Genomic DNA, 52,226 nt, shown 5'->3' on the forward strand with positions numbered 1-52,226 from the left:
CTTTCCTCTTGGGTTTTACGCATGTTCGTCACCGGGGCCGCTAACGCGACGCAGTGATCGATTTCGGTCCACGTCCGACGGCAACGACTCCCGACTGAACTATTTCTCGAATTCCATAGGGGTCCAACATCTTCAGCAACGCGTCGAGCTTGGAGCGGGTGCCCGTCGCCTCGACCGTCACCGCCTCGGGAGAGACGTCGATGACCTTGGCGCGGAACAGATTCACCGTTTCGATGACCTCGCTCCGAACGCTGGCATCGGCGCGGACCTTGATCAGGACCAACTCGCGCGCCACCGAGGAATCGTCGTCCTGCTCGACGATCTTGATGACGTTGATGAGCTTGTTGAGCTGCTTGGTCACCTGCTCGAGCGGGAACTCGTCGACCGTCACCACGATCGTCATGCGCGAGATATCGGGAATCTCGGTGCCGCCGACCGCGAGTGAGGAGATGTTGAAGCCGCGGCGCGAGAACAACGCGGCCACGCGCGCCAACACACCTGGCTTGTCCTCGACGAGAACGCTGAGGGTATGGCTGGTGCTCACAGGTCCGTGCCTTTCGCGTCGTTGTTCATCGGGTGCGGTGCCTGCTCGCGTTCCATCGCGTCGTCGAGTCCTGGCTCACTGCCCACGGTCTCGTCCTCGTCGAACAGCGGACGGATGCCGCGGGCGGCCATGATCTCGTCGTTACCCGTTCCGGCGGCCACCATCGGCCACACCTGGGCGTCGGCACCGACGATGAAGTCGATGACGACCGGACGATCGTTGATGGCGCGTGCCTGGGCGATCACCGCATCCACGTCCTCTTCCCGCTCGCATCGCAAACCGACGCAGCCCAACGCCTCGGCCAGCTTGACGAAATCGGGGATGCGCACGGCACCGTGAGTTCCGAGATTGGTGTTGGAGTAGCGCTCCTCGTAGAACAGGGTCTGCCACTGCCGAACCATGCCGAGGTTGCCGTTGTTGATGAGCGCGACCTTGATCGGGATTCCCTCGACCGCGCAGGTAGCAAGCTCCTGGTTGGTCATCTGGAAGCAGCCGTCGCCGTCGATGGCCCACACCTCGGCGTCGGGCAGGCCCATCTTGGCTCCCATGGCGGCCGGAACCGCGTACCCCATCGTGCCGAGACCACCGGAGTTGAGCCACGTGCGCGGCTTCTCGTAGTTGATGAACTGCGCGGCCCACATCTGGTGCTGGCCGACGCCTGCGCAGTAGATCGCGTCGGGACCGGCGAACTTGCCGACCGAGGAGATGACGAACTCGGGAGACATGGAACCGTCGGACGGACGGTCGTAGCTCAACGGGTACGTCTTGCGGATGCCGTCGAGGTAGACCCACCACTGCTCGAGGTCGAGAGTCGTTCCGGTGGCGCGATCGGCCCGCAGGGCCTCGATCAGCTCGGTGATGACCTCGCCGCAATCGCCCACGATCGGCACGTCCGCGTATCGGTTCTTGCCGATCTCGGCCGGGTCGATGTCGGCGTGGATGACCTTGGCATCGGGAGCGAAGGACGAGAGCTGACCGGTGACGCGGTCGTCGAACCGGGCACCGAGCGTGATCAGCAGGTCGCTGCGCTGCAGGGCGGCGACCGCCGCGACGGTGCCGTGCATACCGGGCATGCCCAGGTTCAGCTGGTGGGTGTCGGGAAATGCCCCGCGCGCCATCAGCGTCGTGACGACCGGGATGCCGGTCAGTTCGGCGAGCTCGAGCAGTTCTGCCGAGGCGTTGGCCTTGATGACGCCGCCACCGACGTACAGCACCGGCTGCTTGGCATCGGCGATGTAGCGTGCCGCTTCGCGAACCTGCTTGCCGTGCGGCTTGGTGACCGGGCGGTAGCCGGGCAGACGCATTTCCGGCGGCCACGAGAACGTGGTCTGCGCCTGCAGCACATCCTTCGGGATGTCGACGAGGACGGCACCGGGACGACCCGACGCGGCGATGTAGAACGCCTCGGCCATGATGCGCGGGATGTCCGCACCGTCGGTGATCAGGAAGTTGTGCTTGGTGATGGGCATCGTGATACCCGAGATGTCGGCTTCCTGGAACCCATCGGTACCGATGAGGCTGCGGGCGACCTGACCGGTGATCGCGACGATCGGAACCGAGTCCATCTGCGCGTCGGCCAACGGGGTGACGAGGTTGGTCGCACCCGGGCCGGACGTCGCCATGCAGACGCCGACCTTGCCGGTCGCCTGGGCATAGCCGGTGGCGGCATGACCCGCACCCTGCTCGTGGCGAACGAGCACGTGGCGAACCTTGACGGAGTCGAAGAGCGGATCGTAGACCGGGAGAACCGCGCCACCGGGAATGCCGAATACGGTGTCGACGTCGAGTTCTTCGAGAGCTCGTACGACCGACTGTGCGCCGCTGACCTTCTCGGGTGCGACGTGGCGTCGCGATCCGTTGGTCGCCGCGTCTGCGGACGGGTTGCTGGTCGACGGGCTCGTGGCTGTCCCCGACTTACGTGTCGTGGGCCCTGGGCGTGCGGTTGGTGCGCTCACTGATTGCTTCCTCAGGAATGTGAAATTGCTGGGCGATCTCTGGGCAAGAAAAAACCCCCGTCAGCGTGAGCTGTACGAGGGTGGCGCGTCGATGCGAGTTTGAACAACCGGCTCAGGCGTTGACGCGCCGGCCGATTACGAGTATCCAATTCCGCTTCACGCACTGAACGGTAGGCGCGCGCACAGGGAAGAGTCAAACTCGTCACGACGCAATCCCATTATGTGAGATCGCGTAGATGCAATGCGAAGATGAATGGGTGTCGTCTTCGCAGCAGTCCGAACCACCTCGGTCATCATCCCACACCGGTTCCGAGCAACCGAACAGTGCCGACGGGCCACCGCCGTCGAGCAGGCAGGTCATCCGCCTCCCGCGTCTGGCCCTGATCGGCGTCGGGTTGCTCCTGTTCAGTACCTCTCTGCCGGCGGCGAGCTGGCCCGCCGCACTGGGCTGGCTGCTGATTCTGCCGATCGTCGCGTGCATCTGGGTGCTGCGTGTGCGCACCGTCATCACTCCCGAGGCGATCACGGCCCGCCGTTTCATCGGCTCCGACGTCATCGAGTGGGAGTCCGTGGTCGGACTGCACTTCCCCGATCGCCGCTGGGCACGCGTGGTGCTCACCGACAAGACGGAGAAGTCACTTCCGCTCGTGCGGTTCGATCGGCTCCCCCAACTCGCGGCCGCCAGCGGCGGTCGCATCACCGACCCCTATGCCGCGGCAGCTGCGGCGGAGGATCAGGCACGCGCAGAGGCCGAGAATGCCGAGCACGACGACGAACAGGCACCGAAGGATCGCTGACGAGCGGCCGAGTAATCTCCTCGTTGCGATCACCGCTGCAACGAACGAGGAACTGCACTATGCCGCCGCTACGCTCACGGGTCACCACTGTCGGACGCAATGCTGCGGGCGCGCGCTCGCTGTGGCGCGCCACCGGAATGACCGATTCGGATTTCGGTAAACCGATCGTCGCCATCGCGAACTCGTACACCCAGTTCGTACCCGGCCACGTTCACCTGAAGAACGTCGGCGAGATCGTCGCCGACGCCGTCCGCGCGGCCGGCGGAGTCCCTCGCGAGTTCCACACCATCGCCGTCGACGACGGAATCGCGATGGGGCACGGGGGCATGCTGTACTCGCTGCCCAGCCGCGAGATCATCGCCGACTCGGTCGAGTACATGGCCAACGCCCACACTGCGGACGCACTCGTGTGCATCTCCAACTGCGACAAGATCACCCCCGGCATGCTCAACGCGGCCATGCGATTGAACATCCCGGCGGTGTTCGTCTCCGGTGGGCCGATGGAGGCCGGTAAAGCGGTGGTCGTCGGAGGGGTCGCGCAGGCACCCACCGACCTGATCACCGCGATCTCTGCCAGCGCGAACGATGCCGTATCCGAAGAGGGCCTGGACGAGGTCGAGCGCAGCGCGTGCCCTACATGCGGGTCCTGCTCGGGCATGTTCACCGCCAACTCGATGAACTGCCTCACCGAAGCGCTCGGGCTGGCGTTGCCCGGCAACGGCTCCACTCTGGCCACCCACGAGGCCCGCCGCGCCCTGTTCACCCGGGCCGGCACGACCATCGTCGAGGCGGCGATCAAGTACTACCGGGACGAGGACGAGTCGGTGCTGCCCCGCAACATCGCCACCCCGGCGGCATTCCGCAACGCGATGGCACTGGACGTGGCGATGGGTGGCTCGACCAACACCGTGCTGCACACACTCGCGGCGGCGCAGGAGGGCGAGGTCGATTTCGATCTCGACACCATCGACGCCATCAGCCGCAAGGTGCCGTGCCTGGCCAAGGTGTCCCCCAATTCGGATTACCACATGGAAGACGTGCACCGGGCGGGTGGAATTCCCGCCCTGCTGGGTGAACTGCGGCGTGCGAATCTGCTCGAGACCGACGTCTCGACCGTCCACACGAAGAGCTTCGACGAGTGGCTCGACACGTGGGACATCCGCTCCGGTGCCGCATCCGACGAGGCGATCGAGCTGTTCCATGCCGCTCCCGGCGGTGTCCGAACCGTCGAACCGTTCTCCACGAGCAATCGCTGGTCCTCCCTCGACACCGACGCCGCGGGTGGTTGCATCCGCGATCTAGAACACGCCTACACGGTTGAGGGTGGTCTGGTGGTGCTGCGCGGCAACATCGCCGTCGACGGCGCGATTCTGAAGACTGCGGGCATCGACGAGGACCTCTTCTCGTTCCAGGGACCTGCGCTGGTCGTCGAGTCTCAGGAAGAAGCCGTCTCGGCCATCCTGCAGAAGAAGATCCAACCCGGTGACGTGCTCGTCGTGCGGTACGAGGGACCCAAGGGTGGACCGGGAATGCAGGAGATGCTGCACCCGACGGCGTTCCTCAAGGGTGCCGGTCTGGGCAAGGTCTGTGCCCTGATCACCGACGGACGGTTCTCCGGTGGTACGTCGGGCCTGTCCATCGGACACATCTCCCCCGAGGCTGCGGCCGGCGGCGTGATCGGCCTCGTCGAGAACGGCGACCAGGTCCGCATCGACGTCGCCACGCGCACGCTCAAGATCCTCGTCGACGAGGAAACTCTGGAGACTCGACGCGCGAAGATGCTCGCGTCCGAGCGGCCGTGGCAGCCGGTCGATCGACAGCGCACGGTCACGACGGCGCTGCGCGCGTACGCCGCACTGGCGACATCCGCGGACAAGGGTGCTGTGCGCTACGTGCCCTGAGCAGAACAAAACCATGTGAGTGGTTCCTCGTAGCAGGGTACGAGGAACCACTCACATGGTTGGTTGTCGACCGGATCAGCGGACGACCGGGTTCGCTCCGTTGAGGAAGATCCAGATGCACACGCCCGCAGCGATTCCCACCGCGAGTGCGAGGAACGATCCGATGCGGGGGCGGGTTGCCCAGCCGCGGCGGCCGTCGAACGCGATCTTTCCGGGTCCGGTGAGAATGATGGCCGCGGCCGCGAAGCCGAGAACGGTTTCGTACTCCACGCCGGTGGCACCGGAGAACTGCAGCCCCGGCTCTGCCACCTGCTTGAAGCACCAGGCGTTGATGATGGTCGCCAACACAGCTGCACCGGCCAGCGGCGTCGCCAGTCCCAGGATCAGCAGTGCGCCGCCGAGGGTTTCGCCGGTCGCGGCCGCGATGGCGAGGATCTCCGGGTATCGGAACCCGGACTCCTCCAGGAGATTCTGAAATCCGTCCAGCCCGGGACCGTTCCACAATCCGACGAGTTTCTGTAAGCCGTGCCCGAGGAACACTGCTCCGATGGCGACGCGTAGGACGAACAGGCCCAGATCGGTGGTGCCGCGTCGGGCCGGAACTTCCACGGTCTCGGTGCGCACCGGGGCTGCCGGGGCGGCGACTGCCGAATCGGAGGACTCACCGAGATACTCCGTCGGACGATCCGAGTACGCGTTCGAGGTGGCACCGGCCGTCGTAGCCGTCGTCGGCGTCTGGGTCGGCGAGTCGGCGAAGGCCGACGGGCGGTACGTCGGGATCTTCTCTGTCGGTGCCGCATCGCTGCTCCGCTTTTCGGACGCGGAGGAATTCGGGAAGTCCAACTCGTCGTCGGTTCGGGGCAGACGATCCGAACGCTGCGCACCGAACGCTGTGGTCGATGCACCGGACGCGTCGGAACCCGAACGCGTGGGCGAAATCTTCTCGGTGGGGTTGTCGTACGGGCTCTCGGCCGGTTCGTACGAGGGATCCTGCTGGTTGGGGTCACGCGGTGTATCGGTCACCTCCCCACACTAAGGCCGACAACCCCGCGCCACCGACGTTGACGCTCACGGCCGCGTGGCGCGTCGGACTCGACGTTCCGTAACGTTCGAACCATGAAGCCGCTCGGAGCATCGTCACGAACTGCCCGCGCGGCTGTGGTCGCCCTGTCGACGACGGTTGTTCTGCTCGCCGGGTGCGCCCGATTCGACGATTCCAACTCGTCCCCGTTCACCCCCGCGCCGGATGTCGGAGCTGCCGAACTCAAGCCCACCACACCCAGCGAGACCTCGCCCCCGGCGGGTCCGAACGCCCCGCAGCCCGTCTCGGGACCGTGCGTGGATCCCGACCCGGCAGTGATCGCCACCTGCCTCGACACCACGGGCGGACTCGTAGCTCTTCCCGACGGCCAGAGCAGCCTCGTGGCAGAACGCAGGACCGGCCGCATCATGGAGGTCACCGCAGGCCGGACGCCACAGCAGGTGGCCACGATCCCCGTCGACGGCACCGGCGACGGGGGCCTGCTGGACATCGCGCTCTCGCCCACGTACGCCGAGGATAAACTGCTCTACGCGCTGATCACGACGGCGTCGGATACGCGGGTCGTTCGGCTCGCGCAGGGGGACGTACCCAAGGACATCTTGACCGGGATCCCCCGCGGGGCCGCGGGAGTCCGAGGTTCCCTCGAGTTCTACACGCCGAACGAACTTCTGGTGTTGACCGGCGACAACGGCGATGCCGTGGCCGCCGCGGATCCGAACTCGTTGTCCGGCAAGCTGTTACGCGTGACGTCACTGTCGCCGACTCCTACTCCCCCGCGGCCGGGGATCGCGCTCAGCGGTATCGGCACAGCGGGCGACGTGTGCACCGACGGCAGCGGAAACATCTACGTCACCGACCGCACCGCCACCGAGGATCGCCTGCAGCGCATCGACAAGCTGGGAGCAGTGTTCTCCCCCGTGTGGACCTGGCCCGACCGTCCGGGTGTGGCCGGGTGTGCCGCCGGTCAGAGCGGCGTCGCGGTTGCCCTGACCACAGCGAAAGCTGTTGCAGCACTGGCCACGGACCCGAACACCGGAGCGGTCTCGGCCGAGCCGACCCTGTTGATCCAGGACAAGTACGGGCAGTTGAACGGGGCTACCAGCACGAGCGACGGTCAGATTCTGGTGGGGACGGTGAACAAGAACGGCACTGCCGTCGGCCCCACCGACGACCGGGTCGTCAAGGTGCCGTTCCCTGCCGGCGGTGGTGGCGGCTTCGACTGATCCGACAGCTCCTTCGAACGACCAGGGCGGCCGGGCAGCAATCGCTGCCCGGCCGCCCTGCTCATGCGTCGATCAGGACTGACCGCACGCCGCCAGCACGAGTTCCTTGACTCGGGCGGCATCGGCTTGTCCCCGCGTTGCCTTCATCACCGCGCCGACGATGGCACCGGCGGCCTGGACCTTGCCACTGCGAATCTTGTCCACCACACCGGGGTTCGCGGCAAGTGCTTCGTCGACGGCGGCTTGGAGCTTGGTGTCGTCCTTCTCCAACACCAGGTTCCGCGCCGACATCACCTCTGCGGGCTCGCCCTCACCGGCCAAGACGCCGTCCACGATCTGACGAGCACCGTTGTTGTTGACCTTGCCGTCGGCCACCAAGGCTGCCACCTCGGCCACCTGAGCCGGAGTGATCGCCAGATCCCCCAATTCGACGCCGGCGATGTTGGCCTGCTGCGCCAGGTACGACACCCACCACGACCGCGCAGCCTGCGCCGACGCGCCGGCGTCGACGGTCGCCGCCACGAGTTCGAGAGCACCCGAGTTGACCAAGTCGCGCATTTCCTCGTCGGAGACGCCCCAGTCCTTCTGAATTCGCCCGCGGCGCAACCACGGCAGCTCGGGCAGAGTGGCTCGCAGCTCCTCGATCCACGCTGCATCCGGGGCCACGGGAGCGAGGTCGGGCTCCGGGAAGTAGCGGTAGTCCTCCGCGGTCTCTTTCTTCCGGCCCGCCGTGGTGGTGCCGTCGGACTCCTGGAAATGTCGGGTTTCCTGCGTCACCTCGCCGCCGGATTCGAGCACCGCAGCCTGACGGCGCATCTCGTAGCGCACGGCGACCTCGACGCTCTTGAGCGAGTTGACGTTCTTCGTCTCGGTGCGAGTACCGAACTCGGTGGCCGACTTCCGCATCAATGAGACGTTGGCATCGCAACGCAACGAACCCTGATCCATCCGCACATCGGAGACGTTCAGCGACTTCAACAGGTCACGCAATGCGGTCACGTACGCCCGCGCCACCTCCGGTGCCCGCGCCCCGGTACCGGTGATGGTCTTGGTCACGATCTCGACCAGGGGCACACCGGCGCGGTTGTAGTCGAGCAACGAATGCGATGCGCCCTCGATTCGTCCGGTTGCGCCACCGACGTGCGTCGACTTGCCGGTGTCTTCCTCCATGTGGGCGCGCTCGATCTCGACGCGGAACGTGCTGCCGTCGTCGAGCACGACGTCGAGGTAACCCTCCGTGGCGATCGGCTCGTCGTACTGCGAGATCTGGTAGTTCTTCGGCTGATCCGGGTAGAAGTAGTTCTTCCGCGCGAACCGTCCCCACGGGGTGATCGAGCAATTGAGCGCCAGCCCGATACGAATCGCCGACTCCACCGCAGCAGCGTTGACCACCGGCAGTGCGCCGGGAAGGCTCAGGCACACCGGGCACACCTGCGTATTGGGCTCCGCACCGAACGCGGTGGGGCAACCACAGAACATCTTGGTGGCCGTACCCAACTCGACGTGGACCTCCATGCCGAGCACGGGGTCGAACGTGGCGAGCACATCGTCGTAATCGATCAGATCGACGGTTGCAGCAGTCATGCTCCGTAGTTTATGCATTGCATTCGCCACCCGAGTAACCACGTGTCCTCGCGCACCGATCGCCTCGGGGTCAGCCGAAGAACGCTGCTGCGTCGTCGTACCGGGTCTGAGGGACCCGCTTGAGTTGCTTGGTGGCCTCGGCCAACGACACCAGGCCGATCTCGGCACCGCGCAGCGACACCATCTTTCCGAAGTCTCCGGAATGCGCGGCATCGGTGGCGTTGACACCGAATCGCGTTGCGAGCACACGGTCGTACGGAGTGGGAGTGCCGCCACGCTGCACGTGCCCGAGCACCGTGGTGCGTACCTCTTTGTTGATGCGACGTTCGATCTCGACGCCGAGCTGATGTGCGACTCCGGTGAATCGGACGTGCCCGAATTCGTCGATACCGCCGTCGAGCAATTGCATCGACCCTTCGACGGGCTTGGCCCCTTCGGCCACGACGCAGATGAAGTGGGAGTCGCCCCGCTGAAAACGCTTGCGCACCAACGTGCATACCTCTTCGACGTCGAAGGGCTGCTCCGGGATGAGAGTCATGTGCGAGCCCGAGGCCAATCCCGCGTGCAACGCGATCCAGCCTGCGTGTCGCCCCATCACCTCCACCAGCATCACTCGCTGGTGCGATTCGGCGGTGCTGTGCAGTCGGTCGATCGCATCGGTGGCGATGGTGAGCGCCGTGTCGAAGCCGAATGTGACGTCGGTGCAATCGATGTCGTTGTCGATCGTCTTGGGGACACCGACCACCGGTACGCCCTCCTCCGACAGCCACGCAGCTGCCGTCAGAGTTCCTTCACCGCCGATCGGAATCAACACGTCGATGCCGTTGTCCTCGAGGGTCTGCTTGACTCGGTCTAGACCGGCCCGCAGCACGTCGGGGTTGGTTCGAGCCGTCCCGAGCATGGTGCCGCCCTTGGTGAGCAGCCGGTCGTTGCGGTCGTCGTTGCGCAGCTGGACTCGACGGTCTTCGAGAAGCCCGCGCCACCCGTCCTGGAATCCGACGACCGTGGAGCCGTATCGCGCGTCGGCGGTGCGAACGACAGCGCGGATCACCGCATTGAGCCCTGGGCAATCGCCGCCTCCGGTCAGAACTCCGATGCGCATCGATTTTGGCCTCTCTGCTCGCAGGCCCGCGGAGCGGACCGAAGTGACGAACATCAGCCTAATCGGGCGTGGGTCCCCGCGCGCGCCGGTACCGGTCGGCCTCACTTGGGCGTGACGACACCGGTTTCGTAGGCCAGCACGACCGCCTGCGCGCGGTCGCGTAGCCCGAGCTTGCTCAGGACCTTGCCCACATGGGTCTTGACCGTCTGTTCGGCCAAGAACAGCGCACCTGCAATTTCCGCATTGGACATGCCGGTCGCGATGAGTTCGAGAACCTCGCGCTCGCGCGGCGTCAGATCGGCCAGGCGGGAAGGAGTGTTCCTCCGCGCTCCGCGACGGGTCGTGACGTCGGAGATAAGGCGTCGGGTCACCGACGGTGCCAGCAGCGCATCGCCTGCCGCGACGACTCGTACGCCTCTGATCAGTTCCTCGGCCGCCGCGTCCTTGAGGAGGAATCCGCTGGCCCCGAGAGCCAGGGCCTCGTAGACGTAATCGTCGATGTCGAAGGTCGTCAGCATCAGGACACGGACCGGCGACGCGTGCGACGCGGACAGGATCGCGCGGGCCGCGTCGAGCCCGTTCATCTCGGGCATGCGCACGTCCATCAGCACTACGTCCGGCAACAGCCGCGCTACCTCGCTGACCGCGGTGCGACCGTTGTCGGCGTCGCCGACGACCGAGATGTCGTCCTGAGCGCCGAGCAGTGCACCGAACCCCTGCCGCACCATCGCTTGATCGTCGGCGATGAACACCGTTGTAACCACGCGTGACAGCCTAAACCGCGTCGCCGGCGTCAGCCGTTGCCGGCGGAGTCGACATTCCGGTCGGCACACGAACCGCAACCTCGAACCCACCGCCGGGCAGAGGGGCGGCATGCAGCCGGCCGTGTGCGGCCTGCGCTCGCTCGCGCATTCCCGCGATTCCGTGCCCGCCGCAATCGCTTCCGGGAGTGCGGGAGATGCTCGGGTTCGGAGCCGGTGCGTTGACCACCGTCATGTCCACGACGGCAGGGCCGATCGCGATATCCACCTCCACCTCGGCTTCGGGCGCATGGCGCGCGGCATTGGACAGCGATTCCTGCAGAATACGGAACAGGGCCAGTCCTGTTGTCTCCGAGACCGATTCGACGGTACCGGCGATGGCCCACCGCACATTCATGCCCGCTCTGCGACTTGCCTGCAATGTGCGTTCGAGATCCAGTGCACTCGGCGCGGGCGCGTCCTGCATCTGCGCTCCATCGCTACGCAGTACCCCGAGCATCCCCCGGATCTCGTTGAGCGCCTCGCGTGCACTCGCGCCGATCGACTCGAATTCTCGAGCCGCGGCCGGTGACACGTCGTCCAGTCGGTACGGCGCACTCTGGGCCTGAACGACGACCATCGACATGTGGTGTGCCACGACGTCGTGCAGATCGCGGGCGATCTTCGCCCTCTCCTCGAGAATCGTGCGGCGAGTGCGTTCGAGTTCGCTGACCTCCTCCTGCTGCGCGAGCTGCCTGCGCGAAAGAACGAGCCACCGGATCAGCAGCCCGAACACGACCACGGCAGTCAGGCCCACCGACCACCCGATTCCGTCGGAGCCCGGCATGTACGCGAAGAACACCAGCATGCTGGCCAACCACGCCACCAACAGCACCTGCGCCGGAGAACGCAGCGCGACCGCGAACAGCAACGCCAACAGGACGAGGATGTGCACCACTTGCCACGGGTAGTCGTAATCCGGAACGCGGTCGAACGCCGCCGGAATCACCAACGCGGACAGCGCCGATACCGCCCACCCCATCGCGGGATTGAGTCTGATCAGAGCGAACGGAAACGCTGCCAACGCTGCGACGAACGGTAGCAACGGAACCGAAACCTGATGCGTGACCGTCAGTGTCGGCCACGCGATCGAGTACAGAATTGCCGTCACCGCGATGATCAGCACGTCGACCGAACGGACGCCGCCGATCTGCTCGGGCACCCGGCGCCGAGCACGTACCCCGAGTTCGAGACTCGTCGACCTTTTCTTTCGCACGTCTCGAGCCTAGGCAGCATCGACCGCCGGCGTCCTCGTACCGGGGTATCGGTTCGGCATGGCTCGGAGGTATCAGGACCGCGTCGAACCGGTCCCGGGGGCACTCACCACAGCCGAACCTCGGAGCGATGCTTGCCTCGGCCGGCCGAACTTAGCGTCGATCCTCATGAGCCGGAACATATCTCGCACCCTGATGTGCGTGGCAGCTGCCATCGTCGTCGTGACCGCCACGACGGGAGCAGCAACGTCGTCACCCACCGAGGACCGTCGCTCCCCCGTGGCACAGACCGTTCGTGCACTGGTCACCGAACCCGCCGAGGACGCTGCGTCGACCATCCCGAGCGACTTCGCAGACGTCATGGGCTACCGGCCCGCGGTGCAGGACGGGATGGCGAGCAATCCCGGCGGGGATTGCTCGTCCCCGATCCCACTGCCACCCGAGTTCGAGGCTGCGTGCCGAGCCCACGACCTGGGCTACGACCTCCTCCGTTACGCGAACGCGACGGGCACGACCGTCGACCCACAGTGGCGCAGGGCGATCGACGCCCAACTCGACAGTCGCATGCACGACGCCTGTCACCATCGCACCGACGACGGGTCCCGGCAGATCTGCGACGCAGCTGCGGTCGTGGCGGCAACGGCAGTCGACCTCAATTCCTGGCGACAATCGTTCGGTGCACCGGTCGCCGAACCCGCCATGCCCCTGACACTGTTCGGAGCCGTGCTGGCGCTGACGCTGCTGATCGCGTCCGTTGTCGCGCGGTACCGACGTGTGTCGATGACCCCGACCCGCACGGACCGACGCTGATGTCCACCACGGCCATCCCGGACCGCGAGGTCGAGACCCCAGTCGCATCGGATGTCGAGTCGCCCAACCGTCTTCGCTTGCCGAGACTCGGCACGTCGGTGTCCGTTGCAGCGGCTGTGGCGATCTCCTCGGCTCCGTCACTTCTGCCCCGCTCCGCCGTCACTGCGGCCCTGTTCACCGGATTCATGGTGGCACTCGCTCTGACGGTCGCATGTGCGGGCCGACGGGTGTTCGGGCCACGACGGCCCGCGTCGCTACGGCTACGAGCGTGGACCGTCGTCACTGCTGCATTGATCTCGGGCGTCGCGTTGGCCTCGAACATGCACTGGCAGAATCGATTACGAGCCGCGATGGACGTCGAGCCGGTGAGCTGGAGCTACGCCGTCGACGTTACCGGGGGTGCCCTGTGCGTTGCGCTCGTACTGTGCGGAGCCGGTAGCGCGCTCCGGCGAATCTTCTCCGCTCTGGGCCGGAACCGTTGCGTGGCACTGCTCGTCACGGTCGCTGCATTGTCGTACACCCTGGCCGTTCCGTTCGTGCGGTCCACTCTGTCGGCCTCGTACTCGGCCTCGAACTCGGCGATGGACGACGCAGTGGCCGCCCCGACATCGGAGACGAGATCCGGCGGTCCCGGATCCTCGGCACCGTGGCGCACGCTGGGACGCGAGGGCCGCGCGTTCGCGTCGGGAGGGCAGGATCTCGACACCGTACGCACGTACGTGGGACTCGAGTCGGCCGCGACACCGGACGAGCGTGTGGCACTGGCCGTCTCCGAGATGGAACGGGCTGGAGCCTTCGAACGCAGCGTCGTCGTGGTCGCGATTCCCACCGGGTCCGGCTGGGTGGACGAGAATGCGATCACCGGGGCCGAAAGAACGTTCGGCGGTGACGTCGCGACGGTGGCGGTGCAGTACTCCGACAAGCCGAGTTGGGCGACCTTCCTGTTCGCCGAGGACGACGCCCGCCGGTCCGCGAACGCCGTGGTTCGAGCGGTCGCCACACGAGCGGCGGCGGAGCCGACCACACCGAAAGTCGTCGTGTACGGCCAGAGCCTGGGTTCGGTTGCAGGAAGTGATGCGTACCTTGCCGTGCAACAGAACATTTCGTCACTCTGCGGGGCTGTCTGGGCCGGCCCGCCCGCGGGATCGGTCGACACCGACGGTGCCGCCGTCCTGGCCAACTCCTCGGACCCCGTCGCGCGATGGTCTCTCGATCTGTTGTGGTCGCCGCCGGATACGACGACGTTCACGATCGACGCCCCACGGCCGCCGTGGTTGCCTGTCGTCGGCTTCCTGCAGACGTCCGTCGACCTGCTCGCCGCATTGGATGTCACGTCGGGCCACGGCCATCGATACGGGACCGACCAAGGCGAGGCCATGGCTCGCTGCCGCTAACGAGAGGGGCCGCCGGAAAAGGGAGTGCTGGTCCGTCAGCCGAGCAGACCGAGCCGATTGCCGAGCCAGTCCATCTCCTGATCGAGCGCCGGCGCCCAGACCTGCATCGAGTGTCCTCCCGGCAGCTCGCTGTAGTGCACATCCATGCCCGCGGCGGCGGCTGCCCGGTAGGCCCGCTCGGTCTGCGGCCTGAACTCCTCGTCGTCGGCTCCGACGACGAAGGCACCGGCAGAGTCGGGAAAGCTGTTGCGGGAGAGCACGTTCAGCGGCGTAGAACGATCGAACCGATCCTCGTCGGCCGGTGTGTCCGCCCCGTACGCAGCAAGGACCGACTCCGCTCTGGTGCCACGACGTTGTTCGTCCTCACCGGAGATGTCGAGAAATGTGGGGTACGCCGACGGGTCCGTCGTCGCGAGCTGAAGGGCGCAGGTTCCGCCGTAGGAGTACCCGCCGACCGCCCAGGATCGCGGGTCCGAGGACACGTGGAGGTTCGACCGAACCCACTGCGGGACATCGACTGTCAGATACGTCGCAGCATTACCGAGGTCCGAATCCATGCACATCGGGTTGGCTTCGGTGTCCCCCAGCCCGTCGGCAACGACGACAACCGGGGCGACGCCGCCGTGACGTGCCGCGAATGCGTCCATCGTCTGCGGTAGTCGGCCACCTTCGATCCAGTCGACCACATGGCCGGGCTGTCCCGTGAGCAACACCAGTACCGGGAGGTCGTCCGCCCCGTCGTCGTACGCGGCCGGGAGATAGACCGTCGCCGGACGAGCACGGAACTGCGACACCGTGCCGGGCACCTCCACGTCGAACAACCGGCCGTGTCCTTCGACATGCACGACCGGTGTACGCCCGAGTGCCGACGCGGCCGTGGGGTACCGCGTCACCGTCAGGTTGGTCAGTACGGCGGTCGCCACCAGAAGCGCCGCTGCCAGGCCCAGTGCGCTCAGCCCACCGACGGGCGAGCCGAGCGGACGGCCACGGCGGATGCGAACCACGATCGCACCGGCGGCCACGATCGCCAGCACCGTGGCCGCCGCCAATCCGATGACCGGGACCGCTCCACCGAGCAAGGGCAGATGCGCCAACCGGGCGGCCCACCGATGCAGCACCTCGAACTACCGCAGATCGCCGCGGGCAACCTCGTACGCAGCGCCGACGCGGTAGAGCCGCTCGTCTGCGAACGCGGGAGCCATGATCTGCAGACCCACCGGCAGACCGTCCTCGGACGCCAGGCCGGACGGCACCGACATCGCGCAGTGGCCGGCGAGGTTGGTGGGCAGGGTGCACAGATCGTTGAGGTACATCGCCATCGGGTCGTCGACTTTGTCGCCCAACGGGAATGCCGTCGTCGGGGTCGTCGGCGATACGAGCACATCCACCTTCTCGTATGCCGCGTCGAAATCCTGCGCGATCAAGGTGCGGACCTTCAGGGCCGACCCGTAGTACGCGTCGTAGTAACCGGCCGACAGCGCGTAGGTGCCGATCATGATGCGGCGCTTGACCTCCGGCCCGAACCCCTGAGCGCGGGTGGTGGCCATGACCGACTCGGCGCTGTGGTGGCCGTCGTCGCCCGCACGCAGGCCGTACCGCATTCCGTCGAACCGTGCCAGGTTGGACGACACCTCGGACGGGAGAATCAGGTAGTACGCAGCCAATGCGTGGACGAAGTTGGGGCACGACACCTCGACCACCTCGGCGCCGAGCGAGGTCAATGCGGCCACGGCGGCGTCGAAGGACGAGATGACACCGGACTGATAGTTGTCCGAGTGCAACTCCTTGACCACACCCACCTTCACTCCGGTCAGGTCGCCGCGAGCGCCCTCTCGGGCCGCCTCGACGACGGGACGAACCGGGGTGTCGACCGACGTGGAATCCCGCGGGTCGTAACCCGCGATGACCTCGTGCAGCAACGCGGTGTCGAGCACCGTACGACCACAGGGGCCACCCTGATCCAGCGAGGAGGCGCAGGCGATGAGTCCGTACCGCGAGACGCTGCCGTACGTCGGCTTGGTTCCCACGGTGCCGGTCAGTGCCGCGGGCTGCCGGATGGATCCACCGGTGTCGGTGCCGATGGCCAACGGTGCCTGGAACGAGGCGAGCGCAGCCGCGCTTCCGCCTCCCGAGCCGCCCGGGATCCGGGTGGTGTCCCAGGGGTTCTTGGTCGGTCCGTACGCGGAGTTCTCGGTGGAGGAGCCCATCGCGAACTCGTCCATGTTGGTCTTACCGAGAACCGGAATGCCCGCGGCTCGCAGCTTCGAGGTCAGCGTCGCGTCGTACGGCGACACCCACCCGTCGAGAATCTTCGAGCCGGCGGTGGTCGGCATGTCGGTGGTGGTGAACACGTCCTTGAGCGCCAACGGCACCCCGGCGAGCGGTGAGGCCGGTGCCGAGCCCGCGGCCAGCCCGGCGTCGACGTCGTTCGCCGCGGCCAGCGCCTGCGCGCTCGCCACATGCAGAAAAGCGTGAAGGTCGCCGTCGACCTCGGCAATCCGATCCAGGTGTGCCCGGGTCACCTCCACCGCACTGACGTCACGCGAGTGGATACGGTCGGCGAGCTCGGACGCGTCGAGCTTGGTCAGGTCGGTCATTCGCTCTCTCCCAGAATCTGCGGCACCGCGAAACGGCCCTCCTCGGCATTCGGTGCTCCGGACAGCGACTGCTCCGGCGTCAGACCGGGAACGATCACGTCGGGACGCGTCACATTGACGATGTCGCTGGGGTTGGCTGTCGGCGCAACGTCGTCCGTCGCCACCTCGGCGACGGTCTTGACGTGATGGAGGATCGAATCCAACTGGCCGGCGAACTCGTCGAGTTCGGCGTCGCTGAGAGCCAAGCGCGACAGCCGGGCGAGGTGAGCGACCTCGTCGCGGGAGATATCGGGCACCGCGTAGACCCCTTTCACACAGTAGGAGTGGGGCCTGCAGGAACCGGCCCCGTATTTGCGCAGAGCGAACCGCACAGGTCCGCGAACGCGGTCCAGCCTAGTGCGCACCGTTTCGCCGACCTCACTCCCGGTCAGCGGTCTCGATCGGCCGCCGATCTCGCCCGCACGAGTGTCAGAATTGTCACGTCCCGCGTTGCGTGTCGAGCCGGCCAGGTCGAAGATGCAAAGATTGCTCGCGCCGGGGGTGCACAGTGTTCCCTGAACTACGCCAGACGTCGAAAGGGAGCGTGCCATGTCCTACCTGCTCCGCGTGCAGCTGCCCGACCGGCCGGGCAGCCTCGGATCGCTGGCCGTGGCCCTCGGCTCGGTCGGAGCGGACATCCTCTCGCTCGACGTCATCGAACGCGGCGACGGCTACGCGGTCGACGACCTGGTGGTCGACGTTGCGCCCGGTTCGCTTCCCGACACACTGATCACTGCAGCCGAGAACCTCACCGACGTCCGCGTCGACTCGATCCGCCCGTACACCGGCGTTCTCGACACCCATCGCGAACTGGAACTGATCGACCGGGTCGCAGCGGCATCCGACGACCGTCTGCAAGTTCTGGTCGACGGCGCTCCCCGCGTTCTGCGCGTGGGCTGGAGCACCGTGGTGGCCACCAACGCGCACGGTCCGTTCCGCCTGGTCGGTAGCCCGGGCGCACCCGAAACACACGCCGCCGAACTGCCCTGGTTCCCGTTGACCTCTCCCGCTGCACTCGACTCCGACGCAGACTGGGTACCTCAGGTGTGGCGGGACATGGACACCAAGATCGCTGCCGCTCCCCTCGGCACCACCGGCACCGTGCTGATGCTCGGCCGGCCGGGAGGGCCCGAGTTCAGGCCGTCGGAGGTAGCCCGGCTCGGTTACCTCGCCGGGATCGTCGCAACCGTCCTTACCTGATCACCGGAACTCGCCCGGTCTCCCCTACTGCTACGCGTCGGTGTCCGTCGTCGGCTCCGACACTGCGTCCGGGCCCTCGGTCAACAGACGCGTGAACCCTGCCTCGTCCAGGACCGGTACGCCGAGCTCGACGGCCTTGTCGTGCTTCGAACCGGGCGATTCACCGACGACGACGAACGCCGTCTTCTTCGAAACCGAACCTGCGGCCTTTCCACCCCGCAGCAAGATCGCTTCTTTGGCCTCGTCGCGCGAGTAGGAGTCGAGCGAACCGGTGACGACGATCGACAGGCCTTCCAGATTTCGCTCGATGGAGGCGTCTCGCTCGTCCTCCATCCGCACACCGGCATTCCGCCATTTCTCCACGATGGCCCTGTGCCAGTCGACCTCGAACCATTCGGACACAGCAGCCGCGATGGTGCCGCCCACCCCGTCCACCGCCGACAACTCCTCGACGGACGCTGCTTCGATGCGCTCGAGGCTGCCGAATTCTCCGGCGAGGGCTCGTGCAGCTGAGGGGCCGACGTGGCGAATGGACAGGCTCACCAGCACTCGCCACAGAGGCTGATTCTTGGCGGAGGACAGATTGTCGAGCAGTTTGCGCCCGGTGGCCGACAATGCGCCCGATTTCGTGCGGAAGATCGCAGTCTTCATCAGGTCTTCTTCGGTGAGCGAGAACAAATCGCCCTCGTCCTCGATCGCACCGGTGGCCAGAAGATCCGTCGCCGCTTCGTATCCGAGACCCTCGATGTCGAAACGCTGCCGTTCGGCCACGAAGAACACACGCTCACGGCGTTGCGCCGGGCAGAACTGCGAATTGGGGCAGCGCAGGTCCGCGTCGCCGTCCTTCGCCGGTGCCAACGGCGTCGAGCATTCCGGGCATTCGGTGGGCATGACGAATTCGGTCTCGTCGCCGGTCCTGGCGTCGACGACCGGGCCGAGCACCTCCGGAATGACCTCTCCCGCTTTGCGAATCGTGACGGTGTCACCGATCAGAACACCCTTGCGCTTGACCTCCGACGCGTTGTGCAGGGTCGCGAGAGACACCGTGGACCCCGCGACGAGCACCGGCGTCATGTACGCGAACGGAGTCACTCGACCGGTTCGGCCGACGCTGACGCGAATGTCCAGCAGGGTGGTGGTGACTTCCTCAGGTGGGTATTTGTACGCGATGGCCCACCGCGGTGCTCGCGACGTCGTTCCGAGCCGACGGTGCAACGACATCTCGTCGATCTTGACCACCAGGCCGTCGATCTCGTGCTCGACGTCGTGGCGGTGCTTGTCCCAGTACTCGACCTTCTCGACGACGGCATCGATGCCCTGCACGCGCGTCGTGTGGGTCGAGATCGGCAGACCCCACGCCTGCAGAGCCTCGTAGGCGTGCCACTGCGAATCGGGGGTGAAGCCGACCATCCGTCCGAATCCGTGACAGATCATGCCGAGACGCCGCTTCGAGGTCACGGCCGGGTTCTTTTGGCGCAGCGAGCCCGCCGCCGAGTTCCGTGGATTGGCGAACGGGGGTTTGCCCTCTTCGACGAGCGCCGCGTTGAGCGCCTGAAAGTCCTCGAGCCGGAAGAACACCTCACCGCGCACCTCGAGCAGCTCCGGAATCGGATATTCGGCGCTGCCGGTCAAGGTATCGGGGATGTCGTCGATCGTCCGAGCATTGAGCGTGACGTCCTCGCCGGTCCGCCCGTCACCTCGGGTCGCACCGCGCACGAGAGTGCCGTTCTCGTACACCAGGTTCAACGCCACACCGTCGATCTTGACTTCGCACAGGTAGTGCAGATCCGGACCGGCCTCGGTCTCGACCCGCTTGGCCCACGCACGGAGCTCGTCGTGATCGAACACGTTGTCCAAGCTCAGCATTCGTTCCAGATGGTCGACGGCGGTGAACTCCGTCGCGAAACCACCGCCCACGAGTTGGGTCGGTGAGTCGGCCGTACGCAGGTCCGGGTGGGCTTGTTCGAGATCGTTCAGTTCGCGCAGCAGGGCATCGAATTCACCGTCCGAGACGATGGGCGAATCACGTACGTAGTAGCGGAATTGATGTCCACGTACTTCCTCGGCCAGTGTCTGCCACCGCTCGCGGTCGGCAGGGGTGGCAGGATCGAGTTCGACTCCGGCAGCCTCGGCGGCATCGTCGGTTCCTGCAGGCAGTTCGGTCGGCTCAGGCACGTGACGAAGATTATCCGACGGCACCGACATCGAAACGATCCTGCGTCCGGAAGGCTATCTGCCCATCAGGCCCAGCAGCAGGGTGGCGGCGATCAACGCCACCGCGCAGATTCCGGCAGTCAGCGCGAATCCGGTCAGGAAGTCGTCGGAGTAGATACCGCCGAGGACGGAGGCCATCACCGAGAGCAGGACACCGGCGGGCAGACCGCGCCGCTGGGCGTCCGAGAGTCGATACATGTCTCGATCATCGCAGATCCCCGTGTCAGATCTCGTCGACGACCACACTGTTCCCGCCGGACTGCTTGGACCGGTACATCGCCGCGTCCGCCGTGCGAGCCGCTCGTCCCACGACGGAGGTGCCCACGTCCCACAGCGCGGAGTCCTCACGCAGCAGTGCCATACCGACGCTCGCCGTGACCGGAATGTCGTCCCGGTGGTCGCACAGCACGCGCACCACATCGACGCCGAGGTCGACGGTGCTCTGCGCATGTCCGACGACGGCCAGCAGAAATTCTTCGCCACCGGTTCGCGCGAGCACTCCGCCGTGGTGGCGGGCGAGTCTGCGCAGCCGATCCGCGACCCGGACGATGACCTCGTCGCCCCGGCTGTGGCCGTAGCGGTCGTTGACGGCCTTGAACTTGTCGATGTCGACCACCAGGAACGCCATCGACAGTCCGCGTTTGTTCGCGAGCTGCCACAGGTCGAGCAGTTCACTGTCGATACCGCGGCGGTTGTACACCCCGGTCAGAGGATCGAGTACCGACCGCTTGGCGTCGTTGGACAACGTCGTCCACGCCACCTGCGCGAACACCGGTACCGCCACCGTTGCCAGCAACAGCACCACCGTCGCCGTCGCGACCGCCGGTCCGTCGACGGCAACCACCTCGCCGTCCATCACAGCGAGGAACGTGCGAATACCGAAGCCGATGATGAACGTCGCCGTCCACACCAGGTGGGCCACGAGCAATCGAGGACTGAGGAAATACGTACAGAACGCTCCGGTGACGGCGAACAGCACCGTTCCGATCAAGGACGCGACCGGCGCGTACAACACCAGCACCGAGGTCGTCAGAATGTCGCCGAACGCCAGGAACCCGACGAAGAACTTCTTCCCGGGGATCGGGCCGAACACGCACCGTGCGGCAACGAGTACCTGCGTGAACAGGACGAAGAAGACCCACCCGATTGCCAGCGAGCCGGTGGGGCCGAGATCGCTGAACAACATGAGAATCGACGTGAGGGCATACATCAGGACGGCGGTGCCGAAGACGACCCGGATGATTCCCGTCAGTGGACGAGTGGACCGGTGGTTGAGGATCCATTCGAAGTCGTGCGGAGCCCGGTACCAATCCGACGTGGCGGCGGCGAGTTTGGCCATAACTCCGCGTCGATGCCGGCCGGAACGTCGGAGGGAGGCGACTTCATCGAAGCCGCGACCACCTGATGCCATGTACGAACTCCCACCGATTCAAAGCAGACCCCCGACGGCCGTGTGAATGATGTCACACCTGTTGTACGTCCCGAACGACCCGGGACGGAGCCGCAGGACGCTCCAGGCATTCCGACTCGGCACACTGTGTTTCGTCACAATGTCCCGGTCCGTGGTCACAACGATTCGGGTGCGTCCCGATAAGCCGCGACAACCTCGTGGGTGAGAGCCGTTGCTCGACGAGCCCACTCGGGCGTGCTTCCGGCCAAGCCGCAGGACGGCGTCACCGACACCTGCGAAGCGAGTATCGAACGATCGAAGCCGAGGCTGTCGACCAACTTCACACCGGGCTCGGCGCACTCGCGCCACAAGGGTGGTCGGTCCGGGGTTGCCGACGGCACCGATCCCAGTACGAGGGTCTTGCCGGCCTGGAGCAGCTCTCCCAGCGCATCGAGGTCGGTTCGGCGCAGCTCGTGTGCATCCACGGCCACCGCGACGGCTCGGGTTCGGCGCAGCAGATCGACGGGAGCTCCCCCGTCACAGCAGTGCACAGCGACCGGTAACGCGATGGTGTCGATCAGTGAGTCGAGCAGGTCCAGAACCTCCGGTTCCGGGATCGCGCGCACCGAGTCGATACCGGTGATCCCGGTCAGACTGCCCGCGAGAACGGCGGCGAGACTGGGTTCGTCGAGTTGGACCACCACGTTCGCCGAGAGTCTGCGTGCCACTTCTGCGCAGTGCAGGCGCAGCCCTTCGCCGAGGGATTCCGCGAAGTGCCGTAGAGCGCCGCGGTCGGTCAGCGCGCGGTGTCCGTGCCGCAATTCGACCTGCGCGGCCATGGTGAACGGTCCTGCAGCCTGCACCTTGATGGTCCGGCCGGCACCGCGTAGTCCCGCGACCTCCCACAGTTCCTCGAGCACGTCCAGATCCTCGGTGAGAAAGTCGGTCGCACGGCGACCGGCCAGCATCGGACGCGGTACGACGCGGTAGCCCGACGTCCGGACGTCGAGTTCGACGTCGACCATGATGGCTCCGGTGCGGCCGATCATGTCGGCACCGAGCCCGCGCCCTGGCAGTTCGACCACGTGTGGCAGTTCACCCAGCTCGCCGAGGACGATGGCGACGGCCTCACGAACGTCGGTGCCGGGCCACGAACCTATGCCGGTCGCCAGCCCTCCGAACGTGCTCGGGGTCACTCGCGCTCGGATCGGGTGCCCGAGATGGTCGAGCTGCCGATCACGATGTCACCGTGAATGTCCTTGCGGTACAACACCGCTGCCTGCCCTTTGGCGACACCGGTCAAGGGTGCCCGGAGCTGGATCTCCATCCCGTCGCCGACGGCCTCGGCAACCGCGTCGGTCAGCCCGCCGTGCGCCCGAACCTGTACGACGCATTCGATGGGCCCGGTGGGCGCGGTGCCCTCGGTCCACACTGCGCGGTCTCCGGTGATGGACCAGACGTCCAGCTTCTGCGCCGAACCGACCATGACGGTGCCGGTGTCCGGTTCGATCGAGGTGACGTAGCGCGGACGGCCGTCCACGGCCGGTCCTTCCACCCCGAGACCCTTACGCTGGCCGATGGTGAAGCCGTGCACACCGTCGTGGTCCGCCAACTCGGCTCCGGTCTCGGAGTCGACGACCTTGCCGGGACGAACGCCGATGTGTGCGCCGAGGAAGGCCCGGGTGTCGCCCGAGGGAATGAAGCAGATGTCGTGACTGTCCGGCTTGTCGGCGACGGCGAGACCCCGCTCGGCTGCTTCCTCGCGGATCTCGGACTTGGGGGTGTCGCCGATGGGGAACATCGCACGCGAGAGCTGCCCGCGGTTCAGGACGGCCAGCACGTAGGACTGATCCTTGTCGGCGTCCACCGCACGCCGCAGAACTCCGTCGTGCAGTTGCGCGTAGTGCCCGGTCGCGACGGCGTCGAAGCCCAGTGCCAACGCGCGGTCCGCGAGCGCGGAGAACTTGATCTTCTCGTTGCACCGCAGGCACGGGTTGGGAGTCTCCCCCGCGGCGTACGAGGCGACGAAGTCGTCGATGACGTCTTCTTTGAACCGATCCGCGAAGTCCCAGACGTAGAACGGTATTCCGAGGACGTCGGCAGCTCGGCGTGCATCCCCGGCGTCTTCTTTCGAGCAGCACCCGCGAGAGCCGGTCCGCAGCGCCCCGGGAGCGGTGGACAGCGCCAGATGAACGCCCACGACGTCGTGCCCCTCGTCGACGGCTCGAGCCGCGGCGACTGCGGAGTCGACTCCCCCGCTCATGGCAGCAAGAACACGCATCAGCGATTTCCTCCTCGAGCTCCGACGCCGGCGAGTCCGGCGGCACGAGCACGTTCGACGACCTGCGGCAGGGCCGCAAGCACAGTGGTGATGTCCGAATCGGACGAGCCGGTTCCCAAAGAGAACCGAAGGGATCCGCGGGCCACGCCCGGATCGCACCCGAGCGCGATCAGAACATGGCTCGCGCTCGCCACACCCGCCGTGCAGGCGGATCCCGTCGAGCATTCTATGCCCGCGGCGTCGAGAAGCATCAACAGCGAATCCCCCTCGCACCCGGGGAAGGTGAAGTGCACGTTTCCGGCGAGCCGCCCGTCGCCCTCCGGGCCGTTGAGGATGGCGTCGGGCACCACCTCGCGAACCCCGGTGATGAGTCGATCACGCAACGCGCGAGTTCGTTCCCCGTGCAGCGACAGATTCTGCACCGTCGAGCGCAGTGCGGCCGCCATCGCGACGACGCCGGCCGTGTCGGGCGTGCCGGACCGGACGTCACGTTCGTGACCACCACCGTGGAACAGCGGCACGCACGGGACCTGACGGCCCAGCAACAGGGCTCCGACGCCCTGCGGGCCCCCGAACTTGTGCGCGGCGATACTCAGGGCGGAAAGACCGCTGTCGGCGAATCCCACTGGTAGGTGCGGTACGGCCTGCACGGCGTCGCTGTGCATCGGAACGCCGTACTCCGCGGCCACCGCTGCGAGTTCGACGATCGGCATGACGGTGCCGATCTCGTTGTTGGCCCACATGACCGTCACCAGCGCGGTCTCGTCTGCGTGCAGAGCCAGCTCGGCGCGCAGCACATCGGGGGTGACCCGGCCCTCGTCGTCGACCGGGAGCCAGGTGACAGTCGCCCCTTTGTGCGCGACGAGCCACTCCACCGCGTCGAGCACGGCGTGATGCTCCACCGAGCTGGCGATGATCCTGGTCAGTGCGGCGTTCGAGTCTCGACGGGCCGAGAAGATGCCCTTGACGGCGAGATTGTCGCTTTCGGTACCACCGGAGGTGAAGATCACCTCGGACGGGCGCGCACCGAGGTCCGCGGCGATCGACTCGCGAGATTCCTCGACCCGGCGACGGGCGGACCGGCCCGAGGTGTGCAGCGACGATGCGTTCCCGACGGTGCCGAACACGGAGTTCATCGCCTCGATCGCACACGGCAACATGGGAGTGGTCGCGGCGTGATCGAGGTACACCGATGGCTGCGGCGGGGTGGGGGCAGGCGTACTGCGCACAGAAGGCATAACGCGCTCGACGATACCCGGTCGAGCGACCGCGGACCTACCTGCGCGAGGTGGGTCCACGGTCGCCCGGGTCAGCTGCGAATCAGGCGGCTGCAACCGTCGGCGCGCTGGGGCTTCGCTCGGCTTCGGCCATCACTTCGTGCACCGCCGGGTCGTAGACGTCCTTCCGGGGTCGTTCCGCAGGCTCCACTCCGTCGTCGCGTCGAATCGCCACCTCGCAGCGCCGCGCGAGGTCGTGTCGATCGCCGCCGGGCGCTTCCGGGGCGGTGAACTCGACCTCGGCGCGCAGTCCGGCGAGCCGGAAGATGCGGCCGATCGACGCTCCGATCGTCTCGTCTCCGACGAAGCACGTCGCGGTGGTCGGTTCGCCGTGTCGATCGAGATAGCGCAGCCGGATGGGCTGCACCCACGTCTCGGAATCGATGGCAGCCTGCAACAGAGCCGGGCGAAGCGATCCGTAGGCCAACCCACACCAGGTGGTGGCCTCGGGGAACACCACGACCGAAGCGCCCGCGCGGATTCGGTCGGCAACCTGGTCGACAACGGCCGGGAGCTCACGCAGTCGTGCGCGATCGATGGGGAGCACCTTCATCGCCCGGGCCAGTCGCCCGAGCAGCGGCCAGTCCACCAGATCGGCTCGCGCAACGAACGTCGACGGGCGCACTGCCGTGAGGACGACGACGTCGGTCCACGAAATGTGTCCGGAGACGTGCAGGGCACCACCTGCCGTACGCGACCGCTCTCGCTCCGAGCGTGTATCGAGCACGGTGAGATCGATGCCGATGGCCGATAGCAGCATCCGAGCGCCCAGCCGCGTCAACGCGTGCCGAACCCGGGGAAAGGGCACCCCCAGGACGACCAACAGCGGCAACAGCGCGAAGGCCGCGATTGCCGCAGCGATGCGCAGAACGAGGACGATTCGACGCACCGTGGGCGGATTCTTCGGCAGACACCCGTCACTGCACGGCGAGGACGGCATCCAGGCGTGTGCGCGAACCAGGGGTTGCGTCATCGGGCACCCGACTCGAATGTCGTTGCTGCAGAACGAAGACGGTCCAGATACCTGGTGTTGGCCTCGTGCAGGCCGAGGAGCGCGACGAAATCCGCCACTCCGAATTCCGGGTCGTGGGCGGGCTCACCGCAGATGGAGGCACCGAGCCGGAGGTAACCGTTCATCAACGGCGGCATGGACGTTCGCTTCGCCGCCGGAATGTCGAGGAGATCGACGCCGTCGACGACCACGGGGTTGTAGGGCACGACCCGCCTGTCGACCGCTGTCGCGTGTCGATCCAACAGCCGGTCGCGAACACCACGCACGTTGGCCCCGACCGCTTCCCCGGGAGCCGATTGCATCGGAACCGACACGCAACCCATCACCCACTCGTATCCCGTCACGTCGAGGTAGTGCAGGATTCCCGCCCACATCAGGCCGAGGACCGACCCCGATCGGTGGTCGGGATGCACAGCAGCCCTGCCCATTTCGACGATGTTCGTTCCGACCGGATCGAGCGCGGAGATGTCGAATTCGGTTGCGGTGTAATAGCCGCCTGCCGACACCGCGGCCTGCGGCGGCAACATGCGATAGCAACCGACGAACGTGTCGGTCCACTGGTCGCGAACGAGAAGGTGGTCGCAGAAATCGTCGAACCGGTCGGCGTCCAGACCGTCCGTGTCGGTGGGTATGGCAAAGCCGGGCTCGGAGGCGAACACGTCGTAGCGCAGGCGCTGCGCCGCGAGTCGGTGTTCGGGGTCGGTGGACAACACGAGCGAATAGCGGTCGGTGGCCGGGACGATCGATGCGGTCGAGCTCATGACGGAAGTGGTCATGAGGTGTGTCTAACGAGCGGGGAAGACTACCGGGCATCGCCGAGGAGAAGTGTCGGAAGAGTTTGCATGAACACGATTGCGCCCGTCGAAACGCGACGGGCCCCCACCGCAATCGCGATGAGGGCCCGTCGAGCAGAGATTTTCGCCGAGAGGCTATCCCTTGTGCTTCTTGACGGCCTCGGTCAGCTGAGGCGCGACGTTGAACAGGTCACCGACGATGCCGTAGTCGGCGATCTCGAAGATGGGTGCTTCCTCGTCCTTGTTCACCGCGACGATGGTCTTCGAGGTCTGCATGCCGGCACGGTGCTGGATGGCTCCGGAAATGCCGAGTGCAACGTACAGCTGCGGGGAGACGGTCTTGCCCGTCTGGCCCACCTGGAACTGGCCCGGGTAGTAACCGGAGTCCACGGCGGCACGCGAGGCACCCACTGCGGCACCCAGCGAATCTGCCAGATCCTCGACGACGGTGAACTTGTCGGCGCTGCCGACGCCACGTCCACCGGAGACGACGACCGTTGCTTCGGTCAGTTCCGGACGGTCGCCGCCGACGATCGGGTCACGCGAGGTGACCTTGACGGTGCCCTCTTCCTGCGCCGGGACGTCGACGGTCTCGCGGGTTCCCGCTCCGGCCTTCGGCTCTGCCTCGACTGCGCCGGGGCGCAGCGAGAGGACGGGGACGTCGCCGTTGGCCTTGGCCTCGACGGTGAACGCACCACCGAAGATGGAGTAGACGGCACTGCCGTCGCCGTTGATAGCGACGACGTCGTTGTGGTAGCCCGAGCCCAGACGGGCGGCGAGGCGGCCGGCAACTTCCTTGCCCTCGATCGTCGCTGCGGTGATGATCGCCGCAGGCGAGACCGACTCGGCCAGGGACGACAGGACGTCGACCTTCGGCGTGACGAGAAAACCGTCGACGTCGTCGGACTCGGCGACGTAGATCTTCTCGGCACCGGCCTCGGTCAACGCGTCGGCGACCTTGTCGGCGGTACCGACCGGGCCGGTGACGACCGCGGACGGCTCACCCAGTGCGCGGGCCGCGGTGATCAGCTCGGAGCTGACCTTCTTCAGTGTTCCTTCGACGTGCTCCACGAGCACGAGTACTTCTGCCATGACTTTGCTCCTCGTTGGTCTTCGATTGCTCGGTGGGGCGGGATCAGATGATCTTCTGGCCTACGAGGTAGGTGGCGATCTTGTCGCCGCCGTCGCCCTCGTCGGTGAGCCGCTCGCCGGCAGTCTTGGGAGGCTTGGGGGTGGACGAGGTGACCGTCGTTCCGGCGTTGTCGACGCCGACGATGCCGTCCTCGACACCGATGTCGGCCAGAGTGATGGTCTGCACCGTCTTCTTCTTGGCGGCCATGATTCCCTTGAACGACGGGAACCGCGGCTCGTTGATCTTCTCGGTGACGCTCACGATGGCGGGCAGCGTGGCTTCGAGTCCGAAGATGCCCTCGTCGGTCTCGCGCTCGCCGGTGACCTTGCCGTCTGCGACGGACAGCTTGCGCAGCTGCGTCAAGGCCGGGATCTGCAGGTATTCGGCGATGATCGCCGGAACTGCGCCGGTGCGGCCGTCGGTGGCCTCGTTACCCGCGATGATGAGATCGGCAGGCTCGTCGTTCTCGAACGCGACGTTGCCCAGTGCCGCAGCCAGGGCGTACCCGGTCTGGATGGCGTCGGAGCCGTGCAGGCTCGGGTCGTTGAGGTGTACCGCGCTGTCCGCGCCCATCGACAGAGCCTTGCGGATCGCGTCGGTGGCGCGATCGGGGCCTGCGGACAGAACCTTGACCTCACCGCCCTGAGCTTCCTTGATGAGCAGGGCTTCTTCGACGGCCCGCTCGTTGATCTCGTCGAGAACGGCGTCTGCAGCCTCGCGATCGAGGGTGTAGTCACCGTCGCTGAGCTTGCGCTCGGACCATGTGTCTGGAACCTGCTTGATCAAAACAACGATGTTCGTCATGGGTCTGCGTCGACCTCCTGGTCATGTTCTGCTGATCGTGAGTGTTCTAACGATTGCTGCAAGTCGAACGGTTGGTGCAGTTCTACGTTCCGCTACGAGGTTACCCCACCGTAGTTACTGGTGGGTAACTTACCTCCCTGCCCGGTCGACCATACATCCGCACCCCGACTGTTATGGAGACCACGTTGGCTTACCTCATCGCCGGAGGCACTAACCTTCCGTCGGTGAACGATTCATCGGCTCGGACACCGGCACCGGAACCACTCCCCCTCACCGGCGAGCGGACTGTGCCCGGCATCGCCGAGGAGAACTACTGGTTCCGCCGTCACGAGGTGGTCTACCGTGCCCTCGCAGAGCGGTGCCGCGACCGCACGGTGCTCGAAGCCGGATCGGGAGAAGGCTACGGAGCCAACATGATTGCCGAGGTTGCGGCCTGCGTCGTCGGCCTCGACTACGACGTCTCGGCCGCGACGCACGTCCACGCGCGCTACCCCGCGGTGACGATGGTGCGCGGCAATCTCGACCGCCTTCCGTTCGCGGATTCCTCGGTCGGCGTCGTCGTCAACTTCCAGGTCATCGAACACCTCTGGGATCAAGGAGCGTTCCTGGCCGAAGTGCACCGCGTCCTCGAGCCCGGCGGCACGCTGTTGATCAGCACACCGAACCGCATCACCTTCTCGCCCGGACGCGACACTCCCCTCAACCCCTTCCACACCCGCGAACTCGACGCGGCAGAACTGACCGAGTTGCTCGTCGCCGCCCGCCTCGAGGTCACCGAGCTCACCGGAGTCCGGCACGGCAGCACGCTGGCCGCCCTCGACGCCAAACACGGCGGATCCTTCATCGACGCACAGATCGAACGAGCACTCGCCGGTGAACCCTGGCCTGCCGAACTCGCCGAGGACGTCGCCGCGATCACCATCGCCGACTTCGACATCGCGGCCGATCGAATCGACGACAGCCTCGACCTGGTCGCCGTCGCCCGAAAGAGCTCGGCTGCGGTGATCGGGTGACATCCGGTGCCACCGTGCCGGGCATGTTCTCCCTCGTGCTGCACTCCCACCTGCCCTGGTTGGCCAATCACGGCAGGTGGCCCGTCGGCGAGGAATGGCTGTACCAGTCCTGGGCCGACTGCTACCTCCCACTGACCGCGGCACTGGAACGGCTGGCCGACGACGGTTACGCCGACGTCCTCTCGCTCGGCGTCACCCCGGTACTCGCGGCCCAGCTCGACGATCCACATTGCCTGGCCGGCATGCACCATTGGCTCGGAAACTGGCAGCTACGCGCGCACGAGGCAACCGACCCCGCGCTCTCGATACGTGAACACCGGGCATCCGCCGCAGCTCTGGACCGCTTCGAGACGCGATGGCGACACGGCGGCTCGGCAGTACTTCGTCCGCTGATCGACACGGGCATCGTCGAACTGCTGGGTGGGCCGCTCGCGCACCCGTTCCAACCGTTGCTCGACGAAAGACTGCGGCGGTTCTCCCTGAGCGAGGGCCTACGCGACGCCGCCGCCCGATGGGGCACCACTCCCCGCGGCATCTGGGCACCGGAATGCGGATTCACCCCCGGTATGGAAACCGAATACGCGGCCGCAGGCGTCTCGCACTTCATGGTCGACGGCCCCGCCATGCGGGGCGACACCTCCCTCGGCCGGCCCGTGTGGGATTCGGACGTCGTCGCGTTCGGGCGCGATCTCCCGGTCAGCTACCGCGTCTGGTCACCGAAGTCCGGCTACCCGGGCCACGGTGCCTACCGGGATTTCCACACCTACGACCACGCGACCGGACTCAAACCGGCCCGGGTGACCGGCCGCACCGTCGACTCGAACGACAAGGCTCCCTACGAACCCGAGCGTGCCACGGCAGCAGTGGATCGTCACGTCGCCGACTTCGTCGACGTGGTGCGTCGGCGCTTGATCTCCGAATCCGAGCGGATCGGCCGCGATGCCGTGGTGGTGGCCGCGTTCGACACCGAACTGTTCGGACACTGGTGGCACGAGGGGCCACAGTGGCTCGAAAAGTTGATGCGCGCCCTGCCCGCCGCGGGAGTCACCGTCGGAACGCTGAACGATGCCCGGGAACGGGGATACGTCGGAGCCCCACTCGAACTGCAGGATTCTTCCTGGGGATCGGGCAAGGACTGGCGCGTGTGGGCGGGCGACGACGTCGCCGACCTGGTGAAGCTCAACGCCGAGGTGTCCCGGACCGCGCTCGATGCCGTCGACGCCTCCCGTGCCGTCCGAAGCCGGGCGGGTGGCCCCGAACTGCGCAATCGAGTCGACGATCAGATTCTGCGTGAGACACTCATGGCCGTGGCCAGCGACTGGGCGTTCATGGTCAGCAAGGACTCCGCGGCCGGATACGCCCGAGAGCGAGCTCACGTCCACGCACATGCGCTACGTGAAATCGCTGCCGCGCAGCAGCACCCGGCCCGAGCCGAAGAATTGGCACGGCAATGGAATCACGCAGACGGACTGTTCGCGGCGCTGGACGCACGCAGACTGCCCGGTGCACGCCGAGAAGGCCCAGGGGGGGCGTAGATGAGAGTTCTGATGGTGTCGTGGGAGTACCCACCCGTCGTGGTCGGCGGGCTGGGTCGCCACGTTCATCACCTGGCGACCGAGCTGGTGCGCTGCGGGCACGAGGTCGTCGTTCTCTCTCGCCGACCCACCGGCACCGACGCGTCCACCCATCCCACCTCCCACCACATCGAGGACGGCGTACTGGTGGTCGCCGTCGCCGAGGATCCGGCGCACTTCGTGTTCGGAGAGGACATGCTCGCGTGGACTCTGGCGATGGGGCACGCCATGGTGCGGGCAGGGGTCGCCCTCGGTAAACCCGGCCTCGGCGACGGCTGGCAGCCCGATGTCGTCCACGCCCACGACTGGCTGGTCGCGCACCCGGCCATCGCTCTGGCGGAGTTCTACGACGTGCCGCTGGTCTCGACCATCCATGCCACCGAGGCCGGACGCCACAGCGGCTGGATCTCGGGCACCGTCAACCGCCAGGTCCATTCGATCGAACGGTGGCTCGCGAACGATTCCGACGCGATCATCGCGTGCTCGGCGTCGATGAAGGACGAGGTCACAGCCCTGTTCGACGTCGCCGAGTCGACGGTCTCGGTCATTCACAACGGCATCGACGGATCCGCGTGGAGTTTCCGACGCCGACAGCCCCGCTCCGAGCCCGCGAAATTGCTGTTCGTCGGTCGTCTGGAATACGAGAAGGGCATCCAGGACGCCATAGCCGCTCTGCCACGCGTCAGACGAAGTCACCCCGGCACCACGCTGCACATCGCCGGCGAAGGCACTCAGTTCGGGTGGCTGGCAGGTCTGGCACGCACCCACCGCGTCGCCAGGTCGGTGTCGTTCCTCGGCAACCTGAACCACTCCGATCTGCTCGGATGGCTGCACGGCGCCGACGCCATCGTCCTTCCCAGCCGGTACGAACCCTTCGGCATCATCGCCCTCGAGGCCGCGGCAGCAGGCATTCCGTTGGTGGCATCGACGGCCGGCGGACTCGGCGAGGCGATCGTCGACGGCGTCACCGGGCTGTCCTTTCCGCCGGGTGATGTGGCCGCGCTGACGGCGGCGGTGCGGCGGGTGTTGGACAACGCCGATGCGGCGCAGGAGAGAGCCGTCGCCGCTCGGGAACGTCTCACCGTCGACTTCGACTGGAAGCACGTCGCGGAGTCGACGGCTCGGGTGTACCTCGAAGCCAAGCGCAAGGTTCGCCATCCGCTGGGTCGCCCGCACATCGTCGAACGCGCCCTGCCCGATCGCAGCTGACCCCATGTGAGTGGAACCTCGTAGTGGACTACGAGGTTCCACTCACATGGGTCTCAGCTCTCCCGCGCCGCTTCGGCCTGACCGAGAGCCTTCTTGCGCGCAATGTCTTCGAGGGCCGCGATGTACTTCGCTCGCTCGGCTGCGCCGGCCTCCCAGGCCGTCTTGCGATTGCGGACGACTTTGGCCGGGGCACCGACGGCGATGCTGTAGTCCGGAATCTCACCCTTGACGACGGCATGGGCACCGAGGACGCAGCCTCGCCCGATTCTGGTTTCCCGCAGGATCGTCACCTTGGCGGCGATCCAGGTGTCGGGTCCGATTCGTACCGGGCCCTTGACGATTCCCTGGTCCTTGATGGGCATGTTCACGTCGTCCATCCGGTGGTCGAAATCGCAGATGTAGCACCAGTCGGCCACGAGCGTCGACGCGCCGATCTCGATGTCGAGGTAGGTGTTGACGACGTTGTCCTTGCCGAACACCACTTTGTCTCCGATGCGGAGCGAACCCTCGTGGCACCGGATGGCATTGCCGTCGCCGATGTGGACCCACCGACCGATCTCGAGGCGAGACAGTTCAGGGGTGGAGTGAATCTCGACGTTCTTGCCGAGGAAGACCATGCCCCGCAGGATCACGTGCGGGTTCGCGAGCTTGAACTTGGCCAGACGGTAGTACCGAACCAGGTACCAGGGGGTGTAGGCCTTGTTGGCGAGCACCCAGTCGAGGGACGCCCGCGTGAGAAACCGCGCTTGCTCGCTGTCGCGTCGTCTCGACCCGCGCCAGCGTGTTCGCAGCGGCGCGTTCCACATACTCGTCATGGACGTTCACCCTAGTTTCTCGCTCGCCCGCTCTCTGCCGGCACCCGTCAGCGGGCTAGTGTTGTCTCTCGACCGATGCCCGGGCATCGGCGCAGCAGGCCGAGTGACCGCCGATCGAAAGGGCACAACGGACATCATGGGGAGTGCTCGAATGCGTGTCGGGTTCGGTGCAGGTTCGACGTCCGGAGCAGGCAAGGGTCTGACTGCAGTGGCTGCGACGGTCCTGTTGACCCTTGCCGGGTGCAGCACGGAACCTGCTGCCATCGAACCGCTCTCGCCCGACTCCTGGCCCGCGGCGCACGCGAACCTCCGCAACAGTGGCTCGACGGACGTATCGGTCGGTGCTCCACTGACGCGGGACTGGACTCGACCCACCGGCGGCACCGTGACGTCACCGGTATCGATCGGCTCGAACGGTCAGATGTTCGTCACTGCCGCAACGGAATCGGGTTGCAATCTGTTCTCGTTCGAGATCGAGTCCGCCCGCAAACGCTGGTGCAACCGGATCGGCCCTTCCGTGGTGACCGCCACCCCCACCGTCGATTCTGCGATCAACGTCTACATCGGCGACGAAGGCGGGCTGAACTCATACAACGATCACGGGCAATTACGTTGGCGTACACCGGTATACGGTGTTCCGAAATCCGCCCAGTTCTTGGGCGACGGCAGCGTGCTGTCGATCACCCAGATGGGTCAGGTCAGTGTCCTCGATTCCCAGAACGGCCAACTGCGAGTACCCATTCTCGATCTCGTTCCGGCCCCGGACTTCTTGACCGACCCCGATGCGGACTTCGAGCCGATGGACACCGGACTCGCCCAGTGCAGTTCGGGTGAATCCGAATGCGCTGTGCCTGCCGCGCCCGCGGTGGACCGCGCCAGCGACGCCATCTACCTGACCCTGTGGCGACCGGGTTCGATTGCGCCGCAACTCGTCTCGCTGCAGTACTCCCGCGACGGCGCACCTGGACTCGTCGAACGGTGGTCCTCGGACCTCCTCCCTGCCGGCGTCGCATCGAGCCCGGTGCTCTCCGAGGACGGATCGACGGTCTACATCGCCGACGTCGACGGGCGACTGACCGCATTCGACACCTCGGACGGGAAACAGAAGTGGACCGAGGGCACGGGACTCGGAATCGGAGGCAGTCCATCGATCGCCTCGGACGGCACCATCGTCCCGGCCGGCGGCGACGGCACCCTGATGGGACTTCGAGACAACGGCGACTCGGCCGAGCGCGTGTGGGTTCGCGACGACGTCGAACAGGCCGGGGCAGCAGCACAATCCGCGGACGGGCGCGGCCACACCGTCGTTCGCGACGGCGACGGGCTGGCTCTGCTCACGTTCGACGCGGCGACGGGCGACAGCATCGATTCGCAGCCCTTACCCGATGTCGTCGGCACCACCGTGGGCACGTCCGTCGGTCCCGACGGGCAGGTCGTCACGGCGAGCTACCTGGGCGAGATCTTCACCTACACCGGCTGACGGACCGCGCCCGGCTCGCAGACGAACGCCACGGCCGAGCGCTCGATGCGAGTGATGACGACCGACAGCGAGACCCGGCCCCGCAGCTTGAGTTTGGGCCTGAGCAACGCGGGATCCACGTCGACTCCGCGCACCAGGATCTCCACCGCGCCACACCCCAGTCGATTCAGTTGCTGCCGAAGCACTTTCTCCGAGAACTTCGACTGCTCGAGGATTCGGAAACCACGCACTCCGACGGGTACGGCGTCGCCAGTCAGGTACGCGATCCTCGGATCCAATTGCCAGAGGCCGAATTTGGCACCGTAGTGCCGCACCAGTCCGGCCCGCACGACCGCACCGTCCGGATCCACGATGTATTCACCGGGCGGCCGAACGGGAATCTCGTCCGACTCGGCGTCGGTGATCTCGAGCGCACTTCCGTCGGATCGCAGGACCGCGGCACGTCGCCGAATTCCGCTGTCGCCGAGACCTTCCGACCATAGGCACGCCTCGCGTACTCCCCCGTCGAGGGAGACCACCTCGATCTCACCGGGCCAATCGAGGGCATCGAAATCCAGCCCGGGAGCGCATTTGACGACCAGATCTCGCCCCCGATACGCGTCGAGGAGATCCGGCAACGGAGGTTCGAGCGCTGCGGGATCGTGCCGTCGACGACCACCGACGCGTCGTCCGGGATCGGCCACGATCACGGTCCCCCGTGTCGTCGGGGTCAGTGCGTCGGCGCGCAGCACCGTCGCGGAGGGCACGTTGTGGGCAGCCATGCGCACCCGAATCGGGTCCAGGTCACTTCCCACCGCAAGTTCGGTCGTGTCGACCAACGCCGCCAGCTCGCTGCCGATGGAGCAGGTGACATCGTGCACCCGCCGTCCGGCCAGGCGGTCCGCGCGCCTGCGAGCGACGATCGTCGGCGTCGCCTGCTGCACCGCGTCGTCGGTGACGAGCCAGCCGTCGGACCCCAGCAGCTTCGCCCGCGCTTTCCGCCGCACCGTCACCGTCTCGACGAGGGCCGCAACGTGCTCGGGGTAGCGGGCACGTACCGAGGCGATATCGCGCAGCGAAGTTCGCGCGTCGAGCTCGAGTCGGTCGACTGCACCGAGTGCCTCGGCACCGGCCTCGCTTCGCAGGAAGTCGAGGTCGGTGCCGGTGAAGTCATAGCCCACGGTTGGGACCGATCGATGCAGCGTCGGCCGTACGGCCGACGGTGGTGGAACGAATCAAGCGCGGGGCGCGGGCTTGGTTCCGGTGATCATCACGTTGTAGAACATGCCTCGCGGTACCACGTGCTGCAAGACCTTCTCGTCGACCCAGCTCAGTGTCTTCCACCCGTTGAACGCGAACTTGGCCCAGTTCCAGCCGAGCTTGCCTGCCGGAACGGCAGCCTCGAACGTGCGCACCGGCCACCCGAGCAGAGCGGCAGCGAATTCTTCGGTGTTCGCCTGAACGGCCTCGGCACCTGCCGACAACGCGATGTTCTCGAGGTCGGTCGGATCGAACGTGTGCAGGTCCACGACGGCCTCGAGTGCTGCAGCTCGCGAGGACTCGTCGAGTTCTTCCTGTGGTTTGCGCCAGTCCGCCAGGAACGGCAGCTTGGTGGCACGAGTGGTCGCTTCCCAGGTGATACGGCCCAGCCAGCGAGCGTAGAAGTTGCCCACCGTGGTCGGCTCGCCTGCGAAGACGAAGCGTCCACCCGGCTTGAGAACGCGCAGAACTTCTCGAAGAGACTGCTCGACGTCCGGGATGTGGTGAAGCACGGCGTGACCGACCACCAGATCGAAGGTGTCGTCGTCGTACGGAATCGTTTCTGCGTCGGCCACCCGGCCGTCCACATCGAGTCCGAGGTGCTCGGCGTTGCGCAGCGCGACCTTGACCATTCCGGGTGAGAGGTCGGTGACCGAGCCCTTGTCGGCAATCCCGGCCTGCATCAGGTTGAGCAAGAAGAAACCTGTGCCACAACCCAATTCGAGCGCACGACCGTACGGCAGAGCCGCTCGGGCCGATGCGTCACCGGACACCGCCTGATCGAACCTGCCTCGGGCGTAATCGATGCAGCGCTCGTCGTAGGAGATCGACCACTTGTCGTCGTAGGTCTCGGCTTCCCAGTCGTGGTAGAGCACCTGCGCCAGTTTGGTGTCCGACCGCGCTGCCTCGACCTGCTCGGCCGTGGCGTGCGGATTCGGTGCCGGATCGACCTCGCGGTCTCGCGCCTCGGCCGAGACGAGAGGCGTCACAGAAGCAGTCGGTCGATTCGCACCGTCGTGGGGGCTTGCAGTCATGAGGCGAGCCTACTATCCGGTAGCCATGGAACAAGTTCGTCCACCGACCTCGATGCTCAACGCCCGGTGAAAGCGGCCTTACCCGGTCCGTTCGCGATGAAGGATTCCATCCCGACGGTGCGGTCCTCGGTGGCGAACAGGGCCGCGAACTGCTGTGCCTCGACGCGCAGTCCGTTGGTCAGGTCGACGTCCAACCCCTGATCTATGGACGCCTTGGCCGCAGCCAGAGCGCGTGACGCTCCGGTCGTGAACTGCCCCGCCCATGCGCGTGCCGCGTTGTACACCTCGTCCGGCGCAACCACCTCGTCCACCAAACCGATGCGCAGGGCCTCCTCGGCTCCGACGAAACGGCCGGTGAAGACCATGTCCTTGGCGCGACTGGGCCCGATCAGACGGGCCAGGCGCTGCGTGCCGCCGCCCCCGGGAATGACTCCGAGCAGCACCTCGGGAACGCCCAGCTTGGCATTGTCTCCGGCGATGCGTCGGTCTGCGCCGAGCGCGACCTCGAGTCCACCGCCCAGTGCGTATCCGGTCACTGCGGCCACGACCGGTTTGGGAATCGTGCTGAGCGAGCCGAGGGCGGACTGCAGTTCCGCCGCGATATCGGTCATCTCGACGACGGACATTGCCGCCATTTCCTTGATGTCGGCACCGGCCGCGAACACCTTTTCGCCGCCGTAGACGATGACCGCTCTGACGTCGGAGTTCACGGCGGCTTCGCGTGCCGCAGCCCGGATCTCCTCCTGCACCTGACGATTGAGCGCGTTCATCGGTGGGCGATCCAAGCGAATGGTGCCGATACCGTCGGATACTTCGAGAGTCACGAACTCAGCCATGGCCGAAGGCTACCGCGCCCGAGTTCAGCGATCCGACCAGGGATGGACCGTGCCCGCGTAGTACGCGTCCTCGCCGTCGAACTCCACTCGGACGGTGCCGTTCTCCCGGGTCAGGACGGGCAGGACCGTCGCGATCGTCTGCTCGTGATCGAGAACGTCGGCCACCGTGTCGAATCGGCCGAGCGCATCGAGCTGGCTCCACGTCGGTGGCAGCAGGACGGTGGTCCCCGAACGCCAGTCCGTCAACGCGTCCTCGGCCGAACGCCAGCTCACCGACGCCGCCTCGCTGGTCTCCCCGTCGGCATTCTGCCCCTCGGGGAGCACGGCAACGAAGAACCTCGTGTCGTACCGTCGGGCTTCACCGATCGGGGTGATCCAGTGCGACCACGGCCGCAGCAGATCTGCTCGCAGAACCAGATCGTGGTCGGCGAGAAACTGGGCGAACGACAGCTCCCGGCGTTCCAGTCGACCGCGTTCCGCAGAGAACGGGGCGGTGTCGGCGACCACCGAATCCGCCGTCGGACCGGCCAACAACACGCCACACTCCTCGAACGTCTCGCGTGCCGCTGCGCACACCAGCGCCTGCGCCTTCCCCTCGTCGGTACCGAACCGGTCGGCCCACCACGACGGCGGCGGACCTGCCCACTCGATGTCCGCGGCCGCATCCGACGGATCCACACCGCCACCGGGAAATACCGTCATGCCGCCCGCGAACGCCATCCCGCCGACGCGTTCGAGAAGGAACACCTCGATGCCGGGTTGTGATCGGCCGTCACGGATCAGGATGACGGTCGACGCATCACGTGCTGGAACGGGATCGGCGGCGGTGCTCGAGCTCATCTCCGCAACGTACCGCTGAGCCGGTGCGCCCGAGCACGGGGTCCGCTCTAGCGGCGGTGCGCCCCGGCAGCGCGCGTGCGCCGCGCGAAGTAGCGACCGTCGACGCGATCGAGGGTGATCGACTGGCTGAATGCCTCGGTCAGGTTCTCCGCCGTGATGACGTCGTCGACCAGGCCTTGCGCAACCACACCGCCCTCCTTGAGGAGTAGTGCGTGGCTGAAGCCGGGCGGGATTTCTTCCACGTGGTGGGTGATCAGCACGGTCGCGGGAGCGTCGGGGTCGGCGGCCAGATCGGCCAACCGGGCTACCAGTTCCTCGCGGCCGCCGAGATCGAGGCCGGCAGCGGGCTCGTCCAGCAACAGCAGTTCGGGGTCGGTCATCAGGGCACGGGCGATCAGTACACGCTTGCGCTCACCCTCCGACAGGGTGCCGTAGGTCCGGGTCGCCAGATGTTCGGCCCCGAGGCTCTCGAGCATCTCGACGGCCCGTTCGGTGTCGATCGCGTCGTACTTCTCCCGCCAGCGCCCCAGCACGGAATAGCCGGCGGATACGACCAGATCGGAGACGAGTTCGTCGGCAGGGATTCGGTGCGCCAACGAGGACGACGACAAGCCGATTCGAGGACGCAGTTCCGAGACATCGGTTCTGCCCATCACCTCACCGAGGACGTGAGCGACACCGGACGTGGGATGGATCTCGGCGGCAGCGATACGGAGCAGCGACGTCTTACCTGCACCGTTGGGCCCGAGTACGACCCACCGTTCGTCCAGTTCCACCTTCCAGGTGACGGGACCCACCAACGTCACGCCACCTCGGCGAACTACGACATCGGTGAAATCTACGAGCAGGTCGGGATCCGGTTCAGACACGGCTCCTATCCTCCCGCACACTCCCCGCGCAGACACGGCAGGATGTGCACGCGTGTCGCCCATTGACGATGTACCTCGCACCTCCCGCCGTCCCGTCGACGGGGTCACTCGCGTGAACCCGCCCGGGCAGCCGTTCCCACTGGGTGCCACTGCGCATCCCACTGGTACGCAATTCGCAGTCCACGCTCCCGGTGCGGATGGCGTCGAGGTATGTCTGATCGACCCGGACGGCGGCGAGCGGCGCGTGGAGTTGACCAACCGGACATTCGGCATCAGACATGCCTTCGTCCCTGACGTCGGGCCAGGCGTGCGGTACGGCTTTCGCGCGCACGGCACCTGGGATCCCCACTCGGGCCGACGATTCAACGGGGCCAAGATCCTGCTCGACCCGTCCGCCCGCCAGGTGTCCGGTGACTTCGGGGATCCCGCGGCCCTGTTGGCCTACGAGGACGACCCGTTCGGAGCCCCCAGCAGTCGCGATTCCCTCGGCCACCTCCCGCTCGGCGTCGTCCGCGGACCGTCGGACAACGGCGACCGGCCGCTGAGGCCTGCCGTTCCCTGGGACAGAACCGTGCTCTACGAATTGCACGTCGGGTCGTTCACCGCGCGCCACAACGGCGTACCCGAACACCTCCGTGGCACCTACCTCGGGCTCGCGCAACCGGCCGTACTCGAACACCTGGCTCGAACGGGCATCACGTCGGTCGAATTGCTGCCGGTCCACACCACGTTCACCGAACCCGGGGTACGCGCTCGAGGGATGCGAAACCATTGGGGCTACTCCACGGGCGCGTATTTCGCTCCCGATCCGCGTTTCGCCGCCGTACGAGGCAACGAAGTGGACGAGTTCCGGACGATGGTCGACGCGTTGCACAGCGCAGGGATCGAAGTGATCCTCGACGTGGTCTACAACCACACGTGCGAATCCGCGGTCGACGGGCCGTCGATCAGTTGGCGGGGTCTCGACGCGCCGGGGTACTACCTGCTCGACGGTCGCGGATCCGACGTCGACCTGACCGGTTGCGGCAACACACTCGATTCGGCGTCTCCCGCCGTGGTCCGCATGGTGTGCGACAGCCTGCGGTACTGGGTGCAGGACATGGGCGTGGACGGATTCCGATTCGACCTGGCCAGTACGCTCGGCCGACCGGGCGGTTGGCGATTCGATTCTCGTGCACCGCTGTTGACGGCGATCGGTACCGATCCGGTGCTGTCGGGCGTCAAGTTGATCGCCGAACCCTGGGATGCGACCGGTGCCGGATATCAGGTGGGCAACTTCGGGGTCATGTGGTCCGAGTGGAACGACCGCTACCGAGATACCGTGCGAGGATTCTGGGCCGGCCATCACGGAGTGCGCGAATTGGCTTCCCGCCTAGCCGGTTCCGAGGACCTCTATGCCGGCAGCGGTCGACTGCCGTGGGCGTCGATCAATTTCGTCACCGCACACGACGGATTCACCGCACACGATCTGGTCTCGTACGAACGAAAGCACAACGAAGCCAACGGCGAAGAGAACAGAGACGGCACCGACAACAACTCCTCGGTCAACTACGGCGTCGAGGGTCCGACCGACGATCCCTCCGTCCTCGACGACCGTGGGCGACACGTCCGTGCTCTGCTTGCCACCCTGACGCTGTCGACCGGAACACCGATGCTGCTCGCAGGTGACGAACTCGGCCACAGCCAGGGCGGAAACAACAACGCGTACTGCGTATCTCACGATGCACCGGCATCCGACGCCTGGGCAGTCGACTGGGACAGCGCGGATCAGAACATGATTCGATTCGTGGCGCGCCTGCTGCGCGTACGTGCGAGCGCCCCGACACTGCGTCAGCAGGAGTTCTTCACCGGCCGGGCGACGCCGACCGGTCGACCGGACCTCGTCTGGTTCGATTCCGCCGGAATCGAATTCGATCACGACAGATGGAACGACGATTCGGTGCGCACGATCTCCGCCTGGGTCGACGGGTCCGACGTGCGTTCCTACGCCTCCGACGGCGGGCAGGTGGACGACGCGAGTTCGTTGCTGATCTTGCATTCCGGCGGTCCCGCGGAGATCACGCTGGCCTGCCCCAGTTGGTCGTCGTCTCGATTCGTGCCCGTCCTCGATTCCTCTCGCGTGGACGGCGTCCCACCCGATACCACTGCACTGGAGGCAGGTTCGAAGATTTCGGTGACCGGCTCCACCGTTCTCGTGTTCCGCAGCGCCGGTAGGTGAGTCATGAACAGCTGCACGAGCGGTCCTACCCCGAGCGCGTAGAGCACCGTACCCACACCGAGAGTTCCGCCGAGCAGCCAGCCGGTGAGTACCACTGTCAGTTCGATTCCCGTGCGAGTGAGGCGAATCGACCATCCGGTGCGCGCCACCAACCCGGTCATCAAACCGTCTCGGGGGCCCGGGCCCATTCCCGCACCGATGTAGAGCGCCGTGGCGAAGGCATTGACGACGATGCCCGACACCATTGCCAGTGTCCGAACGATCGGCCCGTCCAGATGGGGCAGGATCGCCGACGTCGTATCCACGGCGACAGCGATGACGATCACGTTGCTCACGGTCCCCAAACCCGGACGCTGCCGCAGCGGTATCCACATCAGGAGCACCGCCACGCCGGTGATGGCAGTGATGGTTCCGAAGCTGAGTGACAGGTGCCGCGACAGACCTTGGTGGAACACATCCCAGGGGTTGACGCCGAGCCCACCGGCGATCATCAGCGACATGGACGCGCCGTACAGCCACAGGCCGACGTAGAGCGCCGTCAGGCGAGACGGGAGACGACGGCCGGCGACGCGTAGCGGTGAGAAAGGCATGGTGTCAGTGTCCGGCCACTGGATACCTCGTTCGATAGCCAGTTGCGCGACAGTGGACCCCCGGCCGATGCTGCGTTACATCCGGACAGCGATCACGGTCGTCGAACCGGGAGCCACTTCGGTGAAACCAGCATCTCGGACTGCGACGGCGCGACCCGCGCGGACCTCGTCCAGCGCGTGCGTCCACTGCTCCGGATCCGCCGATCGAACCGAACAGGCGAAACCGGAATCGGCCCAGGCTCGACAGTCGTCGAGGCTCATCGCACCGGCCAGCAACATCGACGCATGACCCACCTGCGCCGCGGCCTTGCCCACCGTCATCGACAGGGACGCGTCGATCCACAGCACCGGCCCGGCGCTCGGCGGTGACTCTTCTTCGGCCGGTACGTCGGTGCCGCCGATCTGAAGACGCTTGATGCGCGGATCCAGATCGCCGACGCGGCCCGGCACGAAAGCACGGGCCGAAGCGTTCCCGACCTCGACCGTGACACCCGGAACTTCCTGCGCTGCAGTCCATTGCGCGCCGCGGGCACGGCGGGCCACCTTCCTGATCCGCGCCGAGGTCCACGCAACGAAAGGCTCGTGCCACGAGGCGTCGACACCGACCCGTGGGTCGAGGCACAGCGCCACGACGGCTCGGGCGGCGGCTTCGAGTAGGTCGTTGCGCACCGGCGGGTCGGCCTTGGGTATGTGCAGCACCATGGGCATGGCCAGAACCTCAGACGGGTCCTCGGGATCCTCGGCACCGCCGTAGCCGCGGGCCAACTCGGCGTGACGCGAGGCGAAGGTGTTGGCGTCCGAGAACTGCTCGGGTTCAGCCGTATCGGACGTCGACCCGGCACGGTCCCGATCGACGGAGTCGCCGACGGCGGGGGCGTCGGTCATGGGATCGGGACGCGGCGGACTCCCCCGTCGACGGCATCCGCGGCTTCGATCTCGTTTCGGGTGACCCCGAGAATGAACAGGACGGCGTCCAAGTACGGGTGCGAGATCGCAGTGTCGGCGATCTCGCGTAGCGCGGGCTTGGCGTTGAACGCAACGCCGAGCCCGGCCGCGGTGAGCATGTCGATGTCGTTGGCACCGTCGCCGACCGCGACCGTCTGCTCCATCGGCACTCCGGCTTGGGCGGCGAACTCCCGCAGTGCGGTCGCCTTCGCAGCACGGTCGACGACGTCGCCGATGACGCGACCGGTCAACTTCCCGTCGACGATCTCGAGTGTGTTGGCTTTCACATAGTCGAGTTCGAGTTCGTGAGCCAATCCCTCGATCACCTGGCGGAACCCACCCGATACGACACCGCAGGCGAAACCGAGACGCCGAAGCGTCCGGATGGTCGTTCGAGCCCCTGCCGTCAGCTCCAAGCTGTCGGCGACGTCGTCGATGACGGATGCGTCGAGGCCGGCCAGCGCTGCGACACGCTGTTCCAACGACTCGGCGAAGTCGATCTCCCCGCGCATCGCCGCCTCGGTGACGGCACGTACCTCGTCTTCGCGCCCGGCCCGGGCGGCAAGCATCTCGATGACCTCGCCCTGGACCAACGTCGAGTCCACGTCGAACACGATGAGTCGTTTCGACCTCCGTGCGATGCCGGCTCGCTCCACTGCGATGTCGACGCCGATTCCCGCTGCGATCGCGGCGAGGCCGGTGCGTAGCTGGAGGTCTGCCTCAGGCGAGGTGTCGGTGGCGGTGACCTGAAGTTCGAGGCCCGTCACCGGGTAGTCCGCGATCCCACGGATGGAATCGATGTTGGTCCCCTGCCGGGCCAATTCTCTCGAGATGGTGCTGAACGCTCGCGCAGTCACCGGACGGCCGAGCACGACGACGACATGCGTGGCCAGCGTGCGTCCACCGTTCTGAGCCGCGTCGATCTCGACATCGACATGGACACCCACGGTGGCCATGGCGTCTTCGAGTTCTTCCTGGAGCGCCTCGGGATCGCGTGGACAGGTCAGCAACACTCCCAGGGTCAGCCTCTTGCGGATGACCACCTGCTCCACGTCGAGCAGACTGACGTCGTGCCGTGACAGGGCCGCGAACAGCACCGATGTGACACCTGGTTTGTCGGGTCCCGTCACCGTTACCAACACCGCAGTGTCGCTCGATCTCACCGAATCTCCCTTTCGCACTGTCCCCCCAATTACTGGTGTGCCCTGCTCGTGTCCCGCGACCGCCGCCGAACGGGCCGGACGCGCAGGGAAGATTGTCGCAAGCGAAGAGCCCCGCCCGGTAGCCGGGAGGGGCTCTCGCTGTGCTGTGGACTACCGGGGATCCGGGTCGCCCGAACCTTCGTGATCGCTGGTGGCGATCGGAGCCCGGCGGGCCTGTTCGAGTACCGCGGTGGTCTTGCCACCGTGAGCACCAGGACCGACGTGCGCTTCGGACCGCATCCGCTCGACCATGTGCGGGTAGTGCAGCTCGAACGCCGGGCGCTCGGAACGAATCCGAGGCAGCTCGGTGAAGTTGTGCCTCGGGGGCGGGCACGAGGTGGCCCACTCCAGCGAGTTTCCGTAACCCCACGGATCGTCGACGGTGACGACCTCACCGTATCGGTACGACTTGAACACGTTCCAGACGAACGGCAGCGTCGAGGCACCGAGAATGAACGCACCGATGGTCGAGATGATGTTCAGTTCGGTGAATCCGTCGGACGGCAGGTAGTCGGCGTAGCGACGTGGCATGCCTTCGTTACCGAGCCAGTGCTGCACCAGGAACGTGGCGTGGAATCCGAAGAACGTCAGCCAGAAGTGCCACTTGCCCAGAGCCTCGTCCATCATCCGGCCCGTCATCTTCGGGAACCAGAAGTAGATGCCTGCGTACGTCGCGAACACCACGGTGCCGAACACCACGTAGTGGAAGTGGGCGACGACGAAGTACGTGTCGGTGACCTGGAAGTCGATGGGAGGCGAAGCCAACAGCACACCGGTCAGTCCGCCGAACACGAACGTGATCAGGAAGCCGATCGAGAACAGCATCGGCGTTTCCAGCGTGACCTGTCCGCGCCACATAGTGCCGACCCAGTTGAAGATCTTCACACCGGTCGGAACAGCGATGAGGAATGTCATGAACGAGAAGAACGGCAGCAGTACCGCGCCGGTGGCGTACATGTGGTGGGCCCACACGGCGATCGACAGTGCGGCGATGGCGATCGTCGCGTAGATCAGACCCGAGTAACCGAAGATCGGCTTGCGGGAGAACACCGGGAACACCTCGGACACGATTCCGAAGAACGGCAACGCGATGATGTAGACCTCGGGGTGCCCGAAGAACCAGAACAGGTGCTGCCACAGCAGCACTCCGCCCGTTGCCGGGTCGAAGAGATGCGCGCCCAGGTGGCGGTCGGCGGCAAGGCCGAGCAGTGCGGCGGTCAGCAGCGGGAACGCCAGCAGGATCAGAATCGACGTGACCAGGATGTTCCAGGTGAAGATGGGCATCCGGAACATCGTCATACCGGGTGCGCGGAGGCAGATCACAGTGGTGATCATGTTGACGCCACCGAGGATGGTTCCCAGACCGGCGACGGCGAGGCCCATGATCCACAGGTCGGCACCGACACCGGGCGAGTGCAGAGCAGAGGTGAGCGGCGTGTACGCCGTCCATCCGAAGTCGGCCGCGCCACCCGGGGTGATGAAGCCGGCCGTGGTGATCAGCGCACCGAACAGGTACAGCCAGTAGGAGAACGCGTTGAGACGCGGGAACGCCACGTCCGGCGCACCGATCTGCAGCGGAAGAATGTAGTTGGCGAAGCCGAACACGATCGGTGTTGCGTACAGCAGCAACATGATGGTGCCGTGCATCGTGAACAGCTGGTTGTACTGCTCGTTGGACAGGAACTGCATCCCCGGCACGGCCAACTCGGCGCGCATCAACAGCGCCATCAGTCCACCGACGAGGAAGAAGGCGAACGACGTCGCGATGTACATGATCCCGAGAACCTTGGGATCGGTTGTGGTCACCGCCTTGTGGATGAACGAACCCTTCGGTCCCATCCGCGGCGGGAAAGGCCGAGCAGCATCCACCGCGGGAGCGGGCCTAGGCGCTAGGGCAGTCACAGATCCTCCTGATTGCGCGTCCGACCCCGAATCACGAGGCGACGTCACTAGTCGTGCGCTACTCGAATCGTAGACCGTCGGACCGACGCTTGCCGAACCGGTCCTACCGTGTGTCGTATTGGATTCGATCGAACCATGGTTCGGGGTGCGATCTGCCTGCGCCGTCGGCCTTTACGAGCCCTCCGACACACCCCGGAACACCGTGCGAGCAGATGGCCGAGAAGGGTCCGCGGCAGTGCTCTGCGCGAGGCGATTTCCGTTACTGTGTGAGACCACCCGACCCGCAGAAAGAAGTTCCGCGTTGCCACTTCGACCACGACTCCCCCGCCGGTTCGCGCCACACACCACGGGCACGGCGGCCGCTGTCTGTCTGATGGCAGCCGTGGCGTTGACCGGATGCTCCGACTCCGCGACCGAGGACGACGCATCCACCATCGTTCGCAGTACGACGAACATTGCCGGAGCGGGGGTGGTCGGTAACAACCGGGACACCGTCGGACTGTGTCCCGCACTTGCCCCACTCGACCCGACTGGAGTCGAGGGCGATACGCGCCCCGTCGGGCACGCCGAGGGCATCAGTGCCATCCCGGCCGATCCACAGCGCATCGTCGTCCTCGACGCTGCAGGCCTCGACGCCAGCTGCGCGGTCGGGATCTGGGAACGCGTCGTCGGCGCGGCCACGCTCGACCCCGACTTCCGGGGAGACGGAGACCAGCCGCTGTACCTGGGTACCGGCCTGGCGTCGGTTCCGTCGGTCGGCCCGGTCGGTGCCCCCGACCTCGATGCGATCGCCGCCCTCGCCCCGGACCTGATCCTGGGGGCCGATTCTCTCGGATCCGATACCTACGATTCGCTGACTGCCATCGCGCCGACCGTGTTCACCGCGACCGGACAGGGATGGAAAGACACTTTTCTGCAGTCCGCAGCCGCCTTGGGTCGAGGCCAGGCAGGATTCGACCAGCTCGCGTCGTTCTCCGCGGATGCCGAACGCGTCGGTCGCGAGATCGATGCAACCCAGACGCAGGCGTCGGTCGTCCGATTCGATGCCGATTCCGTCGAGGTCGACGGCCAAGATTCGTTCGCCGGCCAGGTGCTCGCCGAGGTCGGCGTGGCACGGCCACAGAATCAGCGTGACACCGGTTTCTCGGTCGAGCCCGGCAACCTGGAGCCCGTCGAGGGCGACATCGTCTACGTGCGATTCGCGGGTCCGGACGGCGAGACCTTCGGCCGTGAGGTGATGGACGGCGACGCGTGGCACGCTCTCGGCTCGGTCACCGACGGGCGGGTGTTCGCGGTGAACGACACGGTCTGGTCGGGCAGCGGGGTCGTCGCGGCGCGGGCCGTTCTGGCCGACCTGTCCGCTTCTCTGAACGCCTACGTGTCCTGACGCGATGCCTATCCCGGACTTCGTTCAGGCGCTGCGCAGCGTCGTCGGCACGTCCCCGCTGTGGCTGTCCGGCGTCAGCGCAGTCGTTCTCGACGACGATCGGCGCGTGCTGCTGACTCTGCGGGCAGACAACAACACCTGGGCCGTGGTGTCCGGAATCCTCGAACCCGGCGAGGAACCTGCACCCGCCGCGCTGCGTGAGATCGGTGAGGAGACCGGTGTGGACGCCACGATCGTGCGCCTGACGAGCGTCGACGTGACGGAGCCCATCACGTACCCCAACGGCGACGTCGCGCAGTATCTGGACATCACGTTCCTGGCTCGCTACACCGGCGGCACTCCTCATGTCGCCGACGACGAGAACCTCGACGTGGCCTGGTTCGAGCTCGATGGCCTACCCGAAAACCTGACGGCCACATCACGATTGCGGATCGAGAAGGCCATCGCCGACGACCCGTCGGCGTGGTTCCGACGCTGACTCCCCCACCATCCCGAGACCGCAGCTCCGTCGAATCGTCCCCCACTCGGTCGATAATGTGATATCACTTTAGTATCACTCACGAGAGGGAGGTTCCGATGTCCGTACCCACTACCGTCGCCGAGAAGCCGACGGGTACTCCGACCACCACCATCGCCGAGCGCACCGGCTGGGATCTACCCGGCTGGTCGATGCTCGGCGTCGGTCTCGTGTTGTTCCTCGGCGGAATCGCCACGTTCGTTCTCGGACTCGCCTTCTCCGTCGTGGCGCTGATGGCCGTCGGAGTCGCGCTGTTCGTGCTGTCGTTGCCGGCACTCATGGGATTGACTCTGGTGCAACCGAATCAAGCTCGTGTTCTGCAGCTACTCGGCAGTTCGTACAGCGGAACGCTGCGCACACCGGGGCTACGCTGGACCAATCCGTTGACGTACCGCAGGGCCATCTCGACGCGAATTCGCAACCACGAGACCGGCCAGTCGAAGGTCAACGACGCCGACGGCAATCCGATCGAGATCTCTGCCATCGTCGTCTGGCAGGTCGCCGATACCGCCCTGGCGTCGTTCCAGGTCGACGATTACGAGGAGTTCGTCGCCGTCCAGACCGAATCGGCCGTCCGTCATATCGCCGGCAGCTACCCGTACGACGCCGAAGGACGAATGTCGTTGCGCGAGAACGCCGACGAGATCACCGCCGCCATGTCTGAGGAAGTACACGCGCGGGTGAGATCGGCAGGCGTCGAGGTGATCGAGACCCGCATCAACCGTCTTGCCTATGCTCCGGAGATCGCGCAGGCCATGCTGCGACGCCAGCAGGCCGGAGCTGTCATCGCGGCGCGTCAGCAGATCGTCGAAGGTGCGGTGGGAATGGTGGAGATGGCACTCTCGAAGCTCGAGGAGAAGCACGTCGTGGAACTCGACGAGGAGCGGAAAGCGGCGATGGTGTCGAACCTGCTCGTCGTGTTGTGCAGCGATCGCGATACCCAGCCCGTCGTCAACACCGGATCGCTGTACCAGTGAGCCATGGCCGTCGAGCGTAAGAAAATTCTGCTTCGGCTGGACCCAGCGGTGCACGACGCTCTTGCCCGCTGGGCCTCCGACGAGCTCCGAAGCACCAACGCTCAGATCGAGTTTTTACTGCGTCGAGCACTGAGCGAGCAGGGCCGAATGCCGAAGGAGGCCAAAGACATTCGCGCGCCGGGCCGCCCACCGAAGGAGTGAGCGGCACGGCGCGAGGATGGGTTTCTAGAAGTCCCAGTCCTCGTCTTCGGTGTTGACGGCCTTTCCGATGACGTACGAGGAGCCCGACCCGGAGAAGAAGTCGTGATTCTCGTCGGCGTTGGGTGACAGAGCCGACAGAATTGCCGGGTTCACATCCGTCTCGTCCTTGGGGAACAGGCCCTCGTAGCCGAGGTTGTTCAGTGCTTTGTTGGCGTTGTAGCGCAGGAACTTCTTGACGTCCTCGGTCAGACCGATCTCGTCGTACAGATCCTGGGTGTACTCGACCTCGTTGTCGTACAGCTCGAACAGCAACTCGAAGGTGTAGTTCTTCAGTTCCTCACGCCGCTCCTCGCTGACCTTCTCGAGGCCCTTCTGGTACTTGTATCCGATGTAGTACCCGTGCACAGCCTCGTCACGAATGATCAGCCGGATGAGGTCTGCCGTGTTGGTGAGCTTGGCCCGCGAGGACCAGTACATCGGCAGGTAGAAGCCGGAGTAGAAGAGGAACGACTCGAGCAGAGTCGACGCCACCTTGCGCTTGAGCGGGTCGTCACCGTGATAGAAGTTCAGCACGATCTCGGCCTTGCGCTGAAGGTTGACGTTCTCCTCGGACCAGCGGAACGCATCGTCGATGTCGCGGGTGGAGCTGAGGGTGGAGAAGATGGAGCTGTAGCTCTTCGCGTGCACCGACTCCATGAACGCGATGTTGGTGTACACCGCCTCCTCGTGCGGAGTGATGGCGTCGGGAATGAGGCTGACGGCACCGACCGTCCCCTGAATCGTGTCCAGCAGGGTCAGTCCGGTGAACACGCGCATCGTCAGCTGCTTCTCGACGGCGGTCAGAGTGGCCCACGACGGGATGTCGTTGGACACCGGCACCTTCTCGGGCAGCCAGAAATTACTGGTGAGACGCTCCCAGACTTCGGAGTCCTTGTCGTCCTGGACCCGATTCCAGTTGATTGCGGAAACGCGATCGATCAGCTTCACCATGTGTCCTATCTACCGAGAGAATCTGCCGAATATTGGCTTGCTTGAACACTACCCGTTGTGTCCGACATCAATAGCTAACACAAGATCTGTGTCGTGCGCGTTCTGCGTACCTGGAGGGGCGCACAACGCGCACGACGTGAGTTCGCCCTCCCAGCCCTCACGTCGAAGAACCTGCGCCACGTCTCCTGCGACGCCGCACGGATCGCTGCTGACCTCCTCGTACCCGAAAACGAGTCGCGCACGCCCGGCGAGTTCCGAAGCATTGTCACGTCGCCGATCGCGGAATGCGACCTCTTGCATCGAATGGAACCGACGACCGTCCAGGCGCACGGTCAGCGTACGAGATCCAACTCGGTACACGACGTCCTCGTAGAGTGTCCGCCCGTCGACCTTTATCTCGCTCTGCCGTTCGGTAGCAGGGAGCCCGTGAGCCTCTTCGACGTTGGTCGCATATTCGAGTTCGAGAACAGACTGAACGCCGTTCGCGAGCAAGTCGACGGCTTCGGTCAGCGCTGTGAGATACCGGTACGGCCTGCGGACAGCGATCTGCTTCCGAACGTCCGTCAATCGAATTCGCCGCTGAGTCACCGACGACACCAAGCTGTGGAAAGCCTGCCTCGGCGTAGGTTCCGACACCGCCAGATCGAGTGCAGTGTCCACCAGCGTCGTTCGCGGCATATCCCCTGTTACGCCGATGTGCCGGTGCGCACGAGATCGGTGCACCACCACTCCGGGATGCAGCGATAGTCCGATGCCCGCCACCAGCCTCGTTCCGACCCTGGGGACCGAGCGCAGCGTCGGGCGCTGATTGCATGCAGACTTTCCGTACGGCACGGTGACGTGGACGGCCGAATCGGGATCGGGCCGTCGCAATCCCCATTCTTCGGCTGCGGAGCGGTGGCTCAGCATTGCGTGCCCACCTCCGTACAGAAGCGCTGCCATCAGGATCCGATCCCGAGTCAACGGCCCGGTGAAGATCGAGTAGACGCCGCGCAGAACAACGATCCACGCGCCACTCTCCACTAGCTTGCGGACTCGATTTCGGCTGTACCCCAACTTCGTGACCTGCGACTGCGTGAACAGCCCCCACTGCGTGTCGATCAGAACCTGAAGTTCTCGACCGTCCCCCCGACCATGTTCCATGGCCGGCCATCCTGCCCAGTGGGTACGACAACTTCCGTCGTGGGGGGGTTTTTGGGCCCCCGGGTTGCCCAAAGACCACCCCCGGGGTAGCCGCCCCGAAGCTGGTAGCAACGGCCCCCGACCGCCGGGGCCCCGCGGG

46 protein-coding genes and 1 pseudogene are annotated in these 52,226 nt (G+C 66.0%); 15 read left to right on the plus strand and 32 right to left on the minus strand.

The genetic code is table 11. The features are described 5' to 3' along the window. Positions 1–40 precede the first annotated feature (40 nt). Both ilvN and AB0P23_RS04170 read right to left on the minus strand, forming a co-directional pair. Positions 41–544: an acetolactate synthase small subunit gene (ilvN, locus tag AB0P23_RS04165; protein WP_008717436.1), complete on the minus strand. Its 504-nt coding sequence runs from the start codon at positions 542–544 to the stop codon at positions 41–43. Continuing rightward, positions 541–2,499: an acetolactate synthase large subunit gene (locus AB0P23_RS04170; RefSeq protein WP_032366369.1), complete on the minus strand. Its 1,959-nt coding sequence runs from the start codon at positions 2,497–2,499 to the stop codon at positions 541–543. The genes ilvN and AB0P23_RS04170 overlap by 4 nt, the downstream gene beginning before the upstream one ends. Positions 2,500–2,756: 257 nt before the next feature. Here AB0P23_RS04170 and AB0P23_RS04175 point away from each other — a divergent pair, with 257 nt between their 5' ends. Both AB0P23_RS04175 and ilvD read left to right on the plus strand, forming a co-directional pair. After that, complete coding sequence (locus AB0P23_RS04175) at positions 2,757–3,296, plus strand: PH domain-containing protein (protein WP_196249493.1); 540 nt, start codon at positions 2,757–2,759, stop codon at positions 3,294–3,296. A 59-nt stretch (positions 3,297–3,355) separates the two neighbouring features. Next, a complete protein-coding gene (gene ilvD, locus AB0P23_RS04180) occupies positions 3,356–5,197 on the plus strand; it encodes a dihydroxy-acid dehydratase (protein WP_363796861.1) in 1,842 nt (613 codons plus the stop codon). A gap of 75 nt (positions 5,198–5,272) precedes the next feature. Here ilvD and AB0P23_RS04185 read toward each other — a convergent pair whose 3' ends face one another. Further along, positions 5,273–6,220: a DoxX family protein gene (locus AB0P23_RS04185; protein ID WP_287451574.1), complete on the minus strand. Its 948-nt coding sequence runs from the start codon at positions 6,218–6,220 to the stop codon at positions 5,273–5,275. 93 nt (positions 6,221–6,313) lie between these two features. Between AB0P23_RS04185 and AB0P23_RS04190 the strand changes: the two genes are divergently transcribed. After that, complete coding sequence (locus tag AB0P23_RS04190) at positions 6,314–7,462, plus strand: PQQ-dependent sugar dehydrogenase (protein WP_057474111.1); 1,149 nt, start codon at positions 6,314–6,316, stop codon at positions 7,460–7,462. A 72-nt stretch (positions 7,463–7,534) separates the two neighbouring features. Here AB0P23_RS04190 and gatB read toward each other — a convergent pair whose 3' ends face one another. The 4 genes from gatB to AB0P23_RS04210 all read right to left on the minus strand — a co-directional run bounded on the left by gatB (position 7,535) and on the right by AB0P23_RS04210 (position 12,110). Beyond that, on the minus strand, positions 7,535–9,046 hold the full coding sequence (gene gatB / locus AB0P23_RS04195) for an Asp-tRNA(Asn)/Glu-tRNA(Gln) amidotransferase subunit GatB (protein WP_027496639.1): 1,512 nt from the start codon (positions 9,044–9,046) through the stop codon (positions 7,535–7,537). 70 nt (positions 9,047–9,116) lie between these two features. After that, a complete protein-coding gene (locus tag AB0P23_RS04200; protein WP_032366581.1) occupies positions 9,117–10,148 on the minus strand; it encodes an ATP-dependent 6-phosphofructokinase in 1,032 nt (343 codons plus the stop codon). Between the two features lie 101 nt (positions 10,149–10,249). Beyond that, positions 10,250–10,912: a response regulator transcription factor gene (locus AB0P23_RS04205; protein ID WP_032391549.1), complete on the minus strand. Its 663-nt coding sequence runs from the start codon at positions 10,910–10,912 to the stop codon at positions 10,250–10,252. A gap of 10 nt (positions 10,913–10,922) precedes the next feature. Continuing rightward, positions 10,923–12,110, minus strand: coding sequence for a histidine kinase (locus AB0P23_RS04210; protein ID WP_094622414.1), 1,188 nt, complete (start codon positions 12,108–12,110; stop codon positions 10,923–10,925). Positions 12,111–12,330: 220 nt separating this feature from the next. On the opposite strand from AB0P23_RS04210, the gene AB0P23_RS04215 reads away from it, so the two are divergent. Continuing rightward, on the plus strand, positions 12,331–12,972 hold the full coding sequence (locus AB0P23_RS04215; protein WP_032407037.1) for a hypothetical protein: 642 nt from the start codon (positions 12,331–12,333) through the stop codon (positions 12,970–12,972). Beyond that, positions 12,972–14,366: an alpha/beta-hydrolase family protein gene (locus tag AB0P23_RS04220; RefSeq protein ID WP_057474112.1), complete on the plus strand. Its 1,395-nt coding sequence runs from the start codon at positions 12,972–12,974 to the stop codon at positions 14,364–14,366. The genes AB0P23_RS04215 and AB0P23_RS04220 overlap by 1 nt, the downstream gene beginning before the upstream one ends. A 35-nt stretch (positions 14,367–14,401) precedes the next feature. Here the strand turns inward: AB0P23_RS04220 and AB0P23_RS04225 are convergent, their stop codons facing one another. Genes AB0P23_RS04225 through gatC form a run of 3 tightly spaced genes read right to left on the minus strand, consistent with a single transcriptional unit; the run spans position 14,402 to position 17,259 of the window. After that, entirely contained in the window at positions 14,402–15,484 is a 1,083-nt protein-coding gene (locus AB0P23_RS04225) for an alpha/beta hydrolase-fold protein (protein WP_363796865.1), read from the minus strand. 6 nt (positions 15,485–15,490) lie between these two features. Continuing rightward, entirely contained in the window at positions 15,491–16,963 is a 1,473-nt protein-coding gene (gatA, locus tag AB0P23_RS04230; RefSeq protein ID WP_206497939.1) for an Asp-tRNA(Asn)/Glu-tRNA(Gln) amidotransferase subunit GatA, read from the minus strand. Next, positions 16,960–17,259 (minus strand): Asp-tRNA(Asn)/Glu-tRNA(Gln) amidotransferase subunit GatC, encoded by a 300-nt coding sequence (gene gatC, locus AB0P23_RS04235; RefSeq protein ID WP_027496634.1) that lies wholly within the window; start codon positions 17,257–17,259, stop codon positions 16,960–16,962. The genes gatA and gatC overlap by 4 nt, the downstream gene beginning before the upstream one ends. A gap of 292 nt (positions 17,260–17,551) precedes the next feature. Here gatC and AB0P23_RS04240 point away from each other — a divergent pair, with 292 nt between their 5' ends. After that, entirely contained in the window at positions 17,552–18,202 is a 651-nt protein-coding gene (locus AB0P23_RS04240; RefSeq protein ID WP_027496633.1) for an amino acid-binding protein, read from the plus strand. Between the two features lie 30 nt (positions 18,203–18,232). Here AB0P23_RS04240 and ligA read toward each other — a convergent pair whose 3' ends face one another. The 10 genes from ligA to AB0P23_RS04290 form a co-directional block, all read right to left on the minus strand. Then, complete coding sequence (ligA, locus tag AB0P23_RS04245) at positions 18,233–20,407, minus strand: NAD-dependent DNA ligase LigA (RefSeq protein ID WP_094695454.1); 2,175 nt, start codon at positions 20,405–20,407, stop codon at positions 18,233–18,235. 24 nt (positions 20,408–20,431) lie between these two features. Continuing rightward, entirely contained in the window at positions 20,432–20,614 is a 183-nt protein-coding gene (locus AB0P23_RS04250; protein WP_027496631.1) for a hypothetical protein, read from the minus strand. 25 nt (positions 20,615–20,639) lie between these two features. Beyond that, complete coding sequence (locus AB0P23_RS04255; protein WP_032387469.1) at positions 20,640–21,755, minus strand: GGDEF domain-containing protein; 1,116 nt, start codon at positions 21,753–21,755, stop codon at positions 20,640–20,642. A 227-nt stretch (positions 21,756–21,982) separates the two neighbouring features. Continuing rightward, the gene (locus AB0P23_RS04260; protein WP_027496629.1) at positions 21,983–23,002 is read right to left on the minus strand and encodes a methionine synthase; all 1,020 of its coding nucleotides are present in this window, start codon (positions 23,000–23,002) and stop codon (positions 21,983–21,985) included. After that, positions 22,999–24,087, minus strand: a complete 1,089-nt coding sequence (mnmA, locus tag AB0P23_RS04265) for a tRNA 2-thiouridine(34) synthase MnmA (RefSeq protein ID WP_027496628.1) — start codon at positions 24,085–24,087, stop codon at positions 22,999–23,001. The genes AB0P23_RS04260 and mnmA overlap by 4 nt, the downstream gene beginning before the upstream one ends. Further along, positions 24,087–25,325: a cysteine desulfurase family protein gene (locus tag AB0P23_RS04270; RefSeq protein WP_287451584.1), complete on the minus strand. Its 1,239-nt coding sequence runs from the start codon at positions 25,323–25,325 to the stop codon at positions 24,087–24,089. The genes mnmA and AB0P23_RS04270 overlap by 1 nt, the downstream gene beginning before the upstream one ends. A gap of 82 nt (positions 25,326–25,407) precedes the next feature. Continuing rightward, complete coding sequence (locus tag AB0P23_RS04275; protein ID WP_052061544.1) at positions 25,408–26,337, minus strand: lysophospholipid acyltransferase family protein; 930 nt, start codon at positions 26,335–26,337, stop codon at positions 25,408–25,410. Continuing rightward, complete coding sequence (locus tag AB0P23_RS04280) at positions 26,334–27,152, minus strand: GNAT family N-acyltransferase (protein WP_287451587.1); 819 nt, start codon at positions 27,150–27,152, stop codon at positions 26,334–26,336. Before AB0P23_RS04280 ends, AB0P23_RS04275 begins: the two co-directional genes overlap by 4 nt. A gap of 153 nt (positions 27,153–27,305) precedes the next feature. Beyond that, positions 27,306–28,262, minus strand: a complete 957-nt coding sequence (locus AB0P23_RS04285) for an electron transfer flavoprotein subunit alpha/FixB family protein (RefSeq protein ID WP_032370761.1) — start codon at positions 28,260–28,262, stop codon at positions 27,306–27,308. A gap of 43 nt (positions 28,263–28,305) precedes the next feature. Next, positions 28,306–29,106 carry an electron transfer flavoprotein subunit beta/FixA family protein gene (locus tag AB0P23_RS04290; protein WP_027496624.1) on the minus strand — a complete coding sequence of 267 codons (801 nt, stop codon included), beginning with the start codon at positions 29,104–29,106 and terminating at the stop codon, positions 28,306–28,308. 173 nt (positions 29,107–29,279) lie between these two features. Between AB0P23_RS04290 and AB0P23_RS04295 the strand changes: the two genes are divergently transcribed. Genes AB0P23_RS04295 through AB0P23_RS04305 form a run of 3 tightly spaced genes read left to right on the plus strand, consistent with a single transcriptional unit; the run spans position 29,280 to position 32,902 of the window. After that, the gene (locus AB0P23_RS04295; RefSeq protein ID WP_032366359.1) at positions 29,280–30,119 is read left to right on the plus strand and encodes a class I SAM-dependent methyltransferase; all 840 of its coding nucleotides are present in this window, start codon (positions 29,280–29,282) and stop codon (positions 30,117–30,119) included. 23 nt (positions 30,120–30,142) lie between these two features. Then, the gene (locus AB0P23_RS04300; protein ID WP_052061558.1) at positions 30,143–31,654 is read left to right on the plus strand and encodes a glycoside hydrolase family 57 protein; all 1,512 of its coding nucleotides are present in this window, start codon (positions 30,143–30,145) and stop codon (positions 31,652–31,654) included. Beyond that, the gene (locus AB0P23_RS04305) at positions 31,655–32,902 is read left to right on the plus strand and encodes a glycosyltransferase family 4 protein (RefSeq protein WP_363796868.1); all 1,248 of its coding nucleotides are present in this window, start codon (positions 31,655–31,657) and stop codon (positions 32,900–32,902) included. A gap of 53 nt (positions 32,903–32,955) precedes the next feature. On the opposite strand, the gene AB0P23_RS04310 is transcribed toward AB0P23_RS04305, so the two are convergent. Next, positions 32,956–33,717 carry an acyltransferase gene (locus tag AB0P23_RS04310; protein ID WP_027496620.1) on the minus strand — a complete coding sequence of 254 codons (762 nt, stop codon included), beginning with the start codon at positions 33,715–33,717 and terminating at the stop codon, positions 32,956–32,958. 151 nt (positions 33,718–33,868) lie between these two features. Here AB0P23_RS04310 and AB0P23_RS04315 point away from each other — a divergent pair, with 151 nt between their 5' ends. Further along, a complete protein-coding gene (locus tag AB0P23_RS04315) occupies positions 33,869–35,197 on the plus strand; it encodes a PQQ-binding-like beta-propeller repeat protein (protein WP_052068886.1) in 1,329 nt (442 codons plus the stop codon). Here the strand turns inward: AB0P23_RS04315 and AB0P23_RS04320 are convergent. The 5 genes from AB0P23_RS04320 to AB0P23_RS04340 are packed head-to-tail and all read right to left on the minus strand — an operon-like array spanning position 35,185 to position 40,015. Further along, positions 35,185–36,357, minus strand: a complete 1,173-nt coding sequence (locus AB0P23_RS04320) for a hypothetical protein (protein WP_027496618.1) — start codon at positions 36,355–36,357, stop codon at positions 35,185–35,187. The two genes, AB0P23_RS04315 and AB0P23_RS04320, sit on opposite strands and share 13 nt — an antisense overlap. Positions 36,358–36,411: 54 nt before the next feature. After that, complete coding sequence (locus tag AB0P23_RS04325) at positions 36,412–37,470, minus strand: class I SAM-dependent methyltransferase (RefSeq protein WP_032370757.1); 1,059 nt, start codon at positions 37,468–37,470, stop codon at positions 36,412–36,414. Positions 37,471–37,526: 56 nt separating this feature from the next. Beyond that, positions 37,527–38,306, minus strand: coding sequence for an enoyl-CoA hydratase-related protein (locus AB0P23_RS04330; RefSeq protein ID WP_287451590.1), 780 nt, complete (start codon positions 38,304–38,306; stop codon positions 37,527–37,529). 24 nt (positions 38,307–38,330) lie between these two features. Further along, positions 38,331–39,146, minus strand: coding sequence for an NUDIX domain-containing protein (locus tag AB0P23_RS04335; RefSeq protein WP_032390078.1), 816 nt, complete (start codon positions 39,144–39,146; stop codon positions 38,331–38,333). Between the two features lie 47 nt (positions 39,147–39,193). Continuing rightward, the gene (locus AB0P23_RS04340) at positions 39,194–40,015 is read right to left on the minus strand and encodes an ABC transporter ATP-binding protein (RefSeq protein ID WP_027496614.1); all 822 of its coding nucleotides are present in this window, start codon (positions 40,013–40,015) and stop codon (positions 39,194–39,196) included. 61 nt (positions 40,016–40,076) lie between these two features. Between AB0P23_RS04340 and glgX the strand changes: the two genes are divergently transcribed. Next, entirely contained in the window at positions 40,077–42,233 is a 2,157-nt protein-coding gene (gene glgX, locus AB0P23_RS04345) for a glycogen debranching protein GlgX (protein WP_052067086.1), read from the plus strand. Here the strand turns inward: glgX and AB0P23_RS04350 are convergent. The 4 genes and pseudogenes from AB0P23_RS04350 to ctaD all read right to left on the minus strand — a co-directional run. Continuing rightward, positions 42,176–42,823, minus strand: a pseudogene (locus AB0P23_RS04350) (membrane protein); the annotation flags it as partial. The gene glgX and the pseudogene AB0P23_RS04350 sit on opposite strands and share 58 nt — an antisense overlap. A 75-nt stretch (positions 42,824–42,898) precedes the next feature. Beyond that, a complete protein-coding gene (locus tag AB0P23_RS04355) occupies positions 42,899–43,708 on the minus strand; it encodes an aminoacyl-tRNA hydrolase (protein ID WP_027496611.1) in 810 nt (269 codons plus the stop codon). Further along, positions 43,705–44,931, minus strand: a complete 1,227-nt coding sequence (gene serB / locus AB0P23_RS04360) for a phosphoserine phosphatase SerB (RefSeq protein ID WP_287451592.1) — start codon at positions 44,929–44,931, stop codon at positions 43,705–43,707. The genes AB0P23_RS04355 and serB overlap by 4 nt, the downstream gene beginning before the upstream one ends. Before the next feature lie 150 nt (positions 44,932–45,081). Continuing rightward, positions 45,082–46,872, minus strand: coding sequence for a cytochrome c oxidase subunit I (ctaD, locus tag AB0P23_RS04365; protein WP_027496609.1), 1,791 nt, complete (start codon positions 46,870–46,872; stop codon positions 45,082–45,084). 373 nt (positions 46,873–47,245) lie between these two features. On the opposite strand from ctaD, the gene AB0P23_RS04370 reads away from it, so the two are divergent. The 4 genes from AB0P23_RS04370 (at position 47,246) to AB0P23_RS04385 (ending at position 49,954) form a co-directional block, all read left to right on the plus strand. Continuing rightward, positions 47,246–48,259 carry an iron-siderophore ABC transporter substrate-binding protein gene (locus AB0P23_RS04370; protein WP_204856428.1) on the plus strand — a complete coding sequence of 338 codons (1,014 nt, stop codon included), beginning with the start codon at positions 47,246–47,248 and terminating at the stop codon, positions 48,257–48,259. 4 nt (positions 48,260–48,263) lie between these two features. Then, positions 48,264–48,737: an NUDIX domain-containing protein gene (locus AB0P23_RS04375; RefSeq protein ID WP_027496607.1), complete on the plus strand. Its 474-nt coding sequence runs from the start codon at positions 48,264–48,266 to the stop codon at positions 48,735–48,737. A 98-nt stretch (positions 48,738–48,835) separates the two neighbouring features. Next, a complete protein-coding gene (locus AB0P23_RS04380; protein WP_032401381.1) occupies positions 48,836–49,753 on the plus strand; it encodes an SPFH domain-containing protein in 918 nt (305 codons plus the stop codon). 3 nt (positions 49,754–49,756) lie between these two features. Continuing rightward, complete coding sequence (locus AB0P23_RS04385) at positions 49,757–49,954, plus strand: hypothetical protein (RefSeq protein WP_027496605.1); 198 nt, start codon at positions 49,757–49,759, stop codon at positions 49,952–49,954. A gap of 24 nt (positions 49,955–49,978) precedes the next feature. Here the strand turns inward: AB0P23_RS04385 and nrdF are convergent, their stop codons facing one another. Next, a complete protein-coding gene (gene nrdF, locus AB0P23_RS04390; RefSeq protein WP_027496604.1) occupies positions 49,979–50,944 on the minus strand; it encodes a class 1b ribonucleoside-diphosphate reductase subunit beta in 966 nt (321 codons plus the stop codon). Positions 50,945–50,992: 48 nt separating this feature from the next. Next, complete coding sequence (locus AB0P23_RS04395; protein WP_206497945.1) at positions 50,993–52,087, minus strand: type IV toxin-antitoxin system AbiEi family antitoxin domain-containing protein; 1,095 nt, start codon at positions 52,085–52,087, stop codon at positions 50,993–50,995. Between the last annotated feature and the right edge of the window lie 139 nt (positions 52,088–52,226).

Origin of the sequence: Rhodococcus sp. NPDC077669, from assembly GCF_040686915.1 — a bacterium.
GTDB lineage: Bacteria > Actinomycetota > Actinomycetes > Mycobacteriales > Mycobacteriaceae > Rhodococcoides > Rhodococcoides fascians.

What these genes read in the sequence shown, in the direction of transcription:
- ilvD (WP_363796861.1), top strand. Translation starts at nt 3,356, where the DNA reads ATGCCGCCGCTACGCTCACGGGTCACCACTGTCGGACGCAATGCTGCG.
- AB0P23_RS04190 (WP_057474111.1), top strand. Translation starts at nt 6,314, where the DNA reads ATGAAGCCGCTCGGAGCATCGTCACGAACTGCCCGCGCGGCTGTGGTC.
- gatB (WP_027496639.1), bottom strand. Translation starts at nt 9,046, where the DNA reads ATGACTGCTGCAACCGTCGATCTGATCGATTACGACGATGTGCTCGCC.
- AB0P23_RS04200 (WP_032366581.1), bottom strand. Translation starts at nt 10,148, where the DNA reads ATGCGCATCGGAGTTCTGACCGGAGGCGGCGATTGCCCAGGGCTCAAT.
- AB0P23_RS04215 (WP_032407037.1), top strand. Translation starts at nt 12,331, where the DNA reads ATGAGCCGGAACATATCTCGCACCCTGATGTGCGTGGCAGCTGCCATC.
- AB0P23_RS04220 (WP_057474112.1), top strand. Translation starts at nt 12,972, where the DNA reads ATGTCCACCACGGCCATCCCGGACCGCGAGGTCGAGACCCCAGTCGCA.
- gatA (WP_206497939.1), bottom strand. Translation starts at nt 16,963, where the DNA reads ATGACCGACCTGACCAAGCTCGACGCGTCCGAGCTCGCCGACCGTATC.
- AB0P23_RS04240 (WP_027496633.1), top strand. Translation starts at nt 17,552, where the DNA reads ATGTCCTACCTGCTCCGCGTGCAGCTGCCCGACCGGCCGGGCAGCCTC.
- ligA (WP_094695454.1), bottom strand. Translation starts at nt 20,407, where the DNA reads ATGTCGGTGCCGTCGGATAATCTTCGTCACGTGCCTGAGCCGACCGAA.
- AB0P23_RS04250 (WP_027496631.1), bottom strand. Translation starts at nt 20,614, where the DNA reads ATGTATCGACTCTCGGACGCCCAGCGGCGCGGTCTGCCCGCCGGTGTC.
- AB0P23_RS04255 (WP_032387469.1), bottom strand. Translation starts at nt 21,755, where the DNA reads ATGGCCAAACTCGCCGCCGCCACGTCGGATTGGTACCGGGCTCCGCAC.
- mnmA (WP_027496628.1), bottom strand. Translation starts at nt 24,087, where the DNA reads ATGCGTGTTCTTGCTGCCATGAGCGGGGGAGTCGACTCCGCAGTCGCC.
- AB0P23_RS04270 (WP_287451584.1), bottom strand. Translation starts at nt 25,325, where the DNA reads ATGCCTTCTGTGCGCAGTACGCCTGCCCCCACCCCGCCGCAGCCATCG.
- AB0P23_RS04275 (WP_052061544.1), bottom strand. Translation starts at nt 26,337, where the DNA reads ATGACGCAACCCCTGGTTCGCGCACACGCCTGGATGCCGTCCTCGCCG.
- AB0P23_RS04280 (WP_287451587.1), bottom strand. Translation starts at nt 27,152, where the DNA reads ATGACCACTTCCGTCATGAGCTCGACCGCATCGATCGTCCCGGCCACC.
- AB0P23_RS04285 (WP_032370761.1), bottom strand. Translation starts at nt 28,262, where the DNA reads ATGGCAGAAGTACTCGTGCTCGTGGAGCACGTCGAAGGAACACTGAAG.
- AB0P23_RS04290 (WP_027496624.1), bottom strand. Translation starts at nt 29,106, where the DNA reads ATGACGAACATCGTTGTTTTGATCAAGCAGGTTCCAGACACATGGTCC.
- AB0P23_RS04295 (WP_032366359.1), top strand. Translation starts at nt 29,280, where the DNA reads ATGGAGACCACGTTGGCTTACCTCATCGCCGGAGGCACTAACCTTCCG.
- AB0P23_RS04300 (WP_052061558.1), top strand. Translation starts at nt 30,143, where the DNA reads ATGTTCTCCCTCGTGCTGCACTCCCACCTGCCCTGGTTGGCCAATCAC.
- AB0P23_RS04305 (WP_363796868.1), top strand. Translation starts at nt 31,655, where the DNA reads ATGAGAGTTCTGATGGTGTCGTGGGAGTACCCACCCGTCGTGGTCGGC.
- AB0P23_RS04310 (WP_027496620.1), bottom strand. Translation starts at nt 33,717, where the DNA reads ATGACGAGTATGTGGAACGCGCCGCTGCGAACACGCTGGCGCGGGTCG.
- AB0P23_RS04315 (WP_052068886.1), top strand. Translation starts at nt 33,869, where the DNA reads ATGCGTGTCGGGTTCGGTGCAGGTTCGACGTCCGGAGCAGGCAAGGGT.
- AB0P23_RS04325 (WP_032370757.1), bottom strand. Translation starts at nt 37,470, where the DNA reads ATGACTGCAAGCCCCCACGACGGTGCGAATCGACCGACTGCTTCTGTG.
- AB0P23_RS04330 (WP_287451590.1), bottom strand. Translation starts at nt 38,306, where the DNA reads ATGGCTGAGTTCGTGACTCTCGAAGTATCCGACGGTATCGGCACCATT.
- AB0P23_RS04335 (WP_032390078.1), bottom strand. Translation starts at nt 39,146, where the DNA reads ATGAGCTCGAGCACCGCCGCCGATCCCGTTCCAGCACGTGATGCGTCG.
- AB0P23_RS04355 (WP_027496611.1), bottom strand. Translation starts at nt 43,708, where the DNA reads ATGACCGACGCCCCCGCCGTCGGCGACTCCGTCGATCGGGACCGTGCC.
- AB0P23_RS04370 (WP_204856428.1), top strand. Translation starts at nt 47,246, where the DNA reads ATGGCAGCCGTGGCGTTGACCGGATGCTCCGACTCCGCGACCGAGGAC.
- AB0P23_RS04375 (WP_027496607.1), top strand. Translation starts at nt 48,264, where the DNA reads ATGCCTATCCCGGACTTCGTTCAGGCGCTGCGCAGCGTCGTCGGCACG.
- AB0P23_RS04380 (WP_032401381.1), top strand. Translation starts at nt 48,836, where the DNA reads ATGTCCGTACCCACTACCGTCGCCGAGAAGCCGACGGGTACTCCGACC.
- AB0P23_RS04385 (WP_027496605.1), top strand. Translation starts at nt 49,757, where the DNA reads ATGGCCGTCGAGCGTAAGAAAATTCTGCTTCGGCTGGACCCAGCGGTG.
- nrdF (WP_027496604.1), bottom strand. Translation starts at nt 50,944, where the DNA reads ATGGTGAAGCTGATCGATCGCGTTTCCGCAATCAACTGGAATCGGGTC.
- AB0P23_RS04395 (WP_206497945.1), bottom strand. Translation starts at nt 52,087, where the DNA reads ATGGAACATGGTCGGGGGGACGGTCGAGAACTTCAGGTTCTGATCGAC.